Source organism: Stenotrophomonas sp. Nf1, assembly GCF_003028475.1.
GTDB lineage: Bacteria > Pseudomonadota > Gammaproteobacteria > Xanthomonadales > Xanthomonadaceae > Stenotrophomonas.
On record NZ_PYTV01000011.1, the window covers coordinates 57,404 to 114,240 of the forward strand.

General features: G+C 66.2%; 50 protein-coding genes (2 of these 50 running past the window's edge). 20 read left to right on the plus strand and 30 right to left on the minus strand.

Annotation, left to right across the window (positions count from 1 at the left end):
• On the minus strand, positions 1–347 hold the beginning of the coding sequence (locus C9412_RS17945; RefSeq protein WP_107232864.1) for an OST-HTH/LOTUS domain-containing protein. The gene continues 514 nt to the left of window position 1, outside the view; the window shows 347 of its 861 coding nt (coding positions 1–347); the start codon lies at positions 345–347; its stop codon lies off the left edge, out of view.
• A gap of 264 nt (positions 348–611) precedes the next feature.
• On the opposite strand from C9412_RS17945, the gene C9412_RS17950 reads away from it, so the two are divergent.
• Positions 612–1,214: a DUF998 domain-containing protein gene (locus C9412_RS17950; protein ID WP_107232865.1), complete on the plus strand. Its 603-nt coding sequence runs from the start codon at positions 612–614 to the stop codon at positions 1,212–1,214.
• A 390-nt stretch (positions 1,215–1,604) separates the two neighbouring features.
• Here the strand turns inward: C9412_RS17950 and C9412_RS17955 are convergent, their stop codons facing one another.
• Together C9412_RS17955 and C9412_RS17960 are read right to left on the minus strand one after the other, a co-directional pair.
• A complete protein-coding gene (locus tag C9412_RS17955) occupies positions 1,605–2,759 on the minus strand; it encodes a hypothetical protein (RefSeq protein ID WP_219906198.1) in 1,155 nt (384 codons plus the stop codon).
• A 439-nt stretch (positions 2,760–3,198) separates the two neighbouring features.
• A complete protein-coding gene (locus C9412_RS17960; RefSeq protein WP_107232867.1) occupies positions 3,199–9,114 on the minus strand; it encodes an ATP-binding protein in 5,916 nt (1,971 codons plus the stop codon).
• A gap of 461 nt (positions 9,115–9,575) precedes the next feature.
• Between C9412_RS17960 and C9412_RS17965 the strand changes: the two genes are divergently transcribed.
• Entirely contained in the window at positions 9,576–10,838 is a 1,263-nt protein-coding gene (locus C9412_RS17965) for a DUF4062 domain-containing protein (RefSeq protein WP_107232868.1), read from the plus strand.
• A gap of 244 nt (positions 10,839–11,082) precedes the next feature.
• Positions 11,083–11,529, plus strand: coding sequence for a DUF4279 domain-containing protein (locus tag C9412_RS17970; protein WP_107232869.1), 447 nt, complete (start codon positions 11,083–11,085; stop codon positions 11,527–11,529).
• Here C9412_RS17970 and arr read toward each other — a convergent pair.
• On the minus strand, positions 11,522–11,956 hold the full coding sequence (arr, locus tag C9412_RS17975) for an NAD(+)--rifampin ADP-ribosyltransferase (protein WP_107232870.1): 435 nt from the start codon (positions 11,954–11,956) through the stop codon (positions 11,522–11,524). The genes C9412_RS17970 and arr overlap by 8 nt on opposite strands.
• A 126-nt stretch (positions 11,957–12,082) precedes the next feature.
• Positions 12,083–12,334, minus strand: a complete 252-nt coding sequence (locus C9412_RS17980) for an accessory factor UbiK family protein (protein ID WP_057497962.1) — start codon at positions 12,332–12,334, stop codon at positions 12,083–12,085.
• 155 nt (positions 12,335–12,489) lie between these two features.
• Between C9412_RS17980 and C9412_RS17985 the strand changes: the two genes are divergently transcribed.
• Positions 12,490–12,828: a P-II family nitrogen regulator gene (locus tag C9412_RS17985; RefSeq protein WP_005411374.1), complete on the plus strand. Its 339-nt coding sequence runs from the start codon at positions 12,490–12,492 to the stop codon at positions 12,826–12,828.
• A gap of 129 nt (positions 12,829–12,957) precedes the next feature.
• Here the strand turns inward: C9412_RS17985 and C9412_RS17990 are convergent, their stop codons facing one another.
• Positions 12,958–13,617 (minus strand): RIO1 family regulatory kinase/ATPase, encoded by a 660-nt coding sequence (locus C9412_RS17990; protein WP_107232871.1) that lies wholly within the window; start codon positions 13,615–13,617, stop codon positions 12,958–12,960.
• A 433-nt stretch (positions 13,618–14,050) separates the two neighbouring features.
• Here C9412_RS17990 and C9412_RS17995 point away from each other — a divergent pair, with 433 nt between their 5' ends.
• Positions 14,051–14,959 carry an aspartyl/asparaginyl beta-hydroxylase domain-containing protein gene (locus C9412_RS17995; RefSeq protein WP_057497964.1) on the plus strand — a complete coding sequence of 303 codons (909 nt, stop codon included), beginning with the start codon at positions 14,051–14,053 and terminating at the stop codon, positions 14,957–14,959.
• A 147-nt stretch (positions 14,960–15,106) separates the two neighbouring features.
• Here the strand turns inward: C9412_RS17995 and speE are convergent, their stop codons facing one another.
• Positions 15,107–15,961, minus strand: coding sequence for a polyamine aminopropyltransferase (gene speE, locus C9412_RS18000; protein WP_103282140.1), 855 nt, complete (start codon positions 15,959–15,961; stop codon positions 15,107–15,109).
• A 191-nt stretch (positions 15,962–16,152) separates the two neighbouring features.
• Between speE and speA the strand changes: the two genes are divergently transcribed.
• On the plus strand, positions 16,153–18,042 hold the full coding sequence (gene speA, locus C9412_RS18005) for an arginine decarboxylase (protein ID WP_107232872.1): 1,890 nt from the start codon (positions 16,153–16,155) through the stop codon (positions 18,040–18,042).
• A gap of 43 nt (positions 18,043–18,085) precedes the next feature.
• Positions 18,086–18,406: a DUF6122 family protein gene (locus C9412_RS18010; RefSeq protein WP_107232873.1), complete on the plus strand. Its 321-nt coding sequence runs from the start codon at positions 18,086–18,088 to the stop codon at positions 18,404–18,406.
• Between the two features lie 97 nt (positions 18,407–18,503).
• Here C9412_RS18010 and C9412_RS18015 read toward each other — a convergent pair whose 3' ends face one another.
• From C9412_RS18015 to C9412_RS18025, 3 genes are read right to left on the minus strand one after another with little or no spacing between them, the layout of a single operon-like run.
• Positions 18,504–19,823 (minus strand): ATP-binding protein, encoded by a 1,320-nt coding sequence (locus C9412_RS18015; protein ID WP_107232874.1) that lies wholly within the window; start codon positions 19,821–19,823, stop codon positions 18,504–18,506.
• The gene (locus C9412_RS18020) at positions 19,820–20,479 is read right to left on the minus strand and encodes a response regulator transcription factor (protein WP_107232875.1); all 660 of its coding nucleotides are present in this window, start codon (positions 20,477–20,479) and stop codon (positions 19,820–19,822) included. The genes C9412_RS18015 and C9412_RS18020 overlap by 4 nt, the downstream gene beginning before the upstream one ends.
• On the minus strand, positions 20,479–20,769 hold the full coding sequence (locus tag C9412_RS18025) for a PepSY domain-containing protein (RefSeq protein WP_107232876.1): 291 nt from the start codon (positions 20,767–20,769) through the stop codon (positions 20,479–20,481). The genes C9412_RS18020 and C9412_RS18025 overlap by 1 nt, the downstream gene beginning before the upstream one ends.
• A gap of 146 nt (positions 20,770–20,915) precedes the next feature.
• Between C9412_RS18025 and C9412_RS18030 the strand changes: the two genes are divergently transcribed.
• Positions 20,916–21,350 carry a PepSY domain-containing protein gene (locus tag C9412_RS18030; RefSeq protein ID WP_107232877.1) on the plus strand — a complete coding sequence of 145 codons (435 nt, stop codon included), beginning with the start codon at positions 20,916–20,918 and terminating at the stop codon, positions 21,348–21,350.
• 80 nt (positions 21,351–21,430) lie between these two features.
• Here C9412_RS18030 and C9412_RS18035 read toward each other — a convergent pair whose 3' ends face one another.
• The 3 genes from C9412_RS18035 to C9412_RS18045 form a co-directional block, all read right to left on the minus strand.
• The gene (locus tag C9412_RS18035; RefSeq protein WP_107232878.1) at positions 21,431–21,910 is read right to left on the minus strand and encodes a hypothetical protein; all 480 of its coding nucleotides are present in this window, start codon (positions 21,908–21,910) and stop codon (positions 21,431–21,433) included.
• A gap of 188 nt (positions 21,911–22,098) precedes the next feature.
• On the minus strand, positions 22,099–23,310 hold the full coding sequence (locus tag C9412_RS18040; RefSeq protein ID WP_107232879.1) for an FAD-dependent oxidoreductase: 1,212 nt from the start codon (positions 23,308–23,310) through the stop codon (positions 22,099–22,101).
• Positions 23,311–23,322: 12 nt separating this feature from the next.
• Positions 23,323–23,817 carry a lipocalin family protein gene (locus tag C9412_RS18045; RefSeq protein WP_107232880.1) on the minus strand — a complete coding sequence of 165 codons (495 nt, stop codon included), beginning with the start codon at positions 23,815–23,817 and terminating at the stop codon, positions 23,323–23,325.
• 183 nt (positions 23,818–24,000) lie between these two features.
• Here C9412_RS18045 and C9412_RS18050 point away from each other — a divergent pair, with 183 nt between their 5' ends.
• Positions 24,001–24,249, plus strand: coding sequence for a hypothetical protein (locus tag C9412_RS18050; RefSeq protein WP_006474562.1), 249 nt, complete (start codon positions 24,001–24,003; stop codon positions 24,247–24,249).
• Between the two features lie 497 nt (positions 24,250–24,746).
• A complete protein-coding gene (locus C9412_RS18055; RefSeq protein ID WP_107232881.1) occupies positions 24,747–27,176 on the plus strand; it encodes a DUF3772 domain-containing protein in 2,430 nt (809 codons plus the stop codon).
• A gap of 103 nt (positions 27,177–27,279) precedes the next feature.
• Here C9412_RS18055 and C9412_RS18060 read toward each other — a convergent pair whose 3' ends face one another.
• Both C9412_RS18060 and C9412_RS18065 read right to left on the minus strand, forming a co-directional pair.
• The gene (locus C9412_RS18060; protein WP_107232882.1) at positions 27,280–29,385 is read right to left on the minus strand and encodes a phosphoglycerol transferase I; all 2,106 of its coding nucleotides are present in this window, start codon (positions 29,383–29,385) and stop codon (positions 27,280–27,282) included.
• Positions 29,386–29,626: 241 nt separating this feature from the next.
• Entirely contained in the window at positions 29,627–31,318 is a 1,692-nt protein-coding gene (locus C9412_RS18065) for an AarF/UbiB family protein (protein WP_107232883.1), read from the minus strand.
• Between the two features lie 164 nt (positions 31,319–31,482).
• On the opposite strand from C9412_RS18065, the gene C9412_RS18070 reads away from it, so the two are divergent.
• Positions 31,483–32,409 carry a DUF808 domain-containing protein gene (locus C9412_RS18070; RefSeq protein WP_107232884.1) on the plus strand — a complete coding sequence of 309 codons (927 nt, stop codon included), beginning with the start codon at positions 31,483–31,485 and terminating at the stop codon, positions 32,407–32,409.
• A gap of 304 nt (positions 32,410–32,713) precedes the next feature.
• Here C9412_RS18070 and C9412_RS18075 read toward each other — a convergent pair whose 3' ends face one another.
• Positions 32,714–34,252 carry a GGDEF domain-containing protein gene (locus C9412_RS18075; RefSeq protein WP_107232885.1) on the minus strand — a complete coding sequence of 513 codons (1,539 nt, stop codon included), beginning with the start codon at positions 34,250–34,252 and terminating at the stop codon, positions 32,714–32,716.
• A 105-nt stretch (positions 34,253–34,357) separates the two neighbouring features.
• On the opposite strand from C9412_RS18075, the gene C9412_RS18080 reads away from it, so the two are divergent.
• Positions 34,358–34,993: an NAD-dependent dehydratase gene (locus tag C9412_RS18080; RefSeq protein ID WP_181358751.1), complete on the plus strand. Its 636-nt coding sequence runs from the start codon at positions 34,358–34,360 to the stop codon at positions 34,991–34,993.
• A 205-nt stretch (positions 34,994–35,198) separates the two neighbouring features.
• Here C9412_RS18080 and C9412_RS18085 read toward each other — a convergent pair whose 3' ends face one another.
• From C9412_RS18085 to pdhA, 4 genes are read right to left on the minus strand one after another with little or no spacing between them, the layout of a single operon-like run.
• Positions 35,199–36,587 (minus strand): dihydrolipoamide acetyltransferase family protein, encoded by a 1,389-nt coding sequence (locus C9412_RS18085; protein ID WP_107232887.1) that lies wholly within the window; start codon positions 36,585–36,587, stop codon positions 35,199–35,201.
• The gene (locus C9412_RS18090; RefSeq protein WP_107232888.1) at positions 36,584–36,937 is read right to left on the minus strand and encodes an SH3 domain-containing protein; all 354 of its coding nucleotides are present in this window, start codon (positions 36,935–36,937) and stop codon (positions 36,584–36,586) included. Before C9412_RS18090 ends, C9412_RS18085 begins: the two co-directional genes overlap by 4 nt.
• Before the next feature lies 1 nt (position 36,938).
• Positions 36,939–38,006 carry an alpha-ketoacid dehydrogenase subunit beta gene (locus tag C9412_RS18095; RefSeq protein WP_181358752.1) on the minus strand — a complete coding sequence of 356 codons (1,068 nt, stop codon included), beginning with the start codon at positions 38,004–38,006 and terminating at the stop codon, positions 36,939–36,941.
• Positions 37,999–39,081 carry a pyruvate dehydrogenase (acetyl-transferring) E1 component subunit alpha gene (pdhA, locus tag C9412_RS18100; RefSeq protein ID WP_107232889.1) on the minus strand — a complete coding sequence of 361 codons (1,083 nt, stop codon included), beginning with the start codon at positions 39,079–39,081 and terminating at the stop codon, positions 37,999–38,001. The genes C9412_RS18095 and pdhA overlap by 8 nt, the downstream gene beginning before the upstream one ends.
• A 335-nt stretch (positions 39,082–39,416) precedes the next feature.
• Here pdhA and C9412_RS18105 point away from each other — a divergent pair, with 335 nt between their 5' ends.
• The 4 genes from C9412_RS18105 (at position 39,417) to C9412_RS18120 (ending at position 43,952) form a co-directional block, all read left to right on the plus strand.
• Positions 39,417–40,292: a tryptophan 2,3-dioxygenase family protein gene (locus C9412_RS18105; RefSeq protein ID WP_107232890.1), complete on the plus strand. Its 876-nt coding sequence runs from the start codon at positions 39,417–39,419 to the stop codon at positions 40,290–40,292.
• A 181-nt stretch (positions 40,293–40,473) separates the two neighbouring features.
• Positions 40,474–41,973, plus strand: coding sequence for a peptide MFS transporter (locus C9412_RS18110; protein WP_107232891.1), 1,500 nt, complete (start codon positions 40,474–40,476; stop codon positions 41,971–41,973).
• A 19-nt stretch (positions 41,974–41,992) separates the two neighbouring features.
• Positions 41,993–42,592 carry a thioredoxin family protein gene (locus C9412_RS18115; protein ID WP_107232892.1) on the plus strand — a complete coding sequence of 200 codons (600 nt, stop codon included), beginning with the start codon at positions 41,993–41,995 and terminating at the stop codon, positions 42,590–42,592.
• 220 nt (positions 42,593–42,812) lie between these two features.
• Positions 42,813–43,952 carry a hypothetical protein gene (locus tag C9412_RS18120; protein ID WP_107232893.1) on the plus strand — a complete coding sequence of 380 codons (1,140 nt, stop codon included), beginning with the start codon at positions 42,813–42,815 and terminating at the stop codon, positions 43,950–43,952.
• A gap of 121 nt (positions 43,953–44,073) precedes the next feature.
• Here the strand turns inward: C9412_RS18120 and C9412_RS18125 are convergent, their stop codons facing one another.
• Positions 44,074–44,568 carry a MarR family winged helix-turn-helix transcriptional regulator gene (locus tag C9412_RS18125; protein ID WP_010482680.1) on the minus strand — a complete coding sequence of 165 codons (495 nt, stop codon included), beginning with the start codon at positions 44,566–44,568 and terminating at the stop codon, positions 44,074–44,076.
• 129 nt (positions 44,569–44,697) lie between these two features.
• Here C9412_RS18125 and hppD point away from each other — a divergent pair, with 129 nt between their 5' ends.
• On the plus strand, positions 44,698–45,810 hold the full coding sequence (hppD, locus tag C9412_RS18130; protein WP_181358753.1) for a 4-hydroxyphenylpyruvate dioxygenase: 1,113 nt from the start codon (positions 44,698–44,700) through the stop codon (positions 45,808–45,810).
• 87 nt (positions 45,811–45,897) lie between these two features.
• Positions 45,898–47,205, plus strand: a complete 1,308-nt coding sequence (gene hmgA, locus C9412_RS18135) for a homogentisate 1,2-dioxygenase (RefSeq protein WP_107232894.1) — start codon at positions 45,898–45,900, stop codon at positions 47,203–47,205.
• Positions 47,206–47,407: 202 nt separating this feature from the next.
• Here the strand turns inward: hmgA and C9412_RS18140 are convergent, their stop codons facing one another.
• Positions 47,408–47,947 carry a hypothetical protein gene (locus C9412_RS18140; RefSeq protein WP_107232895.1) on the minus strand — a complete coding sequence of 180 codons (540 nt, stop codon included), beginning with the start codon at positions 47,945–47,947 and terminating at the stop codon, positions 47,408–47,410.
• Between the two features lie 125 nt (positions 47,948–48,072).
• On the opposite strand from C9412_RS18140, the gene C9412_RS18145 reads away from it, so the two are divergent.
• Positions 48,073–48,696: a hypothetical protein gene (locus C9412_RS18145; RefSeq protein WP_107232896.1), complete on the plus strand. Its 624-nt coding sequence runs from the start codon at positions 48,073–48,075 to the stop codon at positions 48,694–48,696.
• Positions 48,697–48,769: 73 nt separating this feature from the next.
• Positions 48,770–49,735 carry a sodium:calcium antiporter gene (locus C9412_RS18150; RefSeq protein ID WP_107232897.1) on the plus strand — a complete coding sequence of 322 codons (966 nt, stop codon included), beginning with the start codon at positions 48,770–48,772 and terminating at the stop codon, positions 49,733–49,735.
• A gap of 131 nt (positions 49,736–49,866) precedes the next feature.
• Here the strand turns inward: C9412_RS18150 and C9412_RS18155 are convergent, their stop codons facing one another.
• The 8 genes from C9412_RS18155 to C9412_RS18190 all read right to left on the minus strand — a co-directional run.
• Positions 49,867–50,265, minus strand: a complete 399-nt coding sequence (locus tag C9412_RS18155; protein WP_107232898.1) for a Na+/H+ antiporter subunit G — start codon at positions 50,263–50,265, stop codon at positions 49,867–49,869.
• Positions 50,262–50,546 (minus strand): K+/H+ antiporter subunit F, encoded by a 285-nt coding sequence (locus C9412_RS18160; RefSeq protein WP_005411334.1) that lies wholly within the window; start codon positions 50,544–50,546, stop codon positions 50,262–50,264. Before C9412_RS18160 ends, C9412_RS18155 begins: the two co-directional genes overlap by 4 nt.
• Positions 50,543–51,049, minus strand: a complete 507-nt coding sequence (locus C9412_RS18165) for a Na+/H+ antiporter subunit E (protein ID WP_107232899.1) — start codon at positions 51,047–51,049, stop codon at positions 50,543–50,545. Before C9412_RS18165 ends, C9412_RS18160 begins: the two co-directional genes overlap by 4 nt.
• Positions 51,046–52,581, minus strand: a complete 1,536-nt coding sequence (locus C9412_RS18170) for a monovalent cation/H+ antiporter subunit D (RefSeq protein WP_107232900.1) — start codon at positions 52,579–52,581, stop codon at positions 51,046–51,048. The genes C9412_RS18165 and C9412_RS18170 overlap by 4 nt, the downstream gene beginning before the upstream one ends.
• Positions 52,578–52,970, minus strand: coding sequence for a Na+/H+ antiporter subunit C (locus C9412_RS18175; RefSeq protein WP_107232901.1), 393 nt, complete (start codon positions 52,968–52,970; stop codon positions 52,578–52,580). The genes C9412_RS18170 and C9412_RS18175 overlap by 4 nt, the downstream gene beginning before the upstream one ends.
• Positions 52,970–55,801 carry a monovalent cation/H+ antiporter subunit A gene (locus C9412_RS18180; protein WP_107232902.1) on the minus strand — a complete coding sequence of 944 codons (2,832 nt, stop codon included), beginning with the start codon at positions 55,799–55,801 and terminating at the stop codon, positions 52,970–52,972. The genes C9412_RS18175 and C9412_RS18180 overlap by 1 nt, the downstream gene beginning before the upstream one ends.
• Positions 55,802–56,132: 331 nt before the next feature.
• Complete coding sequence (locus C9412_RS18185) at positions 56,133–56,618, minus strand: Mpo1-like protein (protein WP_005411329.1); 486 nt, start codon at positions 56,616–56,618, stop codon at positions 56,133–56,135.
• A gap of 144 nt (positions 56,619–56,762) precedes the next feature.
• Positions 56,763–56,837 carry the 3' end of a phosphoribosylaminoimidazolesuccinocarboxamide synthase gene (locus tag C9412_RS18190; protein ID WP_029379835.1) on the minus strand. Its footprint extends 852 nt past the window's final position, so only the last 75 of its 927 coding nucleotides appear in the window; the start codon falls outside the window, past its right edge — the gene reads right to left on this strand; it ends in the stop codon at positions 56,763–56,765.

Consider the following 56,837-nt stretch of genomic DNA (forward strand, 5'->3'; position numbering starts at 1 on the left):
CGTAGAGCTGCATGAGATTGCTCTGGCAATTCGAGCCCCATGAACAGAGCGATGAAGCTTGAATCGCGGCTGTAACCTGGTGGCGCGCCAGGAGCTTCGCTGCCTTTCCTTATCACGCATTCGGCCATCAGTCGAGCCGCCAACACTCCCATTGTCCCGCCGCTGATTTCGGCCTTGCGGTTATCAAAAGCCTTATGGAATGTATCCGGCGTACCGAATAGCTTCTGAAAGGCGAGCATGGACTTCATCAGCTGCTCGCACTGTTGGAGGCGCAGAATGCAACGGCCGAGCAGCCGTTGCACTTCCTGCTGCGCATCGACAACGTCCTTATGGTCGACTTCGAGCATGGCGGACCTGAGTATGGAATACGGCAACTTTACCGCTTGAGACGCTTGAGACGCAGGGCGGAGAAGAAAGGGAGCCCTGCTGGGGCGCTTTCCCGCGTCGCCTCCGGGTCTGAGTGACTTTCTACCTATTGACCCTACCGAGCGCCGCGCACAATCTGACTACCGTTGTAGTCACTCAGCTCTGTCCTGCCCGCAGCAGCAAAGTTCTGCAGCGCTCGAATGGATTCCACCCACTGGCTCAGGCCAATACAAGGATCACTGCACGTGCAACGCCGCAGCCGACTGCTTCTCTGCGCGGGTCTGATCCCGCTTCCGTGGTTCCTGTTCTGGACCAGCGTCGCCGCCGTGTTCGCGCCGGGCTACAACCCGCTCGCACAGCACGCCAGCGAGCTGCTGCAGGCGCCCACGCTCGCAAGCATCTGCGCCAGGATCGCCGCCATCGGCTCCGGTGTTGGGTTCGTGGCGTTCTCTATTGGAGTGTGGCGCGAATCCGGGCGTCGCATTGCATTGGGTGCCATCTGCTGGATGATCTTTGGCATCTCGATGCTGACCAACGGGCTCTGGCCCATGGGTCATCCGATGCACGGCTTCTACACCATCGGTATCGCCAACATCATCGCGCCAGCGATGTCGCACATCGAGTTGAGCGCATGGTCTGCCAACCGAAGGGCGTATGCCGTGACCGCTGTGGTGAGCATCGCGAGCGTCGTCTATCTATGGTTGAACGTGGTGGGCGCGGACCCGGAGGGCTACAGAGGGCTGACTCAGCGCGTGTTCTCGTCCATCAACTCGCTCTGGCCATTCCTGGTGGCGCTGTATCTGCTGCGCAGGGGTTCAAGCGCGCTGATGGCGCAGCCTGCGCATTGATGGGGGCGCGCGACAGGAACATAGAGGACTGATCAAGGACTTCTCGATTCTCCGGCCCCAGCTCAAGGTGATCTTCTCGGGATTCATGCCAGGAGATCCACTGTTCAAGCCGTGGGCGCTCTTCAACCATCTGTTCCTTGATGCTGGCACCTCGGGTGGCAAGAGGGGAAAGGTCGCGCGCGCCTTCTGCTATACCCCGGCTCCAACCCCTACCAAGCAGGCTGCAGCGAGCACCGCACCCGAAGCTGACCTTCGGCCTGCCAGCTCAAATGCTGCTGCATGGAGGGAGAAGTTTGGGCATCGAAGCTTTGAGTCTTGGTTCAGTCGAGCGAGCCCTGAGTGCAGCTGAGGTAAGCAGCAGGTTTTTTCAGGCGTAGACAACCGCTCCCATCATTCTTTGGCTATTGGCGCAGGCTCCTCGCTACCCTCAGCCCGGCTAACGCTCTCACTGGTCTCAACCATGCGCAGCATCTGCTCCCTTACCTGGGGCTCACATTTGTGGCAGGCAAAGTATTGGATTCTCTCCATATCTCCAGTGACGAATTCATCGCATCGCTCACACGCGACAGCACCCCAGCCCCGGTCAAAGCACGATACACAGCTCCACATTCCGTCGATAAAGAATACTGAAGGCTGAGGGTGCTCGCACTTGTGGCAGGACGCGATATGCTCCTCTCCTTCCTCACACCAATCATCTCCCTGGGGATAATGCTTGGCGCACAGGTTGGTAAGGACGTCAGTGGTGATGTCGTCGCCGCAGTTTGGACAGGCGTTTAAGCCCTTTTGGAAGAATTTAAACGGAGCGTTGCAGGTGGGGCAGGGAAGCTCTGCGTTGCACTCTTCCACAGCGGTGTCATCGACGCCACACACCATGCAGGTGTAGTCAGTACCCCATGAGTGGGTCTCGCCAACAATAGCGGCAGACATGTGGCAATGACCGCAGGGAACGATTTTTTTGCCTTTCTTCTCTTGGATCTCGATCTGAGGCTTCAGGATTTCGAATCGGGTTTTGATGAATTCTCCCTGGCGCATCATGCGCTGGTTGAGCACTTGTAGCTCCACTGCATATGGTTGAAACACGTCTTCCCATAAACCGGTCAGGAGCGCATGCAGGTAGTGCCAAGATGCCCATGCCTCGGCAATCACGCCGGCCTGAGTCTTGCTCGGATTATCCATGCCGGAATGTGCGAAATGGACAATCTGATTTCGGTGCTCGCCCAGTGCCTTGAAATTGTCAGAGGCGTTCTTGTCGATTTTCTCGCCGAGAATGGATGGGATTCGGTTCAGGGCGTCATCAAGGTAAACGGAGAGAAAGTCTCCAACGGCTAGGTTTTGGAGATCTCCGGTCTCAGGCTTTGAAAGCATGAGTGTCCAGTGCTCCTTCATGAGCCGGGCTTTTAGGAACAGCTCGACCGCCGTATAGAGATCGACGATGGCATTCTTGGGTTTGTTTTGGAGATGGTCGATAGAGCTATTCACGAAGCCCAGAGCGTTTCGCACCAGGGCATCGAAAAGCTCTTCTTTCGTCCGGCGTTCCTGCTTCAACCACCTGCGTGCCATTACGCTTCACCGTCTCTGTGTTGATTTTATGCTGCGATTGTAGGGGCGAAAGCACCTCGATGGCTCGCTTTCCGCATGCTCGCTATGGCCCTCGCGGGAGCCCGTAGGCCAACTAATAGCTATTCCTGGAGGGTGGCGGTGATGGCAGTAGAATCTATGCCATAGAACCGGGCCATAGCGTCTTTAGCTCCCTTGATCGCTTGGTAGGGCGTACCCCATACTCGTACCCCATGTAGGGCTGCGGATCAGGTCTTGCCTTGGGATGAGTGCAACGCTGGTTTGCGCCTTCCAGCGCGGGGTTAAGCGGAATGACCGCTCCTGGCCGGAAGCGGACGTTGGGATGGCGTGGAGGTTGGGCCGGTTGTGACGTCCGCTTTCGACCCAAAACGGACGACAACGGGCTTACCTAGACAGGATGTGTGCCCTAGGATTCGCCGTCGCTCTGGTTCGGCGCAGGATTCGTGGCGCGCGCGTTTTGCGCGGAGGTATTTCCACCTTGCTGCTTTTTCCGTTGCACCAACACATCAGTGCGAGCGCGTCCGCGCACCGTGTTCCACTGCTCGCGGCCGTCCGCGGTCAGCACGATGACGGCACCCTCACCCTCCAAGTACTCGCCGTGCAGCTCGCCATCCGGTCCGCCGTCCCGCCAGGAATACGCGGTTGCCACCAGCTCGCCATCGATGTCACGCCACGTGATCTGATCCACCGTTCGCCAGTGCAGCTGTTCGGCGGTATGCGGGTTTATGACCATTTCCCAGCGTGGCATCGCGCCCAGCCCGGGCCGCGCCACCAGCTGGACCGGCGAACCGATCGGCAGGTTGTGCACAAGTCCGGTTGGATCTCCCGTCGGCGGCAGGATCACGCCCAGCAAGCGCAACTGGCTCCACTCGTACAGGGAATCGAAGTGGCGGCCGCGGTAGCACGTGATTTCGCCCAAGACGAAGTCCGCGGCGGCATGATCAGCGACATCGTCGTTGACACCCTCCAACCACGGCGTCTCGCCGCCGCCGCCCTCGGGCAGGACCGGGCGCCTGACGAACGCCGGCCGCGCGTCGACGCCGGTACGAGGCCAGGCTGGCGCCAAATGTAACTCGTGCAGCAGCTCGTCGACGTGGTTGCCCGGGATGCGTCCGGCGGCCGCCAACTCGCCACCGACATGCCGCAGGGCGCGCAGCGCCACCATCACGTGGGGGTAGAAAAAAGTGTTATGCAGGCCAAACATCGACAAGCGGGCCCTCAAGCGGTTGATGCCCGCCTGACCGAAGGCTTCTACGCCGCCCCAGCTGTCGATCAGCTGTTGAACGCGACGGCGCACGTGATCCTCGGACACGCCGGCGATCTGGGCGAGCAGCTCAATGGCGTCCGGGAACGGCGCGCTCCACGCTGCGGGATCGGACACAGACGGGGGGCCGAAAGGCTGTGCTCGCAATTGGTCCGCGCGGTCGGGGGCGCCAATGGGCGGAAGCGCGAGGCTATAGAATGCCGGCATCGGCGTCCTCACCGGATCAACCTCGCGGCCCCAGCGGGTGGCGAGCCGCCGGGCGAGTTCCCGAATGCCAAAGTCGGCATGGCCGGTGAGGCCAACGACGAGCGCGACCAACTCGGAGCTGCGCTCCGCACGTGTCGCACTGTGCATCAGCCGCAGGCCGTCGATGACAACGTCATCCTCGTCACTCACTAGGAGGCTGACCATCAGTCGCGCGAACGCATGCGGATCGGCGGACGCGAGCGCGAGCGCCGCGCGGCCGGCATGCCAGCGTACGTCGGGCACCGGTAGCAAGAGCATGCGTTCGATCAGGGAGGCCGCGAGAGTGGCATCCGTGTGCACACCTTCATCGCTCACATCCTCGCCAAGTCGGTAGTCGCGCGTGGTCGGCAGCTGCTCCGCCACCGCGGCCCACATCGCCGCCCAGTCGGGCGACGCGGTGAGCACCGGCCAGATATCGTCAACATCCCACAGCAGAGCGCTGACCTGCTCTTCTCCCGCCACTAGTGTGGCGATGAAGTTGGCATAGGCCGTGGGGAACACTGCGTCGCCCTCCAGCTGCAGGCGCGCCGAGAAATAGCGGCGTAGGCCGCCACCCCAGAACGACGACCAGCGGGAGCTACTGTCATCAGCCGGCGAATAGGCGGCGACCAAGCGTGCCGCAGTCGCAAGATCGCCGCCGGATACCGCGCGGTCCACGAGGCCGAAGCGGCTTCTGTAATCGGCCTGCAGCTTGGGGTGGCGATCGAACAGGGCCAGCGCCTCAGGAAAGTCCGCGTCTGGCAGCACGCGTACAAACGCCGTCGAGGCATCGTGGCTAAGTTCCCCAACCGCGCCGTCCGTATCCAGGCGCGCGATCAGTTGCACCATGTCCGGCACGTTGTCGTAGCGAGTGGGCGAGTTTCGCATCCGGCGATGCAGACAGGGAGCGCCTTCTAGGCGTTGCAAGGCGGCGTCGACCGGGGTGACATCTTCGCCACGTGCGAGTAGCGCGGCCCGCAAGGCCGCCAGTGCATCCAGCCGCACGTCAATCAATGCGTGTCGCTCAATGTTCTCAAGCAATCGATCACGCACGCGGCCAAGCTGCTCGGGCACAGCAAGACGGATGGCGTCGTGCAGGAACTCACCTTCTTCTGATTCTCGGTAGTAGGCGGCGCGGTGGAAGGGCAGGCACAACGCGACCCACAGCTCGACACAGGGCAACACGCGCGATGGGTCGCGGCGCACGGTGCCTTTCATTAGTCCATCAACTATCGACGGGAAGTCAATCAATTCGTTCGCGAGCAAGGTATCGGCGACGCTGGACGCTAGTGATGCGCTGTCGGTGGCGGCCTCGGCTACGAGAACATGGGCCATTCGGTGGGCTGCATCACGCCCTTCGGTGGCGCCCATCCCGATTGCCTGGCGCGTCAGCACTCGAACCCGATGAGCCCGGGCGTGTGGGTCTGCCTGGTTGGCGGCTTGCAGCAAGTTGGCCCAGAAGGCGTACTGCGGATCCTTCTTAGCCCGCAGGGCGTAGCCCAAGGTCTCCTCGCGCTGCTGCGAGAGCAACTCTTGCGCGCGCTCGGGGCGTCCAATGCGCGCAAGCGCCCGCGCCAGCCTTGCCGTGCCGGCCAGGAACTGGCTGGGGGTGCGTTCCTCGCGCTGACCAAGCAATGCCTCCAGGCGAGCTTGCGCCCCGTCAACATCGTTGTTCATCCCGGCCACAGCCTCTGCCACCAGGATTTGCAACGGCGTGTGACGATCTCCCCGGAACGGGTGTTCGGCGAGCACCTGATCGAAGGCAGCCACGGTGCTTGCGAACTCCGACGCGCCAACGCGTGCCGCCGACCGGAGCAAGGAACGCAACACCTGAGGGGCCGCCTTGTCGAGCTGCAGGGCGTCCAAATGTTCGTCTACCCCGCCTGTGCCGGCCCGGCACACGTAGCGCATGAAGCTGGCGCATAGCTGTGCCGCGGCACCAGCGGCGACGTTTTGCGGTTCGCGTCGGCTACGCACAGCCAGCTCGCCGGCATCCAAGGTGAATTGCTGGAGCGGGCGCAAGACGGCCTTTCTAGGCGGCGGTGTCGGCGGTACCGGTGAGCCCATCCACAAGGCCAGTTCTGCTGCGTCCATGACAGCGCTGACTACGTGTCCTGTCTTGTCGAAGTCCGTAGCGTTGTCCAGTTCGTTCAGCGCCGGGGGCGACACGCCGTCATACAGGCCGCGCGCTTGCGCGATTAGACCGCGCCGCGCGGCAAGCAGTGCCGTGGTGCGACGAAGTCCCCGCGGCACCCGCGCGAGCGCCGCAGCGTCGGCGACCGCTTCGGTGAGCGCCGCGGTCGCCGAGGCGAGCTGGTCGGCACCGTCCGTCAGCAACTGCCGTGCGGCTTGGGTCGCCAGTAGCGCCCGTGCCGTCGGCTCTAGACGAAGGTCGGCGATCAGCGCATCGCGGTCAGCCAACGGATTGCGCTCGAGCGCGGCCAGCGCCGCGCGCGAGCGCAGCTGCGTGCCCACCTCTTCAGGCTCGTCGATCAGACCGGGCTCGCGTTGCAGCGCCTCGACGACCCGATCGATCCCCGCGACCAGTTCGGCGAGTGTCCGAAACTCGCTCGCCCGCTCGGCCCACCGGACAAATTCCTCCACGCGCATGGACGGCCCGTTCCTCATGCGGTCGCTGCCAAGGTTGTGCAGTGGTTCGATCTGCTCGAATAAGGTTCGCGCTCGATCCAGGTTGCCCTGCTTTAGCCATGCATCCACGATCAGGAAACCGTCACCCCCGACTTCATCGAGAAAATCTTCAGCCTCCTCGAGCAGCTCCAGTGCCAGTAGCGCCCGGAGCGACTCGTCCGGTTCGTCGAAGGCATCGGCGCGCCGATACATCTCGTCCGCGGCCAGGATTAGCGTAAAGGCAGCGGTTGGGTCGACCACCATTTGGAGGGAACGAAACGCGAGGCGAATGTCCGCGCGAATTTCCGACGCAGCGCGGCCGGCCAAGTATTGCGCGCGGAACAGCGTCGGAGTAGCCAATGCCAGCGCTTCGCTGTGCATACCGGCGCGCATCAGGTAGCGAGTCGCCAAGAAGCGCTGTGGCGAATTAGCGGGAGCCCGCGTGGCCAAATCCGCCAGCTGACGATAGGTGCTCGCCGAATAGTCTGCGTCCGGCATTCCGTAGCGCGTGCGGGTGATCCGGGTCAGGAACAGCCGGAAGCTGTTGTGGAAGATGGACCATGCGTGGCCTGAACGCTTGAGCAGGTGGCGAACCTGACGCCAGGTCCGCTCGATAGCAGCCGGTGGGTACAGGCTTTCCAGATCTCGCGGATCCAGCGGCGCTTCGGCCCGAGCCACCAAGCCCAAGATGTCGAGCACCTCGTTGTCTTCTCCCAGGCCGCGCAACGTGGCCGCGTACAAGGCGTCGATGTCGCCCACGTACTCGAACCCCTCGCGCAGAATCCGATCACGTGTAGTGTCATCTTGCGCCGCGACCAATGCCTGCAGCAGGTAGTGCGTCGCAAGCGGATGACCCAGGGTCAGTTCACGCAAGCGCGGCCGGGGCACCGCCGTCGGCACGCTGAGGGCATCGGCCATGGCAGCGATTCCCACCAAGGACAGCCCCTGCATCTCGACTTGGCGCTCCGCCACAGTGGCCTGGTCGTGAACGGCCGGGGGCATGTCTGGCAGGTCCACGCGTTGGGTACCCAGGATGAACAGCACCCCGTCAGGCACGGCTGCCGGCAAGGGCAAGTCGGCCAAGAACGATCGCGTCGGTCGCTCTTCGCGCGGCACATGGTCCAGGCCGTCGACGATGATCAAGGTGCGCAGGCCGTCGGTGGTAAAACGCTCGCCGGCCTGAGCCAGCAAAGCTTCAAGCTCCTCGCGGCGGTGCCGCTCGTTCTCGCGAAGGAACCGTACCCCCGGCAGACCGGTAGTACGCAGGCCAGCAGCCACGTCTTCCAAGAAGTCGGCCGATTCCCCGCGGCCGATGCCTTGCGCTCCGCCGGGCACGTAGGCCAAGTATCGCACGACCACGAGTTGTGACTCGGCTTCCAGCGCAATCTGCAGCAAGGTCGACTTGCCTGAACCGGGCGGGCCGACCAACGACACGTAGCCGCTTAGATGGTCTCGCACCACGCGCTGCAGTTGCGCTTCGGTGCTAGGATTGCGTTGCACGGCCACGCCGACAGGGAACTGGTGGCGATGTCGCGGCTCGTTCTCGGGCCAGCGCATCTCCTCGAGGAACTCGGTCCGCGTCCACCGATCACGTTCGGGTACGCGCGCGACCAAGTGCGGTAGCCGATCGGCGATTCGGTCGACTTGAGGCTGAGTTCGGCTCGTGATCCCGTAGAGCGCCGCAAAATCCGGCTGGTCACCGTGCATCAGTTCCAGGTGCTGGAAGAATTCCTCAAATTCGGGTTGGGTCAGCCCAGAGGCCGCCTGCAGATCGTCCAGGAACGGGCCAGATGGGGTGGCGCGCCACCCCGCCAGCGACCGGTCCGGATTGGCCTGCCACTCGGCGACGAACTGCCGTGTCGTGCCTCCGTTTCCGACGCGATCAGCGTCTGACGGCGTATCGTCCACAACGATCCGCAGGCGGACGCACACGTCGGGGCAGCTGGCTTTCAGCTGCTGCCAGGCTTGCACCAGCCCGGGCAGCAAACCGGATCCACCGGTCAGAAGCGTAGCGATTCGAAACGGATCCGGATCGCGACTGGACTTGAATTGGTGGCCGATGACTTCGTCGTCGAAGCCGAGTACGACGTCGTCAGCGATGCCCGCACACCGGTCCGCCACACCCACCCAGCGTAGCTGCCGGGTCTGGAGACCGTGATAGATGGCGGCGGCCGCGGACGCGTACTGGCGCGTGTAGCCGAACATCGCATTCCGCTCGCCTGCGCCAGGCGCGCGCCGAGTCGGTGTTGTACCGCCAGCGGTACCCTCGCCGCGGTCGACTGGATCAGGGGTGCTCATACCGTCATCTTAGGGAATCGTCTTTGCTCAGCACAGGTGCTTGCGCATCGCTTTGTGGCCATCAGAACGCAGATCAGGCGATCTGTACCGAGAAGCTGTCACCAGATCCAGCGTCCACTCTTGGCCTGAAGCGGTCGTGGGCTCGACATGACGGCATCCGACCCATTGCGGACGTTCAAGCCTAGCGCTCACCGGCCGCGATTCAAGCTACCTACTCCCCAGACTCGCGCTGGCATTTGCGACTGATGTATAACAGGACCGCAATGCAATTCATCGAATCGCATCAGGGGGTTGCAGGCCGGTCGGCCTCAGCGAGCATAGACGTATAACACGACTACGGTCGTGATAAATGGCAGTTGGACACCAGAATGAGCCGTCCCACGTTTTTCATATCATCGACGATATACGACTTCAAAGATCTTCGATCTGCATTGAAATATTGCCTGGAGGAACAAGGAGCAACAGTTCTAGCATCCGAGTTCAACGATTTTCCAAAGCCGGTAGATCAGCATAGCTACGACGCTTGTTTGACAGCCTTACGAAAAGCCGACTATTTCGTTCTCCTGATCGGTAGCCGCGTAGGCGGTTGGTTCGATGAGAAGAGAAAAATTAGCATTACCCAGCAGGAGTATCTGCAAGCGTACGAGCTTCATAAGCAAGGGAAAATGAAAATCCTTAGCTTCGTTAGGGGTGAGGTGTGGCAATACCGCGAACAACGCAACGAATTGGAAAAACTTCTGAAGGAGGAGGCGATTGATCCTGCACTTAGTAAGCGCTTGCTCAATGCCCCGAGCAAATTTGCTTCCGATGCAGAAGCGCTCTCGACATTCGTTAAAGAGGTTGGTCGAAACGCGGAGACGAAAAAGGCGCTTAGCGATGGTTCTCCACTTCCTACAGGCAACTGGATACACACGTTTACCAACTTCCGAGATATTTGGGACGTTATCCAATCCCAAGTTCTAACGGGCCTGCCGGTAGATCATCTGGCGTTTAGGCGCCTATTGGCACGTGAATTGACGGAAATCCTTAAGTCCGGGTTAATGAAGATCAAGGAGGGTTCTGTTTATTCGCCGATCGACGCTGTTGTGAACTTCCACAATGAGTGCCGAGTTTCACTTGAGGGTCGAAAGAATCAGCGAACCGTCGTCTGCAAGGTGCGTTGGAACATGATGTCCACATTCGGCATCCACCTTTTGGGTGCTCGTTTTCAGGCCCAGATAGTCAATCGCGCACTAGAGACTAGTCATTTTCTAGAATTCGATCGGGATATTAATGGGTTCATCGAAACGCCAGTGTATGAAGCGCTATTTAAGCTTCAGGCTGAAATGCGAGATCTAAATCAGGCAAATAGGGTGGAGGTACTATCGGTGATTTTCGAGAACTCCCCTGCTAGAAGGGGAGGCACGGGTGACACCATTGACATAGAAACAACAAAGCTCCTCACTTTTCTGCATCTAATGGACCGCTGGGCAAACGTTGTTCAACTCGGCCTGGCACTTCTCAAACACCTAAACGGAGATGACTTCGAAATGCCGTATCTTCGACCGCGCTCACCAATAGCGGACATGAATGAGGAAATTGCAGCCGAATCGACTTCGGATGAGGACGTTTTTAAATTTCTGAGGGAGTAGTGTGCTAGAAGAATCCGATTAACCAACATCGCCTGCACTGGCACTGCTCATATGGAACAGAAAAGAGTAGCCCGACTGTTGGGCGAGACTTCAGAGCCCGGGTCTTGCCTTGCGATGAGTGCAACACTGGGTTGCGCTTTCCAGCGCGGGGTTAAGCGGAATGACTGCTCCTGGCCGATAGCTGATCTGACGTCGATGAGGCATATAGATTGGAAGAGATTCCGAAAAGGACAACTGGATTCCCATGGCCGTATTCGATCACTCCCTGGTCACCCTCCGGCTCTTCGGGGATGACCTCATTCCAGACGAGGTCACTGCCTTGCTGGGCGCGAATCCAACCGCCGCGCATCACAAGGGCCAGCAACTCACAGGCAGTCAACCCGACGCCGTGCGCATTGCCAGGACCGGAAGCTGGCGACTCAGCGCGGCTCGGCGTGAGCCTGAAGATCTGGAAGCCCAGATCTTCGAGATCCTCGATCAGCTCACCAGCGATCTCGCTGCATGGCAGTCTCTGGCACCGTTCCGGCCGAACCTGTTCTGCGGCCTTTTCATGGGCAGCGGCAATGATGGTGTCTCGCTTTCGCCGCGCGCGTTGCTCGCCCTGGGGCAGCGCCGCATCGAGCTCGGCCTGGACATCTACGATGCCGTTGAAGAAGAGCCCACCGCTCCGCGCGCAGCGCTCATCAGTTGATGATCTCCCCACTCCCCGAAGCAACAAACGCCTTCAACTGTCGAACGAACTCCGTGTCGTAGAGCTCCCACTCGGTAATCTCCCCCACAATCCGCAACGGCTGCGCACTGCGATATGATCGCGTCGGGTTGCCGGGAAATTTCTTGTTGGTCACATTCGGGTCGTCTTCAAACGGACCGGTCGGCTCTACCACATACACACGCGGCCGCCCTTCACCCCGGGCCATCTCCGCAGCTAGGCCGGCGCCCTTGGCAATGGTGGTGAAGTAGATGTGGTTCATCACCACGCTGTCGCGATAGTTGGACCTGAAGCCCGCGCTCAGCAACTCGCCCACCGCCAGATCGGCGCGGGTGCCGTGATAGAACGGCCCGGCGACCTGGTCGCAGGTGTCATGCGTAACGGGTGTCCATTCGGTGTCCTGTGCCATCGGCACTGCCCCTGACTGTGCTGCCGGATCGACAGGCCGGCGAGTCTAGGGCGCCGCAAGGGCCTTGCGGCAAGGCCCCATCCGCGAAATACTCTGTAAGTGGGAGGCGCCGGGCGCCTCCTTTTTTCATTCTGCGGCGCTGCGGCCTTCCAGCTCGCGTACGGCCTTTTCCAGCGCGTCCAGCTTTTCGCGGGTCTTCAGCAGCACGGCGCGCTGCACTTCGAACTCCTCGCGGGTAACCAGGTCGAGCTTGGCCAGGCCGGCCTGCAGCGCGCTCTTGAAGGTGGCCTGCAGTTCCTCGCGCGATTCGCGCAGGCCCGGCGGCACCATGTCGCTGAGGCGACGCGCCAGGTCATCGATTTGGTTCAGGTCGATCATGGTGTGCTCCGTGAGTTAGGGCCCGTGCATCCTGCGCGGGCAGGGCGTTCAGGCATAAGGATACTGCTGGCCCCATGGCTGCGAACAGGCGGCAGGGGTTTCGCACGGGCCGCGTTCAGGCGCTATCCTCCACGCCGGAATACAGGAGATCGACGATGAAGATGGTCATGGCGGTGATCAAGCCGTTCAAGCTCGACGACGTGCGCGAAGCGCTGGCCGAGCGCGGGGTTACGGGGATCACGGTGACGGAAGTGAAGGGCTTCGGTCGCCAGAAGGGCCATACCGAGCTGTACCGGGGGGCGGAGTACGTGGTCGATTTCCTGCCCAAGGTGAAGCTGGAAGTGGCGGTGACCGACGACCAGGTGGAGGCCGTGGTCGAGGCCATCGTGAAAGCGGCCGGCACCGGCAAGATCGGCGATGGCAAGGTGTTCGTGTACGACCTGGGCAGCGTGGTGCGTATTCGTACCGGCGAGCTGGACGCGGACGCGTTGTAAGCCGTTTGGCGGGATGTTGTAGAGCCGAGCCGATGCTCGGCTGCATTTCGCGCGATGTACGCAGAGCAGCCGAGCGTGGGCTCGGCTCTACAGAACAGCAGTCGAGCAAGCTCGACTCTACGAAAGCGATCAGCGGCGCTTGGCCCAGGTGTAGAACCGCTTCCAGCCTTGGCGCACGGCGGCTACCCAGCCCGGGTCGGCCACCAGCGCGGCCTGCGCGGCACTCGGCGCCTGGCCGGTCACGCGCTGGCGGATCTTCAGCAGGTTCTTCATGTCGCTGCGGCGCATCTGCCGGCTCAGCGGGTTGCGCCGCAGCCAGCGCGGGGCGCGCCAGGCCGAGGTGAAATCCAGCAGCACCGGTACGCCGGCGCTGACCACCACATTGGTGCCGTGCAGGTCGTTGTGGGTGATGCCGGCGGCGTGCAGGCGGCTGAGGGCGTGCTGCAGCTGCTCGAACACTTCGTTGCCGACCGCCTGGGCGCTGCTGAGGGTCTGGCCGGGAATGAATTCCATGCCCAGCGCCAGCCCGCCCAGCGTGCCGAGCAGGGCCGGGGCGTGCTTCCAGCCGCCCAGGCGCTGCAGCATGCGCGCCTCGCGGCGCACCATCAGCCGGGCGATCAGCGAGACCGGGGTGCCGCGGTAGCGGGAGTAGTCCTTGACCACCGCCTCGCGCCCATCCAGGCAGGTGCGGTAGACATCGGGGGCGAGGAAGCGTTCGCCGCGCTTGAGCAGCAGCGGGCCGGCGGCGTCATCGCCGCAGGAGGAGGGGGGCAGGGCAGGAAGATACATGTCGGGGTCTCGGACGACCCGGTGGGTGGCGCAGAGCGTCAAGCGAACCGGTGTTACAGGAAGTTACTAAGCTTTCGTTAATTTTAGTACCCGCCAGTTCGGTATTCCACGATTTGTCGGAGAAATGTCGGGGTCGTGGCTGGAACAGTTCGTCGCGCCTGATCGGACAATTCTGTCTCACTTGTCTGGCAAGTCATTGATGATCAATCGCTTACAGCCAATGGCCGGCAGGTCGGGCACGCTGGGCTGAATGCGGCGCACGCCCCGCTTGACCCCGACGCACGCCCTGCCGACCATAAGCTGTTAATCCGCGACATCGGCGGCCGCCCCCTTCGGCACGTCCCCGCTCCCTGCCGCGTTCCCCACCGGTGCTGGCCGCCAGGCCGTGCATCGCCCCCGTTTCCCGTTCCGGCCACGGCTGGAGGAAAGTGCTTTGACCATCAAGATCGTCCTTGCAGTGCTGTTCGTGGCCTGCGTGCTGTACATCCATTTCCGCGGCAAGGTGCGTGCGCGCTGGTCGCGCCAGCTGCTGGACCATTCCAGTTTCATGGCCCCGATCAACGTGATCATGTACCTGTTCTCGAAGGTGCCGACCACGCCGTTCCTGGACCCGGGCAAGGAGCTGCCGCAGCTGGAGCCGCTGCGCCAGAACTGGCAGGTGATCCGCGACGAGGCGTTGGCGCTGCGCGATGCGCAGAAGATCGCCGCCTCCAGCAGCTACAACGATGCCGGTTTCAATTCGTTCTTCCGCCGTGGCTGGAAGCGCTTCTACCTGAAGTGGTACGGCCCGTCGCACCCGTCGGCCAAGGCCATGTGCCCGAAGACCGTGGCGCTGATCGAATCGATTCCCGATGTGCGCGCGGCGATGTTCGCGCAGCTGCCGCCGGGCAGCGAACTGCGCCCGCACCGCGACCCGTTCGCCGGTTCGCTGCGCCTGCACCTGGGCCTGAGCACGCCCAACGATGATGGCTGCTACATCGTGGTGGATGGGGTGAAGAAGAGTTGGCGCGATGGCGAGTGGATGATGTTCGACGAGACCTACATCCACCATGCGCACAACGAGACCGACCAGGACCGCGTGATTCTGTTCTGCGATATCGCCCGCCCGCTGCGCTTCGGCCTGCCGGGCCTGTTCAACCGTGCGGTGGCGGCCACGCTGCTGGCCGGCGGTGCCTCGCCGAACCTGCCGGGTGACCCGACCGGTGGCGTCAACAAGGCCTTCGGTGGCCTGTACAAGGTGCGCCTGAAGGCCAAGGCCCTGCGCGAGCGCAGCGTGGTGGCCTACCAGGTGATCAAGTGGGGCCTGGTGGTGGCGGTGATTGCCGGTATCTGGGCGCTGTGATCGAACGGCCGCCGGAAACGATGCGCGCCGGATCGTAGAGTCGAGCTTGCTCGACTGCTCTACGGCTGGGTGCAAAAGCAGTCGAGCAAGCTCGACTCTACAGACATGAAGAACCCGCGCTGTTGCCAGCGCGGGTTTTTGTTTGGATCAACCCTTCAATGCTGCCTGCACGAACGGCGGGGTCACCAGCACGCCGGTGTGCAGCGCGGCGGTGTAGTACAGGGTGTTGAAGGTCTTGGCGGCCGAGTCGGCCTGGCGGAAGTCGAAGCTGCTGTCGCCCTTGCGCGCCATGGTCACGCTCCACCAGCCGGTGGGGTAGCACGGCTGCGGGAACGGCAGGGTCTTGAACGAGCCGAAGCCGGCCTTGCCCATCTCGGTGCGCATTTCGTTGATCAGCTCCAGCTGCATCAGCGGCGATTCGGACTGCTGCACCAGGATGCCGTCGTCCTTCAGGGCCTTGAAGCAGCTCTCGTAGAAGGCCTTGTTGAACAGGCCTTCACCCGGGCCGACCGGGTCGGTCGAGTCCACGATCACCACGTCCACGCTGCCGGCCGGGCAGTTGGCCATGTAGGCCACGCCGTCGTCGAACAGCAGCTCGGCGCGGGCGTCGTCGTTGGAGTCGCACAGTTCCGGGAAGTGCTTGCGCGCCATCACGGTGACCTGCTCGTCGATATCGCACTGGGTCACGCTCTCCACGCCCTTGTGCTTGAGCACTTCGCGCAGGGTGCCGCAGTCGCCGCCACCGATGATCACCACGCGCTTGGGCGCGGCGTGGGTGAACAGCACCGGGTGGCTGATCATCTCGTGGTAGAAGAAGTTGTCCTTGCTGGTCAGCATGATGGCCCCGTCGATGGTCATCAGGTTGCCCCAGTCGGTGGTCTGGAAGATCTCGATCTTCTGGAACGGCGACTGCACCTCGTCCAGCTTGCCGGTGATGCGGTAGCCGATGGCCGAGCCGGTGCGCTCGAAGTGTTCGATGTACCAGTTGTTGCTGTCAGTCATGGAAGTACGGTCCTGTTCGGAGGGGTAAAGCCGGGCTGGCGGGCGGGGCCGCGTGGCACAGATGCCACATCCGGACGGATCGGCCCGTTCAGGTTCAGACCTGCCACGGGCGCGGGCGCGCATGATAACGAACCTGTGGGCATATAGGCGTTATCATGCCCCCCCTTTTATTTGCCACAAGGCCGACTGCAATGACCGATTGGTCCCTCGACCAAGCCCGCAAGACCTACTCGATCCCGCATTGGGCGGATGGTTATTTCGATGTGGATCAGGCTGGGCACATGGTGGTGAGACCGACCGGGGCCGATGGCCCGGTGGTGTCGCTGCCCAAGGTGGTGGACGCCGCGCGCGCGGCCGGTGCCAAGCTGCCGCTGCTGGTGCGCTTCCCGGACATCCTCGGCCAGCGCCTGGGCAAGCTGCAGGCGGCCTTCGCCCAGGCCCAGCAGGACTGGGACTACACCGGCGGCTACACCGCCGTGTACCCGATCAAGGTGAACCAGCACCGTGGCGTGGCCGGCACCCTGGCCAGCCACCACGGCGAAGGCTTTGGCCTGGAAGCGGGCAGCAAGCCCGAACTCATGGCCGTGCTGGCGCTGTCGCGCCCGGGTGGCCTGATCGTCTGCAACGGTTACAAGGACCGCGAGTACATCCGCCTGGCCCTGATCGGCCGCAAGCTGGGCCTGCAGACCTTCATCGTCATCGAGAAGCCGTCCGAGCTGAAGCTGGTGCTGGAAGAATCCAAGGCACTGGACGTGAAGCCGGGCCTGGGCGTGCGCATGCGCCTGGCCTCGCTGGGCGCCGGCAAGTGGCAGAACAGCGGTGGCGACAAGGCCAAGTTCGGGCTGTCCCCGCGCCAGCTGCTGGACCTGTGGAAGTCGCTGCGCGATACCGAGTACGCCGACTGCCTGAGCCTGCTGCATTTCCACATGGGCTCGCAGATTTCCAACGTGCGCGACATCGCCAACGGCATGCGCGAGGCCACCCGCTATTTCGTCGAGCTGTCACAGCTGGGCGCGAAGATCACCCACGTGGACGTGGGTGGCGGCCTGGGCGTGGACTACGAAGGCACCCGTTCGCGCAGCTTCTGCTCGATCAATTACGGCCTGCATTCCTATGCCAGCAACATCGTGCAGCCGCTGGCCAACGCCTGCGAAGAACACGGCCTGACCCCGCCGCGCATCGTGACCGAGTGCGGCCGCGCGATGACCGCCCACCACGCGGTGCTGATCGCCAATGTCTCTGAAGTGGAGCAGGCGCAGGAAGGCCGCGTGCCGGACCAGCACGACGACGAGCCCGCGGCGATCCGCCACCTGCGCGAGATCCATGAGGAACTGGACGTGCGCCCGGCGGTGGAACTGTTCCAGGAAGCGCAGCACTTCCACGCCGAAGGCCTGGCCAGCTACGCGCTGGGCCAGATCGATCTGCCGCAGCGTGCGCGCATCGACGATCTGTTCTACGCCATCGCCCACGGCGTGCGTGCGCGCCTGAGCTATGACGAGAAGAGCCATCGCCCGGCGCTGGATGAATTGAACGAGCGCCTGGTCGACAAGTACTTCGTCAACTTCAGCGTGTTCGAGTCGATTCCCGATGCGTGGGCGATCGATCAGGTGTTCCCGATCGTGCCGATCGAGCGCCTGAACGAAACGCCGGACCGTCGCGGCATCATCGCCGACATGACCTGCGATTCGGACGGCATGGTGAAGACCTACGTCGAGAACGAAAGCCTGGACACCTCGCTGCCGCTGCATGCGATCAAGCACGGCGAAAGCTACCGCATCGGTTTCTTCATGGTGGGTGCCTACCAGGAGATCCTGGGCGACATCCACAACCTGTTCGGTGACACCGACGCGGTGGAAGTGCTGGCCGATGCCGATGGCTACGCGATCACCCAGCAGCGCCGTGGCGACACCACCGACGTGATGCTGGACTACGTGGGCTACAAGCTGGACGACCTGCGTGCGGCCTATGCCCAGCGCGTGGCGGCGGCCGACCTTTCGCCGGAACGGGCGCAGGAACTGTCGCAGGCGCTGGAAGCGGGCCTGACCGGTTACACCTACCTGTCCGACGAACCGCTGGTCTGATGATTACGGGAACGCCGGGCATGGCCCGGCGCTACCTGCCCTGATGAGCGCGCGCGCGATCTTCCATCTGTTCCTGCATGCCGCCGTGCCAGCCCTGCTGGCATGGCTGTTCTGGCGCAAGCGTTTCGCCTCGGCGTGGTTGTTGATGCTGCTGGGCTGGATCATCGACCTGGACCATCTGCTGGCCGACCCGATCTACGCGCCGAACCGCTGCAGCATCGGTTTCCACCCGCTGCACACCGCGCCGGCGATTGCGGTGTATGCCGGCCTGTGCGTGCCGAAGAAGACGCGACTGGTGGGCATCGGTTTGATCATCCACATCGTGTTGGATGCGATCGACTGCTGGTGGATGCACCAGCGCTGAGCCGAGCATGGCTCGGCTCTACAGGCATATGCGCCGCGTTGATGCCCTGTGTAGAGCCGAGCCCATGCTCGGCTGCTGTTCTGGCCACGCCCGGCGATCACCCCGCCAGCGGCAGCTCCAGCCGCGCGCGCAGCCCCGGGTTCTCGTTCGACAGCCGCAGTGAACCGCCATGGCTGGCGGCGATCTCCGCCGCAATCGCCAGGCCCAGGCCACTGCCTTCCACGCGTTCGTCCAGGCGTACGCCTCGTTGCAGCACGCTCTCCAGCTTGGCCTTGTCCAGCCCGGGGCCGTCGTCGCGCACTTCGATATGCAGGCGATCCTGCTGGGCCAGGGCGCGCAGGCGCACCTCGCTGCGCGCCCACTTGCCGGCGTTGTCCAGCAGGTTGCCCAGCATTTCTTCCAGATCGGTGCTGGCGCCGGCAAAGGTGAGGCCGGGGGCAACATCCATCTGGAATCGGATGTGGCGCCCGGCATGCACGCGCGTCATCAGCCGGCACAGCGCTTCGGCGGCCGGGGCCACCTCGCTGCGCTGCCGATGGTCCACCGCCAGCCCGGCGGCCAGATAGCGGTCGATGCTGGCCCGCATGCGCGCGCCCTGCTCGTGCAGGGTGCGCCGCCAGTCGCGGCCTTCGCCCTGGGCCTCGGCGGCCAGCACGCTCAACGGCGTCTTCAGCGCATGCGCCAGGTCTTCGGCACTGCTGCGCGCGCGCGCGACCATGCGCTGGTGGTGATCGAGCAGCGCATCGAGCTCATCGGCCAGCGGCACGATCTCGCGGTCCAGCCGGTCGCGGTCGATGCGCTCGGCCTCACCGCGGCGGATGCGTTCGAGCTGCTGGCCCAGCCCGCGCAGCGGACGCAGGCCGAACTGGATCTGGCTGGCCAGCACCGCCAGCCACGCGGCCACCAGCACGCCCAGGGCGATGAAGCTGCGCTGGCGGAACGTGGCGACGTCGGCATCCAGAGCGCTGCGGTCGTTGGCAACCACGGCGACGAACGGTGCCTGCGCGCGCGGCAGGCGCACCTGCTGCACCCGCGCCCGCAGCGACTGCTGCATCGGCCCGGGCAGGTTGCGTTCTGCCGCACCAACGGCCGCGGCGGCCAGCGTCTGGTCCCACAGCGAGCGCGACTGCAGCAGCACCCGCCCGCTGGCATCGGCGATCTGCCAGTAGGCGCCGGAGAACACCCGCTGGAAGCGCGCGTCGTTGGGTTCCTGGCGCAATTGCAGCTGGCCGTCGGCCGCCACTTCCATCTGCGCCACCAGGGTCAGCATGTCCTGCTGCAGCTCGTGGTCGAGGCGGTCGCGCGCGCTGCGCTTGAACAGTTCGCCCAGCAGGGCGCTGGCCAGCACCGAGACCAGGATCAGGCCGAGGCCGCCGGCCAGCAGCAGGCGGCGCCGCAGTGAGGGCTGCCGGCTCATGGCGCCGCCAGCCGCCAGCCCTGGCCACGCACGGTCTGGATCAGTTCGGCGCCGAGCTTGCGGCGCACCCGCCCCAGCAACACATCCAGCGCGTTGGAATCCGCATCCAGGCCGCCGTCGAAGACCTGTTCGCCCAGCCGGTCGCGGCCGATCACCTGGCCGACGTGGTGGATGAAATAGCTGAGCAGGCGGAATTCCTGCGGGCTGAGCGCCAGCGGCTGGCCATCCAGCTCGAAGCGCCCGCCGTTGATGTCCAGCTGCAACGGGCCGCAGTGCAGGCGCGGGCTGGCGTGGCCGTGGCTGCGGCGGATCAACGCGCGCAGGCGCAGCACCAGTTCGTCGGCCTGGAAGGGTTTGGTGAGGTAGTCGTCGGCGCCGGCATCGAAGCCGGCCAGCTTGTCGTGCCAGCGCCCGCGCGCGGTCAGCACCAGCACCGGGAAGTGGCGCCCGTTGCCGCGCCAGCGCTCGATCACGCTCAGCCCATCCAGCCCGGGCAGGCCGAGGTCGACGATGGCCGCCTGCAGCTCCTCGATCTGGCCGATCTCCTCGGCCTGGCGCCCATCGGACACCGCTTCCACCACATAACCGGCCTGTTCCAGCAACGGCACCAGGCGTTGCACCAGCGCGGCATCGTCCTCGACCAGCAGGATACGCATCAGTCGTCGAGCTCCGTCTTCAGCAGCTTTCCATTGCGCGCATCATAGTCCAGCTCCACCACCACGCCGTCGCCACGCAGGATCTCCACCTCGTAGACGCCGTCATCCAGCTCCACTTCCAGCAGCTGGCCGGGGTAGCGCCGCAGGGCATCGCGGACCACGCCTTCCAGTGGCACGTAGCGGCCCTGCTGCACCGCGCGGCGTGCGACCTGCTGGGCAGGGTCCTGCACGGGCGCGGCGGCGATCGGGGCGCTGGCCATGGCCAGCAGCAAGGGCAGGGTGGAGAGCATCACGCACGCCGCAAAGAGAAGGGGAACGGGCGTGAGTGTGCCGATGGCGACTAACTGTTGGCTAACAGCCGTGGCTAGGGCGCTGTTACCCCGGGCAGGCATCGTGGCGTTGCCGGGATGGTCCGGTCACGAACAGGAGAACCCCCATGTTGAAGTCGCTCACCCTCGCCACCGTTGCCACCCTGGCGCTTGTGCCGGCCGTGCAGGCCGCGCCGCTGGGCCTGGCCCAGGCCGAACAGGCCCTGCGCAAGGCCGGCTACACCCAGATTCACCAGATCGAACGCGAGGATGGCCTGTGGGAAGCGGACGTGAGCCGCGCCGATGGCCGCTTCAGCGAGGTCTTTGTGGACCCCAAGACCGGCGAGATCTTCGACGAGCACAGCGGCCGGGCGCTGCTGAGCACCGAGCAGGTGCTGGCACGGGCACAGGCGCATGGCCTGCGTGACATCCACTCGCTGGAACGCGATGGCGCGACCTGGACGCTGGAAGCCCGCAATGCGCGCAACCAGAAGGTGGAAGTGCGCCTGAGTGGCCATGACGGCCGCATCCTGCACAGCGAGCGCGACGGCTGGCTGGATTGATTCCGGCCGATGTAGAGCCGAGCCCATGCTCGGCTTTGCGGCCAACAACAGCCGAGCATGGGCTCGGCTCTACAGAATGATTACCAGCCGTACGGCGGCGGGTAATCCCAGCCCGGGCCACGGCCGTAATAGCCGCCATAGGGGCCGAAGAAGCCCGGGCCCTTGCCCTCGCTCACATGGATGTTGAGGTTGACCCCGCGGGTCTTGCCTTCATCGGTGGTGTAGTTCTTGCTCAGGTTCAGCGTGGCCGCGTTGTAGTGGCTGTTGCCGCCGCCCTTGGAATAGCCGATGCCGGTGGTGAAGCTGCCGGACACCTTGACCTTGTCGTCGGTCACATCGGCGATCTTCGCGTCGTCGTGCACGCGCGGGCCGCTCTTGTCACCGTAATAGGTGCCGGGCGGATCCTGCTGTACGGACGGATCGTTGAGGTAGCGCATCGGCGCCTGCGGCAGGGTCAGATCCAGGCCAGCGGCCTGCGGCGCGGTGGCGCCGGCAGCGGACTGGGCCAGCACGGTTCCCGGCAGGGCCAGGCACAGCAGCAGGGTGAGGGGGCGGATCATCACGGCGCTCCAGCGGACAGGGACCACGCAACATGCGGCGGTACAGCCCGACGCTAGCAGGGCCAGCTTGAATGATGCCTGTCGCGGGCCCGTAGAGTCGAGCTTGCTCGACTGCCGCCCTCGTAGAGTCGAGCTTGCTCGACTGTGATGGGCAGAAGCAGTCGAGCAAGCTCGACTCTATCCAGGCGTTACGCCACCCGCCCGAACCCGAACAGCTCCTCCAGCGGGTGCTTCCGCCGCTCGATGCGGGCCCGCAGCAGCTGCGCGCCGATCATGGAATAGGTGATTCCGTTGCCGCCGTAGGCCATGGCGAAATGCACCCGCGGGCCCCACTGCGCGTGCGGGCCGAAGAACGGCAGGCCGTCGGCGGTCTCGGCGAAGGTGCCGGCCCAGGAGAAGGCGGGCACCGGGTCCAGCCGTGGGAACCAGTGCCGCAGCTGCTTCATCAGCTGGTCGGCCTTGCGCTGTACACGGCGGTCGCGCCGGGCGGGGATATCGATGGCGTCGTCCAGGCCCCCCACCAGCAGCCGGTGGTCGCCGGTGGCGCGCAGGTACAGGTAGGGCCGTGCGCTTTCCCACACCATCGTGTTCCGTAGCCGCCCCAGCAGGTCTGTGTCGATGGGATCGGTGATGAAGGCATAGCTGCTGCGGTTGCGGGCCACGCGCTGATCGAGCCAGCGCTGGTTGGCATAGCCCATCGCCAGCACCACATGGCGCGCACGCAGGGTGGCATCGTCTTCGGTGCGAGCGCTCACGCCACGCGTGCTGGGCGTGAGCGTATGCAGGACGGTGCGGTCATGCACGTGGCCACCGCGCCGGCGCACACGCTGCAGCAGCGCATAGGTCAGCCGGTACGGGTCCACGCGGGCCGCCTGCCGGGTCAGCAGAGCGCCGCCGCCCGCCACGTCGAAGCGCTCGCGCAACGCCTCCGGCCCCAGCCAGCGGGCATCCAGGCCGATGCTGCGGCGGGCATCGCCTTCGGCCATCAGGCGTGGCACGTCGCGCGTGCGGCTGGCCAGGTACAGGCTGTCCATCCGCTTGAAATCCACGTCTTTCAGGCCGTGCGCCACCTCGCCCAGCGCCGGGATCGCCTCGGCACAGGCGAGGTAGGCCGCCGCCGCCGCGTCATGGCCGTAGCGCTGGGTCAGTTCCAGCAGGTGCGTGTCGATCTCGTACTGCAGCAGCGCCGTGCTGGCGGCGGTGCTGCCCCAGCCGATGTCGCGCTGCTCGATCACCGCAACATCCTGGCCATGCCGGGACAGTTCGTCGGCGATCAGCGCACCGGTAATGCCGCCGCCGACCACCAGCACGTCGCAGCGCAGGTCCTGCTGCAGCGGCGGGAAGGCGTGGATCAGGCCGTTGCGTACCGCCCACCACGGGTAGCCACTCTTGAGGTCCATGGCGGTGGGAGATCAGGCCGTGGGCTGGCCGGTATGCGGGGTCTGGATCAGTTCGGACAGATCGAAGCCCTGCAGGCGTGCGGCCGCCAGATAATGGTCCTGCACGGTGGCGTCCAGGCGGGGCTCGCGGGCCAGCAGCCACAGGTACTTGCGATCGGGGCTGCCGACCAGCGACACGCTGTAGTCCGGCGCGACCTGGATCACCCAGTAGTCGCCCTTGGCGAACGGCAGCCAGCGCAGGCCCTTGGGCAGGAAGCTGACCTCCAGCCGCGCGCTGTCGTTGTCGATGGCGCAGGCTTCGCCGCTGGCCTCCTCGATCTCACCGTCCATGCGGCAGCGGTTGGTGACCCCGACGTTGCCGTTGTCGAGCAGGGTGTAGTGCGCCGACACATCGGTGCAGCCCTCCGGTTCGTGGCGCATGGGCAGGCGCGCGATCTCGTACCAGGTGCCCAGGTAGCGGGGCAGGCGCAGGTCGGCAACGGTCTTCAGCGGCGGCAGTTCGGTCATCGGTGGGCAAAGCTGGGCAGGGGCCCCCACGATGCCGATGGCCCTGCCACGGACGGGTGAAGCCGGGGCGATGGCCGTGTCCAGAACGTTGCGTCGCCCCGGCGCTGCGTCCGCTGTCACCGGCGCGGCGGTATCCTGCCGCCAGCGCCGGTCTTTTCCGTTCCAACCGAGGTGGAGGTGCCGATGTACCAGGTGATCCTGTTGAAGAGTGAATCCGCGTTCGCGCGCGAGCAGTGGCCACAGGTCGATGACCTGGTGGATTACGAAGGAGTCAGCTACAGCCTGCGTGCCGGCCCGCGCCAGCCGCTGCCCACCGACCACGACTGGCACCCGGTGGCGGTGTATGCGCCGGACGAGATCACCGAGGAAGAGTTCCAGGACTGGTACGCGTTGCAGCAGCCCACCGTGGAAGAGCTGCGGCTGAAGTACTGATGCTGGCGATGGGGCGTGGGACCGCGCAGACGGGTAGCGTCGAGCTTGCTCGACGGCCTTGCGCCCATATCGCACACCCCCGCGCTGCGCGCGATAGTCGACCAGCGGTCGACTCTACCCAGCGGACCCCGTCCGTGCCGGAAATGGGGGCTGCCGCGTAGCGTCGAGCTTGCTCGACGGCTTTTCGCCCAGATCGCACACCCCCGCGCTGCGCGCGATAGTCGACCAGCGGTCGACTCTACCCAGCGGACCCCGTCCGTGCCGGAAATGGCGGCTGCCGCGTAGCGTCGAGCTTGCTCGACGGCTTTTCGCCCAGATCGCACACCCCCGCGCTGCGCGCGATAGTCGACCAGCGGTCGACTCTACCCAGCGGGCCCCTGCGTTCTGGCAATGGGTGAGGCCGCGTAGCGTCGAGCTTGCTCGACGGCCCTTCCATCCGCCCTTTACCGGCTCTGCCGTATAGTCGCGCGCAGGCGCGGTGGTCCGCGTGAACCGGTGTGGCTGGCTTGTCTTCCTTCCTGCAATTGATCCGTAAACGGGGGCCCTGGCTGGCCCTGCTGCTGTGCAGCGTCTTCCTGTTGTCCGCGCCGGTACTGGCGCAGGATGAGGACCCCACGCCCAAGCAGCAGCTGGCGGACATCGATGCGAAGCTGAAGGACGTTGACCGCAAGCGCGGCGATGCGGAGGCCATCGAAACACTGGCCATGCTGTCCGAGGACGCCTCGAAGGCGCGGCGTGATGCCGAGGCACTGGAAAAGGCGCTGCAGCCGCAGAAGGACCGGCTCGACGAACAACTGGCGCAGCTGGGCACGCCCGCCGAAGGCGTTACCGAGCCGCCCGAACTGGCAGCGCAACGACGCACCCTCACCAAGCAGCGCGACAACCTGGCCGCCTCGGTCGCGCAGGCCAAGGCCAGCGCTGTGCGCGCGCAGCAGCTGGCGACCGACATCGACCAGCAGCGCACTGCACAGCGCACCGAAGAGCTGGGCCAGAAGGTGGCCTCGCCGTTGTCGCCGGCATTGTGGAGCAACGTCGCCGAGCGCTTGCCGATCGACATCGCGCGCGTTGCCCCGCTGGCCGAGCAGGGGCGCGCTGCGCTGGTAGCCGGCATCGCCACCCATGGCTGGGGCACCCTGCTGCTGGGCGTGGTGGTGGCCCTGGTGATGATGTTCCCCCTGCGGCTGTGGCTGCGCGCGCTGGGGCGGCGCTTTGCCGCGTCCGAGCGTGCGCCCGATGGCCGCCTGCGCCGTTCCGGCCTGGCCATGTGGCTGCTGCTGGTGGGCACGCTGCTGCCCGGCTACGCGGTGGTGGTACTGATGGCAGCACTGAAGGCCATCGATGCGATCGCACCGCGCCTGCAGGTGGTGGCCGACGGCCTGGAGACCGCGACCTTCCGCGCCGCCTTCATCGCCGCACTCAGTGCCTGCCTGCTGGTGCCCAAGCGCCCATCGTGGCGCCTGTTGAACCTGGATGACACCGCCGCGCTGAAGCTGCGCAAGTACGCCTGGGGCGCGGCAGCCCTGGCCTGGCTGAGCACGGTGCTGGTGGCGATTGACCAGGCCACACGCACCAGCGATGTGACCACGGTGGCGCTGGATGGCCTGATCGCGCTGACCTACCTCGGCCTGATCATGGCCATGCTGGTGACGCTGGCCCGCCTGCACCGCCGGCAGACCGCCGAAGCCGAAGCCAAGCTGGAGGCACAGGCCGACGGGCAGGGCGCGAGTACGCCGGTGCGGCGCAGCAGCTGGTTGGTGCTGGCCCGGGTGGCCGGCAACATCGCGGTGGTGGCCGCCATCGTTGCAACGTTGCTGGGCTATCTGAACTTCGCCAAGTTCGTGAACCAGCAGCTGATCGGCGGCAGCATCGTGGTGCTGGCCGCAACCCTGCTGTTCAAGTTCGTGGATGACCTGAGCACCTGGATGCTCAACGCCGACAGCAAAGTCGGCCAGACCATCCTGCTCAGCACCGGCCTGAGCGTCTCGCGGCTGGAGCAGGCCGGCGTGCTGCTGTCGGCGGCGCTGCGTACGCTCGTCGTGCTGATCGCACTGCTGGCACTGGTGGCGCCGTTCGGCAACATCGGTGCAGTGGTGGAACGCTTCTCCTCGCTGCTTACCACCGGCATCCCGTTGGGCGGTACCACGCTGAAGCCGATGCGGATCGTGCTGGCAGTGGCCGTGCTGCTGGCCGGATTGGCGGTGACCCAGCTGGTGCAGCGCTGGCTGACTGATACCTACCTGCCCAAGACCGAGCTGGACCTGGGTGCGCGCAATTCGGTCAGTACCGTCGCCCGCTACCTGGGCATCATCATTGCGGTGATCTGGGCGCTGACGGCGATGGGTCTGGAACTGACCAAGCTCGCGCTGCTGGTCAGCGCGCTGTCGGTGGGTATCGGCTTCGGCCTGCAGGTGATCACCCAGAACTTCGTCTCCGGCCTGATCCTGCTGGCCGAGCGCCCGGTGAAGATCGGTGACTGGGTGAAGCTGGGTGACCAGGAAGGCGACATCCGCCGCATCAGCCTGCGTTCGACCGAGATCCAGGTGAGCGACCGGTCCACGCTGATCGTGCCCAATTCCGAGCTGGTCACCAAGACCGTGCGCAACATGACGATGGGCAACAACCAGGGGCGCATCCAGATCCAGTTCGCAGTGCCGCCCAGCACCGATGTCGGCAGCCTGCGCGATGCGCTGTTGCAGGCCTACGCCGCGCATACCAACGTGCTGAAGCAGCCGGAGCCGTCGGTCTACATCGACAGCATCGCCGGAGGGCAGATCACCATCAACAGCTTTGCCTATGTGGCCAGCCCGCGGCAGGTGTACGCCACCCGCAGCGATCTGTACTTCAGCCTGCTGCAGATTCTGGCCGAGCGGAACATTCCGCTGTCGACGCCGACCGACATCCACATCACCCGCGACCCGCAGGATTAAGGGGCTCTGCAGGGCTACGCCCTGCACCCGCGGTAGTGCCGGCCGCTGGCCGGCAACATCGATCCGCCCCCTTGCGCCGAGCGTATCCACGCATGGCGTGGATCTACCCGCGCGGTCGGCTGCGCGAGGGCACCAGTGCGAAGGTATCCACCGCCAGCTTCTCGGCATGGTTCAACCACGCGCGGATCTCCAGATCGTCCACTTCGTGGTCCAGCCCGAACGACACGTTGATCTTGCCGTCCGCATCAGGCTGCACCCACTGCTGGGCCAGCACCACCTTGCGCTGCGAGGACACCGCTTCGATCCAGAAGCCGCGATCCGGGCGCGTGCTCGCCACCAGCTGCAGCATGTACTGGCCGGCACGGGTGCGACGGCCCTTCTGGGTGATCATGTGCGCCTGGCGCACGCTCGGGCGTGGGCCCTGGAACGCATCCAGTGGCGCATCCACGGCGATGCCACCACGCAGGTCGTTGTCGCGGTACAGCTTGATGCCGTTATCGCGGTTGACCAGCAGCGCACACCAGTCGCCATCAGCCGAGCCATCCTCGAAGGCGGTACAGCGATCGACATAGGCCAGCGTGTTGTCCGGGTTCGCATCATCGAACTGGCGCGAGGTGTTCTCCAGGTACACCGACTTCAGGCCCCAGTTCTTGTCGTACTCCAGCAGCACCGGCGGCTGCACCTGCTGCAGGCCGACCAGCACCTGGTCGTCGCCGTTGATCTTCAGTTCGCGGGTGGGCTCGCCCAGCCACAGCGAGCGGGCGAAGGCGAGGTACTGCGGGTAATCGCGGCCGCCCTCGCGGCGGGTGGCCACGCTGGCGCTGGGCGCGCGCTGCGGGTCGATCAGCGACCGGCCAAAGCCCATCGTCTTCAGGTTCGGGTCCAGCAGGCTGAGCAGGGTGGCGCCCGAATCCAGCGTGGTGCCGGCGTCGCTGGCCAGCTGGCGTGGCGCGATGCCCTCACCGAGGAACAGCAGCAGGTTCTCGCGCTTCTGCCGGGTCAGGATGTGGCTCAGATCGTTGGGCATGGCCAGATGATCGGAGGCGATCACGATCAGCGTGTCCTTGCCGTACGGGCTGGCCTGGATGCGCTGCACCAGCTGCGAGATCAGCCGATCGCTGCATTTCAGCGCGTTGAGCATGTTGATGTTGCCGTACGGGCCCTGGTAGCGCTGGCCCTTGCAGGCCACCGGCAGATGCCCGGCCGGATGGTGCGTATCCATGGTCAGCGTGGTCAGCATGAACGGCGCCCCCTCGCGCGACAGCTGCTCAAAGCGCTGGTAGGCCGTATCCAGCAGCACGTCGTCGTGCACGCCCCATGGCGAGTAGTGCACGCGGCCGATCTTCTTCTGCTGCTTGAACCAGTCCAGATCGTGTACTTCGTCGAAACCGTGGCTGGCCAGGAACTGGCCCTTGCCGGCGAAACGGCCGTTGGCACCGCCCAGGTAGTGGTTGGTATAGCCCTGCTGCTTCAGGTAGTCGCCCAGGCACACCGCCTTGGGCAGGAAGCTGCCCATGCGGTCCATGCTGTTCTCATCGCCTTGCGAGGTGGTCAGCGGCACGCCGCACATCGACGACACCAGCCCGGCGATGGTCCAGCCGCTGCCTTCGGCCGAGGCCAGCCCGCGCACGTCCAGCGATCTGGCGGCCAGCCGGTTGAGGTTGGGCATCAGGCCGGGAAACACCGCCTCGTCCAGATAGGTGCGCTCCAGGCTTTCACCGTAGATCCAGACGATGTTGCGCGGGCGCTGCAGCGGCTGCGTCGGCACCTGGTATTCAGGGGCGATGCGGGCGAAATCGACGGGGCGCAGCTGCTGGTAAAGACGCTGGCCGTCGCGGGCCAGCGGGCTGATCATGACCGTGGCCAGCCACACCGCCGCGAAACCGGCAAACCATGCACTGCCTGGGCCGGGTCGGCGCCAGCGCTTCACCCGCGTGGCGAACAGCGGCAGCAGCGAGACCAGCGCCAGCACGATGAAGCCGGCGATATAGCCCTTGAAGTCGGAGACGCCGGCGCCTTCCATGTCCGCGCCGAGGTGGTACAGGGTGGCGGCATTGAGCCCATCACCAGACAGCTTGTCGATCAGCCACCACGCGCTGAGCATGAGCAGCAGCAGCGAGAACGCACTGGCCTTCCACCACACCCACTTGTCGGACGCGAGGAACAACCAGCACAGCAGCAACAACGACAGCAGCAGTATCCAGAGCATAGGCAGCTTCGGCAGTGGCGGGGTGGTGGTGATGGACGTCGTACCGACGCGTGTCCATCCGACCGGCGCTGCCGCAAGCACATACACATGACAGGCCGATGACCCGATAGTGCATGCACGAAGCTGACTGAAATGTTTGTTGAGATGACGCGCGCGAAATCGCGCTCAGAAGGTAAAACGAGCGTGAAAGGCTTCGTTGGATTGCATTAAAAACCGCATGAATACGGCGGTTTGTTCGACGTCAACGATGACCCCGTTCCTCGCGTGCACGCGCGCGACGATCGAACAGCAAGGCGCTGGTCACGATGCCCAACCCCAGCACCACACCGATCAACAACAGCACCAGCGCGATCAGTGGATAGCCGAACAGATGCCATCCAGTGTCGATCTTCATCATCATCGCAGCAGCCATGATCAAGGCGGCACTGATGATGCCGGCGGCCACGCGGTTGGCGATCTTCTGCAGATTTTCCATCAACCGCGATTCTTCCAGCCCGGTCACTTTCATCTGCAGGCGGTTCTCGGCCAGCAGCGCCATGATGTCCGACAGCTTGCGCGGCCCGTCGCGCAGCAGCTGCTGCAGTTCCATCGCCTCGCTGGCGATGTTGGCCGCCGACAGCGATTTCTTCAGGCGTGCGCGCATCACGTGCTGCAGCTGACGCTCGACGATACGGCGCGTGTCCAACTCCGGCGCCAGCAGCCGGCACACGGTTTCCAGGTTGAGCAGGGCCTTGCCCAGCAGGCTCAGTTCCGGTGGCGTGCGCAGCCCACAGGCGGTGGCGATGCGCACCATGTCCAGCACCACGCGGCCTTCGGAAAAGCTGCCACTGGCCGCGTAGCGTGCGATCAGCTGGCCGGTTTCGCGCAGGTAGCGCTCTTCGTCGAACGCTTCCAGCCGCGTACTGATGCTGATCAGGTCATCGGCCACTTCCTCGCCACGGCCATCGACGGCGGCGAACAGGATCTTCAGCAGGCGTTCGCGCAGGCGCGGCGGCATGTGCGCGACCATGCCCAGGTCGAAGATCGCCAGACGCCCGTCGGGCATCACCCGCAGGTTGCCTGGATGTGGATCGGCGTGGATTTCGCCGTGCACGAAGATCTGGTCCAGGTAGCCACGGATCAGCGCGGCCGCCAGCGGGTCCATCGATTGTTCGGTGCGGCGCACGCCGGGAATCGCATCCACGCGCACGCCGGTGGCCAGCTCCATGGTCAGCACGCGCTGGCTGCTGTAGTCCCAGATCGGCTGCGGCACCCACAGCCGGCGGAAGGGCTTGAGGTGGCGCCCGAAGCGCGACAGGTTCTCGGCCTCGGCGTGGTAGTCCAGCTCCTGCATCAGCGTCTTGGCGAACTCGTTGAGCCAGTCGCGCAGCCGAACGCGGCGGCCAACCTGGGTCAGATGGTCGGCGGCCAGCGCAAAGCTGCGCAGCGCTTCCAGGTCCGAACGCACCTGCGCGGCGACCTCGGGTTTCTGCACCTTCACCGCGACCTGGCGGCCATCGTGCAGCACCGCGCGATGCACCTGGGCCAGCGAAGCGCACCCCAGTGGCTCGGGGTCGAACGCGGCGAACAGCTTGTTCACCGGCGCCCCCAGTTCCTGCTCGACGATGGCGTGGATGCGCTCGACCGGTACCTCGGCCACCTTTTCCTGCATGCGCTCCAGCGCGGTGGCGAACTCCACCGGCACCATGTCCGGGCGCGTGGACAGCATCTGGCCCAGTTTGACGAAGGTCGGCCCCAGCGCTTCCAGGTCGCTGACGAACTGCTCCGGGTTGCCATCGGCCGGCACGTCGGCGTGGTTGCTGGCCGCGTTCAGGTTCATGCCCGAGAACACGCCTGAATGGCGGTAGCGCATCAACAGGCGCAGGATCTGGCTGCGCCGGTTCATGCCCTTGACCAGCGGAGGATTGCCAGCGGCGGTGGGCGGGTTGCTCAAGCGGAACTCCCATGCGGCGAAGACGGGGTAGTACCGGCCGCTGGCCGGCAGTGTGCGGGTCCTGCAGTGTCGCCGGGGCAGGGTAGGCACGCGGTGAACTCGCCGGCTTCCGCAGCGGCCCCGGTATCGGTCAGAATCCGCTCATTCCCTCTCTTGGACGCCCCATGGCCGGTGCCAGCCTGTTTGCCCTGCTCGACGATATCGCTTCCCTGCTCGACGATGTCTCGGTGCTGACCAAGGTCGCTGCCAAGAAGACCGCGGGCGTGCTCGGCGACGACCTGGCGCTGAACGCGCAGCAGGTGACCGGCGTCAACGCCAACCGCGAGCTGCCGGTGGTATGGGCGGTGGCCAAGGGCTCGCTGGTGAACAAGGTGATCCTGGTCCCGGCGGCGCTGGCGATCAGCGCGCTGGAGGCGTGGCTGCATGGCCGCGGCTGGAACGTGCCGCTGATCGTGCCGCTGATGATGATCGGCGGTGCGTTCCTGTGCTTCGAGGGCGTGGAGAAGCTGGCGCACCGCTTCCTGCATTCCTCCGACGACGACGCCCAACGCCAGGCCGAGCGCCGCAAGGCGCTGGCGGATGCCGAAGTGGACATGGTGGCGTGGGAGAAGGACAAGGTGAAGGGCGCGATCCGCACCGACTTCATTCTTTCGGCCGAGATCATCGTGCTCACCCTGGGCGTGGTCGCCACCGCGCCGTTCACCAACCAGGTGGTCACGCTGGCGGTGGTCGCGCTGGCGATGACGGTGTTCGTGTATGGCCTGGTGGCGGGCATCGTCAAGCTCGACGACGTCGGCCTGTACCTGTCGCGCAAGGGCGGTGCGGTTGCGGCCTTCGGTCGTGGCCTGGTTGCCTCGGCGCCCTGGTTGATGAAGTTCCTGTCGGTGGCCGGCACCATCGCCATGTTCCTGGTCGGTGGCGGCATCCTGGTACACAACGTGCCGGCGCTGCACCACGCGGTGCTGGCGATGGGCGGCGAAGGGTCGTGGGGTTGGCTGATCAGTGCCGCAGCCAACATGGTGGTGGGCATCGTCGCCGGTGCCATCGTGCTGGCGGCGGTGACCGGGTTCCAGAAGCTGCGCGGGAAGTAACGTGTAGAGCCGAGCCCACGCTCGGCTGCTCTACGGCGCTCCGCGCCGCCGCCCGAGCATGGGCTCGGGCGCTACAGAGTCCGCACGCTGGATCATCACCCCGCCTGCACCCGGTTCTTGCCCTGGCGCTTGGCCGCATACAGCGCATCATCGCCGGTGCCCTCGTGCTGGCGGTGGTGACCGGGTTCCAGAAGCTGCGCGGGAAGTAATCTGTAGAGCCGAGCCCACGCTCGGCTGCTCTACGGCGCTGCGCGCCGCCGCCCGAGCATGGGCTCGGGCGCTACAGAGTCCGCACGCTGGATCATCACCCCGCCTGCACCCGGTTCTTGCCCTGGCGCTTGGCCGCATACAGCGCATCATCGGCGCGCCGCAGCAGCGCGTCGGCATCGTCGCCGGGCTGCCATTGCGCCAGGCCGGCACTGAAGTGCACCGGCACGCGCCGGTCCTGCACGGTCAGCACGCGGTGCGCCAGCGAGCGCTGCAGGCGCTGTACGGTGGCCATGCTGTCGGCCCCCTGGGTTTCCGGCAGCACCAGCACGAACTCGTCGCCACCCAGCCGTGCGATGCCATCGGTGGCGCGCAGCAGCAGCTTGCAGACGCTCACCAGGTGCTGCAGCAGCGCATCGCCACCGGCATGGCCGTGTGCATCGTTGGTCTGGTGGAAATCATCCAGGTCGATCACCGCTACGCCCAACGGCGAGTGGTTGCGCGCAGCACGCGCCAGCTCGCGCTGCAGCAGTTCGTCCAGACCGCGGCGGTTGAGCGCCTGGGTGAGCGGGTCGATGCGTGCCAGATCACCGGCCGCGCGCAGTTCCTGCTCCAGTTCGACAATGCGCTGTTCGGCCCGCTCCACTTCCTGCCGTGCGTTGGCCAGATGATCGCGGGCCTGCGCCGCCTGCTGCTGCACCTTGCCGGTATCGCGCATCACGTCCTGCAGCAGCTGGTTGAGATCGGCGATGCTGCGTGCCTCGCGCAGCTGCAGCGCATAGCTGCCGATGCGGTCGTGATACTCGCCGGTGCTGGCGGCCATGCCATCCATGCGCTCGATGAACTCGCCCATCAAGCCGCGCATCGCCGCCTTCGAATCGTCGATACCTTGGCGCAGCAGCCCCTGCTTGTAGATCACCTCGCGCAGCTCGGCGCGGGTGCGCTCCACCGCTTCGGCTTCCAGCGGACCATCCAGCAGCTGGCGTACCGCGGCGATCTGGCCCTGCAGCCAGCTGCGGTCATCCAGCAGCTCGCTGACGTTCTCCAGCAGCAGGGCGAACAGCTCCAGCAGCAGCGCCTGCTGCTCCTGCCAGCTCTCGGCACGCACACCCACCTGGTGGCCGAGTTCGCGCACGCCCTGTTCGATCGGTTCCAGCGCGGTACCCGGTTGCCACTGACGCAGGCGCGTGGCCAGCGCCTGCGCCTGCTCGCGCAGGTCCGGATCGTGCTGCAACAGGGCGACGACCGCGCCGCCCAGCAGCAGGCGCAGCTGTTCGGACAGGCGCAGGCTTTCCGGCTGGCCGTCCGGCGAATGCTGCTCGATGGTACGGATGTACTTGTCGATCAGCTGCCGCATGGCCCGCCCATAGCGCGGCCAATCGGCGCTGGCCTGGGCCGATTGCAGGCGGTCGCCCATGTCACCCAGTTCGCCGGGCAGGGTGGCCATGCCATTGGCGAACGCAGCCAGCAGCGGCTCCGGCGCATCGGCGCCGGCGAACAGCTGCTGCAGGGCCACACCACCGCCGCCCTGCAGTACCACGCGGTCACCCCGCCCATCGTCGGCCACCGCGCGCACGCGTGCCGGCGGCCCAAGGGCGGTACCGGGTGCGGGGCGGGGGTCGGGCTGGTCCGTCATGGAGCGAATCCTGGGGTTGGCAGGGGCAGGTTCCAGCATATCGGCGCGGCCGCCGATCGCTTGAACGGCTAGGATGGGCGACAGGATGCCGCAGTGGAGGTGGTGATGCGTGTGATGTTGCTGGGGGCGACCGGGCTGGTGGGCGGGCAGGTCCTGACCAGGCTGCTGGACGATCCACGCTGCAGCGCCTTGGTGGCCCCGACGCGCCGGCCGCTGGTGCGGACCCACGGGCAGCTGGAGAACCCGGTGCTGGCCTTCAACGCGTTGCCGGACGCGCCGGAGTGGGCCGGTGTGGACGCGGTGATCTGCGCGCTGGGCAGCACCATGGCCCAGGCCGGCAGCCGCGAGGCCTTCCGCCGTATCGACCATGACTACCCGCTGGCGTTCGCCCGCCTGGCACGGGCCCAGGGCGCACGCACCTATGTGCTGAACTCCGCGGCCGGTGCCGATCCGCAGTCGTCGATCTTCTACAGCCGGGTGAAGGGTGAGCTGGAGCGCGATCTGGCCACGCTGGGCTTTGATTCCCTGACCCTGGTTCGCCCGGGGCTGATCGGCGGCGAGCGCACCGAGGTGCGCCGTGGCGAGCGCCTCGCGCTGAAGGTGCTGGGCGTGCTGGGGCCGGTGCTGCCGCGTCCGTGGCGGATCAATCCGGCCACTGAAATCGCCAAGGCACTGGTCGAGGCGGCGCTGGCACCGCAGCCGGGGCAGCATGTGGTGGCATCGAGCGCGCTGGTCGGCTGACAGGTAGCGTCGAGCTTGCTCGACGGCTTCTGCCTTTTGCTTTTCGCTTTTCGTAGCGTCGAGCTTGCTCGACGGCTCTTCGCGAACAGCAGTCGAGCAAGCTCGACTCTACCAACGCAGGTGCCAAGGCAGTCGATCGCCGTGCTTGGCCAAAAAAACGCCGGGCATTGCCCGGCGTTTCCTGTGTTTCAGAGGTGGTGGCCGATCAGCTGGCCAGCGCCAGGTCGTCCATCATCGCGCGCAGGAAGCGTGCTGCTTCACCGCCGGTGGCCGCGCGGTGGTCGAAGGTGACCGACAGCGGGATCACCTTGTGCGCTTCCACGCCGCCCATCACCGGGGTCATCTGGTGGCGGGCACGGCCGGCACCGACGATGGCCACGCACGGCGGCACCACGACCGGGGTCGCGTAGCGGCCGGCGAACATGCCGAAGTTGGACAGCGAGATGGTGTAGCCGCTCAGTTCCGAGGCAGCGATGGAACGCGATTCGACCTGCTCGCGCAGACGGTTCACGCCTTCGCGGATGCCACGCGCATCGAGCATGTCGGCATTGCGCAGGGCCGGCACGAACAGACCGTCATCGGTGTCCACGGCGATGCCGATGTCCACCTGGGCGTGCAGGGTGCGGGTCAGCGCTTCACCGTCGAACCAGGCGTTCATCGCCGGCACCTTCTGCGCGGCCACCACGATCGAACGCACCAGGCGTGCGGTGACGTCGTTGCCCGGCAGCCAGGCATGGATGTCGGCGTCGTCGTTCAGCGTGGTCGGCACAACCTTGCTGTGTGCGTCGGCCATGACACGGGCCATGTTGCGGCGCACGCCCTTCAGCGGTTCCGGCTGGCCCTTGGCGACCACGCCCGGCGGCTGGGTGCGCATCGGCTTGCCGGCGGCAGACAGCGGGGTGCGGGCTTCGCTCTGCACCGGGGCAGACACCTGCGCCGGGGCCGGGGCGGCATACGCGGCGGCAGCGACCGGTGCCGGCGCAGCGCCGAGCTTGGCGGTGCCGTTGGCGGCGGCCTGCTTGACGTCGGCCATGGTCACCGCGCCATCGGTGCCGGTGGCAGGCACGCGGCTCAGGTCCACGCCCAGCTTGCGCGCCATCGCACGCACGGCCGGCACGGCCTTGACGCCGCCGACAGCCAGCGCCTGCTCGGCGTGCACGGCGTTGGAGCTCTGCATCGCGCCAACCACGGTGCCGGCGTCATCACGCTCGGCGGCAACCGGCTTGGCTTCTGCGGCAGCCACCGGGGCGGCAGCGGTCGGCAGCGGCGGCGGGGTCGGTGCGGCGGCCGGCGCGGCATGGCCGTGGCTGTGGCCGGTGTCCTGGCCATCAGCGCGCTGCGGCAGGTTCGGGTCCAGTTCGAAGCTGGCCAGCACCGAGCCGGTCGGGATGATGTCGCCGGCGCCGCCGGACAGCTTCAGCACCTTGCCGGAGAACGGCGAGGGCACTTCGACGACGGCCTTGGCGGTCTCCATCGAGACCAGCGGCTCGTCCAGCTTGATCACATCGCCTTCCTTGACGAACCACTCGACGATGGTCGCGTCCGGCAGGCCTTCGCCCAGGTCGGGCAGGTTGAAGTTCTTGGTCTGGCTCATTTGCAGTTCTCTTCCAGCAGTTCCAGTTCGCGGGCCGGCAGCCAGCCCGTCGCGCCATTGGCGCGCTCGGACCACCACCACCCACCGTGTTCGTGATGAAGCTTCACCATCTCGCCACTTTCCACATCCAGCTCGCGGGCGTCGTAGTCGCACAGGGCTTCGGCGCGACCCTCGTCCAGCAGCTGCAACCAGGCGATGGGCGCCCATCCAGCGCGCCCATCGTTGGTGCGTACCCAGGCAAACGCCGGCCATTCCTCGTCACGTACACCGACTTCGACGATCTGGCCGGCGCGGAACCGGAGCGGGTTGGGATACTGGCTGCGGTAAGCCCCCAGAAGGCGGGCCCGCATGTCAGCCGGCCGCCACCGCGCGCTTGGCCGCCGCCACGATCCGCTCAACGCTCGGCAGGTACTTCATTTCCAGGCGGAACAGCGGAATGTGGGTGTCGTAGCCAGTGACGCGCTCGACCGGGGCCAGCAGGTCGTAGATCGATTCCTCGGCCAGGCGCGCGGCGATCTCGGCGCCGAAGCCCGCGGTCTTCGGGGCCTCCTGCACGATCACGCAGCGGCCGGTCTTGGCCACCGATTCGGCGATGGTGGCGAAGTCCAGCGGACGCAGCGTGGCCACGTCGATGACTTCGGCACTGATGCCTTCGCCGGCCAGCTTGTCGGCCGCTTCCAGCGCTTCCTTCACCTGCGCGCCCCAGGTCACCAGGGTCACGTCGGTGCCGTCGCGCAGCACGAAGCAGACGTCCAGCGGCAAGGCTTCGCCGTCGTTGACGACCACTTCCTTGTACTGGCGGTAGATGCGCTTGGGCTCCATGTAGATCACCGGATCCGGTTCGCGGATCGCGGCCAGCAGCAGGCCATAGGCACGCTGCGGCGAGGACGGCAGCACCACGCGCAGGCCCGGCACGTTGGTGAAGATCGCCTCGTTGGCTTCGCTGTGGTGTTCCGGCGCGCGGATGCCGCCGCCCCACGGCACGCGCAGCACCATCGGGCAGTGCAGGCGGCCACGGGTGCGGTAACGCAGGCGTGCGGCGTGGCAGACGATATGGTCGACCATCGGATACATGAAACCGTCGAACTGGGCCTCGGCCACCGGCTTCATGCCCTGTGCGGCAAGACCGATGGTCAGGCCGGCGATGGTGGTTTCATCCAGTGGGGTGTCGAGGATGCGCTCGGCGCCGAAGCGCTGCTGCAGGCCGGCGGTGGCACGGAACACGCCGCCGTTGACGCCCACGTCCTCGCCCAGCACCAGCACCGACGGATCGTGCTCCAGCTCCCAGGCCAAGGCCTGGGTGATGGCTTCGATGAGGGTGATCGGCGTGGTGGTCATGCTTTCTTCTCCGCGCGCGATGGCAGCGCTGTCGGCGGCGTTGGTGTGCGCGCCGGGCGCGCCGTTCTTGATCTCATCCATGGCGCTTCTCCAGGGCGATCGCCTGGGCACGCTGGGCCAGCAGATCCGGCGGCGGATCGGCATACAGGAAATCGAACATCGCCTCGACCGGCTGCACCGGGGTGTTGAGGTACAGGTTCACTTCCTCGTCCACACGCGTGCCGCACTCGGCAACCCAGGCGGTTTCTTCTTCTTCGCTCCACACACCGGCGTTGATCAGGTACTTGCGCAGGCGCAGCATCGGCTCGCGCTGCCAGGCATCCTTCACCTCGGCGTCGTCGCGGTAGCGGCGCGCGTCATCGGCGGTGGTGTGGTCGGACAGGCGGTAGGTCATCAGTTCCAGCACGGTGCCACCGTCGCCGGCCAGCGCACGTTCGCGCGCCTGTTCCATCGCCGCCAGCACCGCAATCAGATCGTTGCCGTCCACCTGCAGGCAGTGCAGGCCGCCGGCCAGGCCCTTCTGCGCCAGCGTCTCGGCACCGGTCTGGGCCGAACGCGGAACCGAGATGGCCCAGCCGTTGTTGACGATGCACAGGATCAGCGGCAGCTTGTAGGCGCCGGCCGAGTTCAGCGCTGCGTAGAAGTCGGTCTTGGAGCTGCCACCGTCACCGCACACCGCCACCGCGATCTGCGCTTCCTTGTTGAGCTTGAACTTCAGCGCGGCACCTGCGGCGTGCAGGCACTGGGTGGAGATCGGCACGCAGAACGGGAAGTCCTTGGCCGCGTTGCCGCCGTAGTCGTTGCCGCGCTCGTCGCCGCCCCAGTACATCAGCACGTCGTGCGGGCGCACGCCACGCATGAACATCGCGCCGTACTCGCGGTACGAAGGGGCGAACACGTCGTCCTTCTGCATCGCAGCGCCGATGCCCACGTGCGCCGCTTCGTGGCCCAGGCAGGCGGCATAGGTGCCGAGCTTGCCGGTGCGCTGCAGCGCGATGGACTTGCTGTCGAACGTGCGTACGAACAGCATCTGCTTGAACAGCGGTACCAGGACCTTGGGGTCGCGCAGCGACGCGGGCAGGTCATCGCGGACGAGCTTGCCGTCCGCGTCCAGGTACTGCAGGTATTCGATCTTGAATTCAGCGGCAACCGTCATTGCGTACTGCACCTTCGACAGAGAAGTTACAAATGATATGAATCGCCATGTTAAGGAACGCGTACGGAATAGCCTTCCTGCGCCGCAACACGGCGATTCCCCGTTTTACCCCTGCCGGCGGGTGGGGGGCCAATAACAACAACGTATTCAGTCGTTGCTGCAAAGCATCAGAATACGCCTCTGGCTGACCGCCAGCGCAACGCCCTGATCGGTTCCACGCGCAGCCCCGGCATCGGCCGATGCTCCACGGCCAACCGCACGCCCCGGTATGGACCCGGCGGCTGCCAGCGCGGCGGCAACGCGCTACCCTTGCCGCCCCTGATCTGGTCCCACCCATGTCCGTCGACAACAACCAACGCGACCTCGAAGCCGGCATCCACACCGATCTGCACGGGCGCCTGACCTACGGCGGCTACCTGCGGCTGGACCAGCTGCTGAGCGCGCAGCAGCCGCTGTCCAATCCGCCGCACCACGACGAGATGCTGTTCATCATCCAGCACCAGACCTCGGAGCTGTGGCTGAAGCTGCTGGGCCACGAGCTGCGCGCGGCGATCGGCTTCCTGCAGCGCGATGAAGTCTGGCAGTGCCGCAAGGTGCTGGCGCGCAGCAAGCAGGTGCTGCGCCAGCTGACCGAGCAGTGGTCGGTGCTGGAAACGCTGACCCCCTCCGAGTACATGGGTTTCCGCGACGTGCTGGGCCCGTCCTCGGGCTTCCAGTCGCTGCAGTACCGCTACATCGAGTTCCTGCTGGGCAACAAGAACGCGCAGATGCTGCAGGTGTTCGAGCACGACCCGGCCGGGCAGGCGCAGCTGCGCACCGTGCTGGAGGCGCCGAGCCTGTACGAGGAGTTCCTGAAGTACCTGGCCCGCTTCGGCCACGCCGTGCCGGTGGTGTACGAAACCCACGACTGGACCCAGCCGCATGTGGCCGACGACGCCCTGCAGCCGGTGTTCGAGCGCATCTACCAGGACACCGACCGCTACTGGCGCGAATACTCGCTGTGCGAAGACCTGGTGGACCTGGAGACCGCCTTCCAGCTCTGGCGCTTCCGCCACATGCGCACGGTGATGCGGGTGATCGGCTTCAAGCGCGGCACCGGCGGCTCGTCCGGGGTGGGCTTCCTGCGCCAGGCGCTGGAGCTGACCTTCTTCCCCGAGCTGTTCCAGGTGCGCACCACCCTGCAGGCCGCGCCCCCGACAGAACTGGGCTGACCCGCATTCAGCTTGGACCCCGGCAGGTGGCTGGATCGTTTCAGATGCAAGTTCAGCGAGCAGGTGGGCACCTGCCTCAAACGGCGTGTATTTGACGTGAACGCCACAAGTCGGTGATCCTCGCGCGTTGCTTCAACTGCACATCGGACGTGCTCGTCATCCACCGAACCAGGAAACCCGCATGAGCGTAAACGCCACTGCGAACACCCCGGAGCCGGCGCTGCCGGACTTCAAGACCACGCTGGGCCACCCACGCCCGTTGTGGATGCTGTTCATGACCGAGTTCTGGGAGCGCTTTGCGTTCTACGGCATCCGCTGGGCCTTGGTGCTGTACATCGTCTCCCAGTTCTACAGCGGCAACGCCGCCGGTGAGGGCGACGCCAGCCGCATCTATGGCGCATATCTGGCGCTGGTGTACGCCGCGGCCATCTTCGGTGGCTACGTCGCCGACCGGGTGCTGGGGTACCAGCGTTCGATCCTGACCGGTGCGATCATCATGGCTGCCGGCCTGTTCATGATCTCGCTGCCGCAGGAGCACATCTTCAAGCTCGGCCTGGCCACGATCATCGTCGGCAACGGCCTGTTCAAGCCCAACATCTCGACCATGGTCGGCAAGCTGTACGGGCTGAAGGATGAGCGCCGCGATTCGGGCTTCACCATCTTCTACATGGGCATCAACATCGGCGCGATGATCGCCCCGGTGCTGACCGAGTACCTGGCCCGCAAAGTGTTCGGTACCTCGGAAATGCCGTCGTACAAGGTGGTGTTCATCGCCTCGGGCGTGGGCATGCTGATCTCGCTGGTGTGGTTCTACATCGGTCGTGCCGGCCTGAAGGGCATCGGCGCACCGCCGGCCGGCGCCGAAGGTTTCGGCCGCATCATCATGGTGCTGGTCGGTGCCGTAATCGCCATTCCGGTGGCCTACTTCCTGCTGGCCACCGGCGCCACCGCGCTGGCCTGGATCCTGGGGGCGATGTTCACCGCGCTGGCCATCCTGCTGCTGGTGGAGGGCATCCGCGAGGGCAAGGTGCAGCGCGACCGCGTGATCGCCATGCTGATCATCTTCGCCTTCAACGTGATGTTCTGGATGTTCTTCGAACAGGCCGGCAGCTCGTTCACCTTCCTGGCCGAGAACATCGTCAACCGCCAGATGGGTGACTGGACCTTCCCGACCGCGTGGTTCCAGTCGGTCAATTCGGTGGCGATCATCACCCTGGCCCCGGTCATCGCCTGGATCTGGGTGGCCCTGGGCCGCGCCAATCCGTCCATCCCGCGCAAGTTCGGCCTGGGCCTGCTGTTCAACGGCGCCGCCTTCGCCCTGCTGATGTACGCCCTGTCGCAGATGGTCGTGGACGGCAAGATTCCGTTCTGGACCCTGTTCATGGTCTACGTCATCCAGTCGGTGGGCGAGCTGTGCCTGTCGCCGATCGGCCTGTCGATGGTGACCAAACTGGCCCCGGTGCGCCTGGTCGGCTTCGGCATGGGCGGCTGGTTCCTGTCCACCGGCATCGGCAACAACCTGTCGGGCATCTTCGCCGGTGTGGTCAGTGGTGAAGGCGGCATGACGGTCGAGTCGGCCCTGAAGGGGTATACCTTCGGGTTCTGGGCCCTGATCGGCTCCGGCGTGGTGCTGTTCCTGATCGCCCCGCTGATCAACAAGCTGATGCACGGCGTCAAATGATGATGAGAGGGTAGAAGGCATGCGCATGAAGCTCGGTGGTGCAATGGTGGTGGTCTGTGCGGCGCTGATCGGCGCCTGTTCCCAACCGCCACCGCCTGCCGCCGCCGAGCCCACGCAGCCTTTGGATACCCGGCCCACCGAGCCACCGGTCGCTGACCCCAGCGAACCGGTGGCTTCGGGCAACACCCCGGTGGCGGCGGACATCGCCGCCATCGCCGGGCTCGGCGCGCAGTTCGACCCGGCCCGCAATCCCGCCGACGACCTGGCCACCGCCAAGGTGGAAGCCCAGCGCGGCAAGAAGCGCATCCTGCTGGAAGTCGGCAACGCCGCCTGCGACCGTTGCCACGCACTGGATGAGATCGTGGAAGGCAACGGCGACCTGCGCCGCTTCCGCGATGCCCACTACGTGTGGGTGAAGGTCAATGCCAGTGACGAACAGCCCAACACCGCCTTCTTCGCCCAGTTCCCGGTGATGGAGCGCGACTATCCGCACCTGCTGGTGCTGGATGCCGACGGCAGCCTGCTGGTCTCGCAGGCCACTGCCGAGCTGCGCCGGGGCGAAGCGTTCCAGCCCGCGCGGATCACTGCCTTCCTGAAGCAATGGGCACCCGCCCGGTAGTGCCGGCCGCTGGCCGGCATGCTCTGGTGGGTGCCATCTGCTGGCCACCAACCTGGTGGGTGCCGACCGTTGGTCGGCATTGAGGCACATCCACGCCTCGCGTGGCTCTACTGCGCGCGCCGTCACACTCCCTGTATCGGCATCTCAACTTCGCAACGCGCTCGCCGTTACCGGCAAGGACCTCAGTCGACATTCCGTCGATGCCCCTACCGGAACGCCCATGCACAGTGACCACGCCGAACGATTGCCCGAATCCGCCAGTGAGCTGGCCGAGGCCGGAGCAGGCGAGGGCGTGACCCTGCCGCCGCAGGAAGCACTGCTGGATGACGCCGGCACCGGCGAAGACACCGTTGAACTGGCGCCGCCCCGCCACCGCTTGCCGCAGATCGCGCTGCCCGACAACGTGGTGCTGAAGGGCGCGGTGCAGAAACTGGTGGAGCAGAAATCGCGACTGGACGCATTGGCCGCCGAGGGCCAACTGGCCGGCCTGCTGCCGCCGGAATGGCAGGGCCACGGCGTGCGTGCGATCGAACTGTCCACCTTCATCCAGGGCGTGCTGCCGTTCCTGCAGCCGGGCGAGCGCGGCGAGACCGCTCCGGCGCGCCTGCCGGTGCGCCATGTGCTGGGCGACGACAGCCGCTGGGGCCTGGACGATGTGTCCGAACCGAAATCGCTGGCGTGGTACCTGGCCAGCGACGAGCGCGCCACCGCCGGCAGCAAGGACGTGGCAGAAGCCTACCTGGTCGGTGCGCTGGGCCTGGCGTGGATGCAGGAAGGGCGCAGCCGGCCCGGCTTCCTGCGCGCGATGGGGCAGGACAGCCTGGCCGCGCGGGTGACCATGCTGGGCTATCCGCCGGCCAGCGAACTGGCGCTGTACAGCGTTACCGCGCACGGCCAGCCGCAGATCTGGTGCGTGCATGGCCGCCGCCGCATGCGGCCGCTGGTGGCACCGTGGCTGAGCGTACCGCTGCTGACCGCCTATGGCGTGCCGGCACCGGTGGCGTGGCCGACCACGTTCCCGCCGGTGGACGCGGTGGCCGAACTGCTGGCCGCCGCGCGTCTGGGGCGCGCGCTGCCCGAAGTGGATCTGGCCAAGGCGGTGGCGAAGATCGCCGAGGACGCTGCCTCGGAGGCCTGGCAGCCGGTGAGCCTGCTGCAGCTCAACACTTGGTCGCCGCGCTGGCACTTCTTCCTGGGCACCTTCGTCGGCCTGCCGTCGCTGCTGCTGGTGGCTGCGGCCCTGGCGTTGCCGGGCGCGGTCGAAGCGGCCACGGTTGCCGCCTCGCTCGGCTTCGCCGGCGGCGCCATCGCGGCGCTGGCGGTGCCGTGGATCCATGCACGGCGCAAGCATCTGAGCTGACCCCGCCCGCCCCGGGGTCGGATCCCTTTCCGAAGGAAAGGGCTCTGACCCCACCGAAGCCGAACCGGCGCGTCGCCATCCACGCATGGCGTGGATCTACCAACCGCCGCGCTCGGCGCGGTTACACCCCTTCGCCCATCCTCTCCAAGCCATCGCCGGCCAGGCGCAGGATCAGCTTCTCCAGCAGCTGCTCCTCCTCCTCGCTCAGCACCGACATCAGCTTGCGGGTGATCTCGATCACCATCGGCGCGATCGTCTCGTACACCTCGAAGCCGGCCGCCGACAGCGCCAGCACCGAGCGGCGGCGGTCGTCGCCGTGGGTCTCGCGCTTGATGAAGCCGCGCTCCAGCAGGCGCGCCACGGCGCGGCTGACCGCCACCTTGTCCATCGCCGTGCGGTCGGACACCTCGCTGGCCGAGGAACCGGGGTACAGCGCCAGGATGGTGATGACCCGCCATTCGGGAATCGCCAGACCGTAACGATCGCCGTACAGCTTGGCGATGTTGCCGCTGACCCGGTTGGACAGCACGCTCAGCCGGTACGGCAGGAACTGTTCCAGGTCGAGCAGGACGTGCGAGGCACGCAGGCGGGTCGAGGCGGGATCGGCGGGGCTCATGTTGCGGTGCACCTTGCTGGTGGTTTCAAGTGTAACTATAAGGGGAAGGTCCAGACCCTGCATTCTCGCCGGGTCCCAACCTGCCCGCACCTGGTTTGTACCGATGCGGTACCGATTCGGAGCCACGCCATGAATACCGCAGTCCCGACCGCCTCGCACCCCAACCCCGGCATGCAGGTCACCACCTTCGAGAACCCGATGGGCATCGACGGCTTCGAGTTCGTCGAATTTGCCGCCCCCGCCGGCCGTGGCCAGGAGTTGCACGCGTACTTCCGGAAGATGGGCTTCAGCGCGGTGCTCAAGCACAAGCAGCGTCCGATTACCGTCTATCGCCAGGGCGACGTCAACTTCCTTGTCAATGAAGACGCCGATTCGTTCGCCGCCGACTTCGCCGAAAAGCACGGCCCCTGCGCCTGTGGCTTCGCCATCCGCTTCAAGAAGCCGGGCCAGGAGGTCTACCAGACCGCGCTGGGCAACGGCGCCGAAGCGGTCGCGTTCAAGCCGGACAGCAAGGCGGTCAACGCGCCGGTCATCAAGGGCATCGGCGACTGCATGCTGTACCTGGTGGACCGCTACGGTGCGGCCGGCAGCATCTTCGACGGCGACTACGAGCCGATCGCCGGCGCCGATCTGCACCCGTTCGGCTTCGGCCTGACCTTCATCGACCACCTGACCCACAACCTGTACTTCGGCAACATGCAGCAGTGGTCGGATTACTACGAGCGTCTGTTCAACTTCCGCGAGATCCGCTACTTCGACATCAAGGGCCTGAAGACCGGCCTGGTGTCCAAGGCGATGACCGCCCCGGACGGCATCGTGCGCATCCCGCTGAACGAATCGTCCGACCCGAAGAGCCAGATCAACGAGTACCTGGATGCGTACAAGGGCGAGGGCATCCAGCACATCGCCTGCTTCACCGACAACATCTACGAGACCGTCGAAGCGATGCGCGCGCAGGGCGTGGACTTCCTCGACACGCCGGAGACCTACTTCGACGTGATCGACCAGCGCGTGCCGAACCATGGTGAAGACGTCGCGCGCCTGGCGAAGAACAAGATCCTGATCGACGCCGACCCGGAAACCCACCAGCGCAAGCTGCTGCAGATCTTCACCCAGAACTGCATCGGCCCGATCTTCTTCGAGATCATCCAGCGCAAGGGCAACGAAGGCTTCGGCGAAGGCAACTTCACCGCGCTGTTCGAGAGCATCGAGCGCGACCAGATCCGCCGCGGCGTGCTGTAAGGTCTGCACGGGCAATGTCGGCCTCCCGCCGGCATTGCCTGATTGAATGGTAGTGCCGGCCGCTGGCCGGCAATCTCAGGAGCCCCCATGTCCCCCGCCATCACCGCCCGCGGCTACCAGTCCGGTTTCGGCAACGAATTCGCCACCGAGGCCGTCGCCGGCGCGCTGCCGGTCGGGCAGAACTCGCCGCAGAAGGTAGCCCACGGCCTGTACGCCGAACAGTTGACCGGTACCGCGTTCACCGCGCCGCGTGGCAGCAACCGCCGCAGCTGGCTGTACCGGATCCGTCCGGCGGTGACCCATGGCGAGTTCACCCCGTTCGCGCAGTCGCAGCTGCAGTGCGATTTCGGCGCGCAGCCGGCATCGCCCAACCAGCTGCGCTGGAGCCCGCTGCCGTTGCCGGAACTGCCGACCGACTTCGTCGAAGGCCTGTACACAATGGGTGGCAACGGTTCGCCCGATGCGCACGCGGGTGTTGGCATCCATCTGTATGCCGCCAACCGCGACATGGTTGGCCGCTACTTCTACAACGCCGATGGCGAGCTGCTGATCGTGCCGCAGCTGGGCGCGCTGCGCCTGTTGACCGAGCTGGGCGTGATCGAGATCGAGCCGCAGCAGATCGCAGTGATTCCGCGCGGCGTGCGCTTCCGCGTCGAACTGCCTGATGGCCCCAGCCGTGGCTACATCTGCGAAAACTACGGTGCGCTGCTGAAGCTGCCCGACCTGGGCCCGATCGGCTCCAACGGCCTGGCCAACCCGCGCGACTTCGAGACCCCGCACGCCGCATTCGAGGACGTGGACGGTGATTTCGAGCTGATCGCCAAGTTCGAAGGCCGCCTGTGGCGCGCGCCGATCGACCATTCGCCGCTGGACGTGGTGGCCTGGCACGGCAACTACGCGCCGTACCGTTACGACCTGCGCCGCTTCAACACCATCGGTTCGATCAGCTACGACCACCCGGACCCGTCGATCTTCCTGGTGCTGCATTCTCCCAGCGACACGCCGGGCACCAGCAACATGGACTTCGCGATCTTCCCGCCGCGCTGGCTGGTGGCGCAGAAAACGTTCCGGCCGCCGTGGTTCCACCGCAACATCGCCAGCGAGTTCATGGGCCTGGTGCATGGTGCCTACGACGCCAAGGCCGAAGGCTTCGTGCCGGGCGGCGCCTCGCTGCACAACTGCATGAGCGGGCATGGCCCGGATGCACCAACCTTCGACAAGGCGTCCAGCGCCGATCTGTCCAAGGCCGATGTGATCAAGGACACGATGGCCTTCATGTTCGAGACCCGCGCGGTGATCCGCCCGACCGCGCAGGCATTGGCTGCCGGCCATCGCCAGGGCGACTACCAGCAGTGCTGGAACGGGCTGCGCAACAATTTCCGGCCGACCCGCTAGGTTGGTAGGTGCCGACCGTTGGTCGGCACGGATCCTGACCGCATCCACGCATGGCGTGGATCTACCGGCCGCCGCCCTCGGTAGGTGCCGACCGTTGGTCGGCACGGAACCTCACCGCATCCACGCATGACGTGGATCTACCGGCCGCCGTCCCCGGTAGGTGCCGACCGTTGGTCGGCACGGAACCTGACCGCATCCGCGCTCACGCCACCTCGGCAAAGGCGTCGCAGTGCTCCAGCGGCAGGGCTTCCAGCAGGCGCTGCCGCACGCGCTGGCAATAGCCATCCGAAGTAAGCCCGGGCAGCATCCGCATCGCCGAATGCAGCCGCTGCACCACCTCGTCTTCCGCGCGTGCCTGCTGCAGGTCGCGGAACAGCGCTGCCGCCTGCGGGTGGCGCTGCATCTCCAGGATGCCCAGCACATAGATGCGTGCGGCCACCAGCGAGCGACGACGTTCGACCGGCGTGGCGGGGGACGCAGCCGGCACCTGCGCAGGTGCGGCCCTGGCCGGCTCGGCAACGGCTGGGGGGGAGGGGGCCGCCGCTGCCGGGCCGGTGCTCAGGTATCCCGCCTGCACCAGCTGGATGACCATCGCGGGCGCTTCCTGCCCGAGCAGGCCGGTCAGTTCGGCGATGCTGCGCTGGCCATCGCACAGGATCAGCAGCCGCCGCTGGCGCATGTCCAGCGGCGCGCGGTGGGCCTGCAGCGCGGTTCGGGCGAGATCGGTCTTGCGCGGTTGCATGGAAGGGACAGCCAAGTCGGTGCACGCCGAGCCTGAACGAGGGCGATGAAACGGCGATGACAATGCAGCGCCTGCACGCTCATTGCGCTAGCGTGCAGCCACCTTCGTGCCAGGGAACCGCACCGATGAAGCCTCTTCCGATCGCCGCTCTGCTGCTGTTGCTTACCGCCTGCAACCGCACTGCCGAGGCGCCGGCCGCCGCCGATACGGCCACGCCGCCCGCTGCGGCCCCCACCACCGCCCCTGCGCCGAGTACGGCCACGGCAGCCGTGGAGCAGGGCCCCGCGCGCCTGGACGGCTACGCCGGCGCGACGCTGGGCGCGGGCATTGCCGAGGTCCGCAGTGGCTTCGGCACGCCGCTTCAGGGGTTGGGTACCGACGCTGCCGGCAAGCCATTGCCGACCGACGACAGCAACGACGGCTGCTACTTCCTGCGCCCGCAGGGCGCCGAGGATCCGCGCCTGATGATCGAGGCCCGCAAGCTGGTGCGCTATGACGTGCGCAGCGCGGCGATCACCGCGCCGGGCGGTGGCAAGGTCGGCATGACGCTGGGCGAACTGCAGGTGCTGTATCCCGAGCGCGCCGACGTTGGCCCCGACAAGTACGACGAGAAGGCCCAGCACCTGCGCGTGCGTCCGGCGCAGGAGGGCGCGGCGGTGATCGACTTCGCGCTCGGTGCCGATGGCCGGGTCGGCGCCTGGCGGGTCGGTCGCACCCCGCAGGTCGATTATGCCGAAGGCTGTGGCTGATCCTTGATCCACGGCCCAGCCACGCGGCTGGGCCCAGCGTAGAATCGCGCCACGACCGCTGGGGGAGTGCTCGATGATCGCCATTGCCATTGCCTGGTTCCTGCTTGGCCTGCTGCTGCTGGCACTGGGCGGGGACTCCATCGTCAAGGCGGTGTCCGGCCTGGCCCAACGCTTCGGGGCCACGCCCTTCACCGCAGGTCTGCTGCTGCTCGGGGTGACCACCTCGCTGCCGGAGCTGGCGGTCAATGCACGAGCATTGGCGGTCGGACAGCCCGAGCTGGCACTGGGCAATGCGGTGGGCAGCAGCGTGGTCAACCTGGGCCTGACCCTGGCCGTGGCGGCCATGGTGGCGCCGTTGCTGCTGCGCGCACGCCTGCAGACGGTGTTGTGGGGGGCGCTGCTGGCGGCCGGCGTGCTGTTGATCCTGTTCGGCCTGGATGGCCGGCTGGTGCGTTGGGAAGGCGCGGTGCTGGTGGCCGGCTTCATCGTCATGCAGGTGCTGCTGCTGCGCCGTGGTCGCAGCGAAAGCGCCGAGGTGCAGGCGGCCATTGCCGAATCCGCGCTGAGCCGCACCAGCCTGCCATTGAACGTGTTGCGGGTGTTGATCGCGGTACTGGCGCTGTACTGGGGCGCCCGACTGGTGGTCGGTGCCGCTGCGGACTTCGGCGCCGCGCTGGGTTGGACGCCGCTGCTGGTGGGCCTGTTGCCGGTGGCGATCGGCACGGCGCTGCCGGAGGTGGCCACGGCCATCGCGGCCGCACGCCGCGGGCATGGCGACATGGTGCTGGGGCATGTGCTGGGGTCCAGCGCGGTGAACCTGCTGCTGGTGGTCGGCGCGATGGCGATGCTGCAACCGCTGGCGCTGCCGGCTTCGTTCGTGCGGCTGGAGCTGCCGGCACTGCTGGCGTTCGCGCTGGTGCTGTACCCGATGCTGCGCGGCGACCTGAAGATCAGTCGCGGTGAAGGCGCGATCCTGCTGGTCGCGTTCGCCGGCTGGTTCGTGCTGGAGCTGCTGCTGGTGGGCGCGCCGGCGTTGTAACGGTGATCCACGCCATGCGTGGATGCGGTGGGTTCCGTGCCGACCAACGGTCGGCACCTACCATCGATCCCCCGGTGGGTGCCAACCTTGGTTGGCACTCATGGAAACAATGCGCCGACCAAGGTCGGCCGCTACCGGATTTCCCGGCCCTGCGAACCTTCCTCTTCCCGCGCCGGTTCCGGCGGCGGCAGCTGCTCTTCGGCGACCGGTTCGTTGCCGGGCAGGCTGGGGCGCGTCTCCATCAGCAGCGACAGCGCGGCCTTGGCCATCATGTGCGCGCTGATCGGTGCGGTGATGAACAGGAACACGGTGATCAGCAGCTCGCGCGGTTGCGGGTCCTGGCCCAGGAAGATGTGGTAGCACACCGAACACACCAGCACGCAGCCCACGCCCAGCGTGCTGGCCTTGGTCGGGGCGTGCAGCCGCTTGAAGAAGGTGGACAGCTTCACCAGGCCCAATGCGCCGACCAGGATGAAGAAGCTGCCGAACAGCAGCAGGATCGACAGGCCGATCTGGATCGCGGTGATCATTCGACGATGTCCCGGCGCAGCACGAACTTGCTCAGCACCACGGTGCTGCCAAAGCCGAGCATGGCGATGATCAGCGCGGCCTCGAAGTAGATCGGCGAGTTGAGGTACATGCCGAACAACATCAGTTCGGCGATCGCGGTGACCGACAGGGTGTCCAGCGCGAGGATGCGGTCGGGCACGGTCGGCCCGCGCAGCAGGCGCCAGGTGGCCAGCAGCATGGCCAGGCCGACCACGTGCATGCATACCACCAGGGTGGTCTGGATGACTTCAAAACCGGTCATGGGAAGATCTCCATCAACGGCGCCTCGTAACGGCGCTTGATCGTATCGATCAGGTCCTGCGGGTCCTCCAGGTGCAGCACGTGCACCAGCAGGAATCGGCGGTCGTCGCTGAGCGCGGCCGAGACCGTGCCCGGGGTGAGGGTGATCATGCTGGTCAGCGCGGCGATGCCGTGGATGTTGGCGATGTCCAGCGGCAGCCAGATGAAGCCCGGATGGATGTTCTTCTCCGGGCCGAGCACCTGGATGGCCACGCGGATGTTGGACATCAGGATGTCCCACAGGGTCACGCACAGCAGCTTGGGCAGCGGCCGCAACGTACCGATGCGGGCGAACTCGCGGTCCAGGCGCGCGGCGAACAGCGGCACCACCACGCCCAGCACCAGCCCCAGCACGATCTGGCCGAGGGTAAAGCTGTCGGACATCAGCAGCCAGAACGCCACCACCATGATGCTGAGCATCGGCGAGGGAATCAGGCGGCGGAACAGGGAACGCTGGGCGGTCATGGCTGGCGGATCTCCGGCGTGGTCGCACGCAGCTGCTGCACATACTCGCTGGGCTGCAGCAGCTGGGCGGCGGTGGCGTCGGTGTAGCGCATCAGCGGTGCTGCGGCCAGGGTCATGCCGATGCCGTAGGCCAGCAACAGGCACGCGGCGTACAGCTCGACCCGGCGCAGACGCGCCTTGCGCGGTTTCGGGGCATCGGCCTCCACCGGCGGCACGCGCCAGAACAGGCGGATGCCACCGCGGGTCAGGCCCATGATCACCAGCAGGCTGCTGACCAGCACGGCGGTCCAGACCGGGCCGGTGTACTGCGCCGGCATGCCGGCCAGCAGCGCGGCCTTGGCCAGGAAACCGGACAGTGGCGGCAGGCCGGCCACCGACACCGCCGCGATCAGGAACAGCACCGCTGGCGTTTCCTTGCCCGGCATCGGCGCGACCACTTCCTTGCGGTCGCTGGCACCGCCACGGCGGCGACGGATCAGGTCTGCGATGAGGAACAGCGCAGCGGCAACGAAGCTGCTGTGCGGCAGGTAGTACAGGCCGGCCGAGAGGACCTGCGGTGTCCCCACCGAGAAGGCGATGAACAGGGTGGCCGCCGAGACGATCACCAGGTACGAGATCAGCACGCGCAGGCGGGTCGCGGCCAGCGCCCCCAGACCGCCGAGCACCAGCGTGGCCACGCCGGCCCACAGCAGCCAGTCGCGGCCGTAGCCGGCCATCGCCCCGGCGTCGTCGCCAAACCACAGCATCTGGATGCGCAGCACCGAATACAGGCCGACCTTGGTCATGATCGCGAACAGTGCGGCCACCGCCGCCGGCGCACGCGAATAGGCTTCCGGCAGCCACAGGTACAACGGCATCAGCGCGGCCTTGGCGCAGAACACCAGCAGCAACAGGCCCATGGTGGCCTTGACCAGGGTCAGCTGTGCCGGCGGTACCTGCGCGATGCGCTGCGACAGCTCGGCCATGTTCAACGAACCCAGCGAGGCGTACAGCAGGCCCAGCGCGATCAGGAACAGGGTCGAGGCGGTGACGTTGAACACCACGTAGTGCAGGCCGATGCGCATGCGCAGGCCGCGGCCGCCGCTGAGCAGCAGGCCGTAGGAGGCGATCAGCATCACCTCGAAGAACACGAACAGGTTGAAGATGTCGCCGGTGAGGAACGCGCCATTGAGGCCGACCAGCTGGAACTGGAACAGCGCATGGAAGTGCGGTGCGCGCCGGTCCCAGCCCGAGCAGGCGTGCAGCAGGCACGGAATGGCCAGCAGCAGCGTGGTCAGCAGCATCCACGCCGACAGGCGGTCGGCCACCAGCGCGATGCCCAGCCGTGAGGGCCAGTCGCCGAGCAGGTAGACGTTGATCTCGCCGCTGGCCGTGCTGGCGAACAGCAGGGCCACGGCCAGGGCCAGCGCCGACAGCGAGGTCCAGGCCACCGCGCGCTGCACCTTCGGGCCGTAGCGGCGGTGCTCGACAAACAGCGACAGTGCAGCGCCGAGCAGGGGAATCAGGATCGGCAGGATCACCAGATGGTTCATGCGCGGTCCTCGCCCTGGCGCGGTGGTGCGCTCTCATCCTGCAGGTCGTCGTCAGGCTCGTGGGCGTCCACGTGGTCGCTGTGGTTGTCGCTGCGGCTGCGCATGGCCAGCACGATGCTCACCGCCGTCATCGCGAAGGCGATCACGATCGCGGTCAGCACCAGCGCCTGCGGCAGCGGGTCGGTGTAGTTGCCCAGGTGGCTGTCCACGCCGTCCTGAAGCACCGGCGCCTTGCCCAGCACCACGCGGCCACCGGCGAAGATCAGCAGGTTGGTGGCGTAGGACAGGAAGGTCATGCCGAGGATCACATCGAAGCTTCGCGCACGCAGCAGCAGATAGATGCCGATCGCGGTCAGCACACCGATCGCGGTAGCCAGGGCCAGTTCCATCAGTGCATCTCCCCGGTGCGGGCCGAACGGCGTTGCAGGTCGATCTCGCCCTTGCGGGCGGTGCGGGTACGCGAGGGCTTGATCGTGCCCATCATCGACAGCATCAGCATCGCGCCGCCGAACACCACCAGGTAGACGCCGATGTCAAATCCAATCGCGCTGGCCAGCGGCACCTCGCCGATCAGCGGCAGGTGCAGGTCGAGGTGGCCGCTGGTCAGGAACGGCACGCCGAACAGCATCGACGCGCTGCCACTGAGCAGGGCGATCAGCAGGCCCATGCCGATGCAGCGGATGTAGTCGAAGCCGAAGCGCGATTCGACCGACGCGGTGCCCTGGATCACGTACTGGATCAGCAGCGGCACCGCCAGCACCAGGCCGGCGATGAAGCCGCCGCCCGGTGCGTTGTGGCCGCGCAGGAACAGGAAGATCGACACGGTCAGGGTCAGCGGGAACATGATCTGCGCCAGGTCGGCCGGCACCGGCAGCTTGATCGGCGGGCCGGGCATGATCTGCTCCGGTGCCATCCGCGTGCGCCGCAGCAGCGCGTGCACCACCAGCGCGGCGATGCCGAACACGGTGATCTCGCCGAAGGTATCGAAGCCGCGGAAGTCGACCAGGATCACGTTGACCACGTTCTGCCCATACGCTTCGGGCAGGGCACGGGCCAGCAGCTCACCGGCCATGGTGTTCGGCGGCAGGGTCATCGCGGTGTAGGCCAGCGCGCCCAGGCCGGCGCCGGCGATGATCGCGATCACCGCGTCGCGGCGCTTGCGCCAGCGCGGCCGCTCCGGGCCGGACTGCGCGGGCAGGTAGTTCATGCCCAGCAGCATCAGCACCAGGGTCACCATCTCCACCAGCAGCTGGGTCAGGGCCAGGTCGGGCGCGGACAGGAACACGAAGGTCAGCGCCACCATCAGGCCGACGCCGCCGACCAGCAGCACCGCCAGCAGGCGCTGCTTGTAGACGCGCAGGGTGGCCACGGCGCAGGCCATCATCACCAGCCACAATGCCCAGCCCAGCAGCGGCATCGGCTGCGGCGCGGTCCAGTTCGGCGAGGCCGGGTTGGCCACGAACGGCGCGGCGGCCACGGTGATGGCCACCAGCACCAGGCCCAGCAGCATGCGCTGCAGGCTGCCGTTGGCGATGCCGTTGGTCAGGCGCATGGCCAGCGCCGAAATCGCATCCAGCTGTGCATGGAACACGTTGCGGCCGGTGGTGCGGGTTTCCACGCCGTGCAGGTTGATCAGCTTGCGCAGGCCGAAGTACAGCGCCACGCCGCCGACCACGCCGACCACGCTCATTGCCAGCGGCAGGTTGAAGCCGTGCCAGACCGCCAGGCTGTATTCGGGCATGGCATTGCCGAGGATCGATCCCGCGGCCGCATGCAGCACCGGCGCCACGGTCAGTGCCGGTGCCACGCCCACCGCGATGCAGATCACCACCAGCAGTTCCACCGGCACCTTCATCCAGCGCGGCGGCTCGTGCGGCACGCGGTCCAGATCATGCGGGCCGGGGCCGAAGAAGGTGTCGTGCACGAAGCGCAGGCTGTAGGCCACGCCGAACACGCCGGCCAGCAGCGCGGCGATCGATACCGCCGTGCGCATCGCGCCCGGGCCACCACCGGCGGTCAGTGCCTCGGCGAACAGCATTTCCTTGGACAGGAAGCCGTTGAGCAGCGGGATGCCGGCCATCGCCAGCGAGGCGATGATCGCCAGCGCACTGGTGAACGGCATCAGCCTGCGCAGCCCGCCCAGCTTGCGCATGTCACGGGTGCCGGTCTCGTGGTCGATGATGCCGGCGGCCATGAACAGCGAGGCCTTGAAGGTGGCGTGGTTGAGGATGTGGAACACGCCGGCCACCACCGCCATCGGCGTGGACAGGCCGAACAGCAGGGTGATCAGGCCCAGGTGCGAGATCGTCGAATAGGCCAACAGGCCCTTCAGGTCGTGCTGGAAGATCGCGTTCCAGGCACCGATCAGCAGGGTCAGCGCGCCGATGCCGCTGACCGTGTAGAAGAACAGGTCGCTGCCGGCCAGCGCCGGGTGCAGCCGCGCCAGCAGGAACACGCCGGCCTTCACCATGGTGGCCGAGTGCAGGTAGGCCGAGACCGGGGTGGGCGCGGCCATCGCGTGCGGCAGCCAGAAGTGGAACGGGAACTGCGCGCTCTTGGTGAAGATGCCGGCCAGCACCAGGAACAGCGCGTAGGGGTACAGTGCGCTGGCGCGGATCTGCTCGCCGGCGGCCAGCACCACATCCAGGTCGAAACTGCCGACGATGCGGCCGATCAGCAACACGCCACCGAGCAGGGCCAGGCCGCCGCCGCCGGTGATCACCAGCGCCATGCGCGCGCCCTCGCGGGCATCCTGGCGGTGCGACCAGAAGCCGATCAGCAGGAACGAGCTGATGCTGGTCATTTCCCAGAAGATCATCAGCAACAGCAGGTTGCCGGAGATCACCATGCCCAGCATGGCGCCCATGAACAGCAGCAGGTAGCAGTAGAAGCGGTGCGCGTTGTCCTGCTGGCTCAGGTAGTAGCGCGCATACAGCACCACCAGCGCGCCGATGCCCAGTACCAGCCCGGCAAACATCCAGGCCAGCCCGTCCAGGCGCAGGCTGAAGTCCAGGCCGATCTGCGGCAGCCACGGCACCAGGGTGCGCACCACCTGGCCATCGAGTACCGACGGCGTGAGCCAGCCGAGGATGGCCAACCCGCCCAACGGCGCCAGCGCCGCCAGCCAGGCAGCAGTCGAGCGCGAACTACGGGGGAAGGCCGCAACAGCCGCTGCCATCAGGAACGGCAGGGCCAGCAGCAGGGGCAGGCTGGGGAGCATGCAGGGAATCCATGATTCACGAGCAGGTCAGGGAGGATAACAGGCTGCGAAATGTCGCCGAAACCCATCGAACAGCGATCAATTGCATGTAACGTCCGCTGATTCATTTTTTCTGCAGCGCAACATCACGTTCCTGCGGTACCTCGCTGGCTGCCCTCGGGGATCACCCTACGCCCACGCAGGGAGACCGCAGGCCCTGTCGCACAGGGGCTGCCGTCGACGGGCGGGAAGTGGGGAGCGGGTCACCGGCGCAGGCTGGCAGGCCTGCCGTGGAGTGAGGGTGACGGAATCTGCCCGTTCAGGAAAGAACGGCTGCCGCCTGGCGGGCAGGTCAGTAGCGCCAGTCGAGCTTGCGGTAGAACTTGGCCATCACCCAGGCCGGGCCGATCAGCAGGTAGGTCAGGTCGGTCAGGAAGCTGGGCTTGCGGCCTTCGAACTTGTGGCCGATGAACTGCGCGATCCAGGCCACCACGAACACGCCCACCGCCAGCCAGAACAGGTTGTGCAGGCCGATCTCGGCCTCCAGCAGGCGGCACAGGCAACCGAACACGAAGAACTGGATGAGCATGCCGATGCCCAGCGGGCGCGACAGCTTGTTGTAGAAGCACCAGGCGCTGAACATCGCGAACGCCGACCAGATGCCGTACTGGAACCAGGTGATCAGCGGCGGCAGGCACCACAGCAGGGCCACCACCGACCACAGGATGGCCGGCACCGCCACCACGTGGATGCGCTGGTTGATCACATTGCGGTGGTCATCGGAGTAGCTGGCGAAATAGCGGTCGATCGGCCGCGCAAGCTCGGTGGATGTCTGCATGCTGCGTCGCTTCCTCGAACAACGGTAGTGCCGGCCGCTGGCCGGCAATCCAGAGCATAGCCGAGTTCGCGCGGTTGCCGGCCAGCGGCCGGCACTACCCCTCCGAAACGCCCCCCGGCCTTTCCGGCCGGGGGCGCAGGGGCATCAATCGACGCTGATGCCAGCCAGGCGCTGCAGCGCCTCGGCGTACTTGGCGCGGGTGCGCTCGATGATCTCGGC

Coding starts and splice junctions, on each gene's coding strand:
- C9412_RS17985 (WP_005411374.1), top strand. CDS start 12,490: ATGAAGATGGTCATGGCGGTGATCAAGCCGTTCAAGCTCGACGACGTG.
- C9412_RS18010 (WP_107232873.1), top strand. CDS start 18,086: ATGAGCGCGCGCGCGATCTTCCATCTGTTCCTGCATGCCGCCGTGCCA.
- C9412_RS18075 (WP_107232885.1), bottom strand. CDS start 34,252: ATGACGGACCAGCCCGACCCCCGCCCCGCACCCGGTACCGCCCTTGGG.
- C9412_RS18090 (WP_107232888.1), bottom strand. CDS start 36,937: ATGCGGGCCCGCCTTCTGGGGGCTTACCGCAGCCAGTATCCCAACCCG.
- C9412_RS18035 (WP_107232878.1), bottom strand. CDS start 21,910: ATGATCCGCCCCCTCACCCTGCTGCTGTGCCTGGCCCTGCCGGGAACC.
- C9412_RS18140 (WP_107232895.1), bottom strand. CDS start 47,947: ATGCAACCGCGCAAGACCGATCTCGCCCGAACCGCGCTGCAGGCCCAC.
- C9412_RS18045 (WP_107232880.1), bottom strand. CDS start 23,817: ATGACCGAACTGCCGCCGCTGAAGACCGTTGCCGACCTGCGCCTGCCC.
- C9412_RS18025 (WP_107232876.1), bottom strand. CDS start 20,769: ATGCTCTCCACCCTGCCCTTGCTGCTGGCCATGGCCAGCGCCCCGATC.
- speE (WP_103282140.1), bottom strand. CDS start 15,961: ATGACTGACAGCAACAACTGGTACATCGAACACTTCGAGCGCACCGGC.
- hppD (WP_181358753.1), top strand. CDS start 44,698: ATGAATACCGCAGTCCCGACCGCCTCGCACCCCAACCCCGGCATGCAG.
- C9412_RS18050 (WP_006474562.1), top strand. CDS start 24,001: ATGTACCAGGTGATCCTGTTGAAGAGTGAATCCGCGTTCGCGCGCGAG.
- C9412_RS18030 (WP_107232877.1), top strand. CDS start 20,916: ATGTTGAAGTCGCTCACCCTCGCCACCGTTGCCACCCTGGCGCTTGTG.
- C9412_RS18165 (WP_107232899.1), bottom strand. CDS start 51,049: ATGACCGCCCAGCGTTCCCTGTTCCGCCGCCTGATTCCCTCGCCGATG.
- speA (WP_107232872.1), top strand. CDS start 16,153: ATGACCGATTGGTCCCTCGACCAAGCCCGCAAGACCTACTCGATCCCG.
- C9412_RS17980 (WP_057497962.1), bottom strand. CDS start 12,334: ATGATCGACCTGAACCAAATCGATGACCTGGCGCGTCGCCTCAGCGAC.
- C9412_RS18015 (WP_107232874.1), bottom strand. CDS start 19,823: ATGAGCCGGCAGCCCTCACTGCGGCGCCGCCTGCTGCTGGCCGGCGGC.
- C9412_RS18125 (WP_010482680.1), bottom strand. CDS start 44,568: ATGAGCCCCGCCGATCCCGCCTCGACCCGCCTGCGTGCCTCGCACGTC.
- C9412_RS18095 (WP_181358752.1), bottom strand. CDS start 38,006: ATGGATGAGATCAAGAACGGCGCGCCCGGCGCGCACACCAACGCCGCC.
- C9412_RS18185 (WP_005411329.1), bottom strand. CDS start 56,618: ATGCAGACATCCACCGAGCTTGCGCGGCCGATCGACCGCTATTTCGCC.
- C9412_RS18150 (WP_107232897.1), top strand. CDS start 48,770: ATGATCGCCATTGCCATTGCCTGGTTCCTGCTTGGCCTGCTGCTGCTG.
- C9412_RS18070 (WP_107232884.1), top strand. CDS start 31,483: ATGGCCGGTGCCAGCCTGTTTGCCCTGCTCGACGATATCGCTTCCCTG.
- C9412_RS18180 (WP_107232902.1), bottom strand. CDS start 55,801: ATGCTCCCCAGCCTGCCCCTGCTGCTGGCCCTGCCGTTCCTGATGGCA.
- C9412_RS18060 (WP_107232882.1), bottom strand. CDS start 29,385: ATGCTCTGGATACTGCTGCTGTCGTTGTTGCTGCTGTGCTGGTTGTTC.
- hmgA (WP_107232894.1), top strand. CDS start 45,898: ATGTCCCCCGCCATCACCGCCCGCGGCTACCAGTCCGGTTTCGGCAAC.
- C9412_RS18020 (WP_107232875.1), bottom strand. CDS start 20,479: ATGCGTATCCTGCTGGTCGAGGACGATGCCGCGCTGGTGCAACGCCTG.
- C9412_RS18085 (WP_107232887.1), bottom strand. CDS start 36,587: ATGAGCCAGACCAAGAACTTCAACCTGCCCGACCTGGGCGAAGGCCTG.
- C9412_RS18115 (WP_107232892.1), top strand. CDS start 41,993: ATGCGCATGAAGCTCGGTGGTGCAATGGTGGTGGTCTGTGCGGCGCTG.
- C9412_RS17990 (WP_107232871.1), bottom strand. CDS start 13,617: ATGTATCTTCCTGCCCTGCCCCCCTCCTCCTGCGGCGATGACGCCGCC.
- C9412_RS17970 (WP_107232869.1), top strand. CDS start 11,083: ATGGCCGTATTCGATCACTCCCTGGTCACCCTCCGGCTCTTCGGGGAT.
- C9412_RS18040 (WP_107232879.1), bottom strand. CDS start 23,310: ATGGACCTCAAGAGTGGCTACCCGTGGTGGGCGGTACGCAACGGCCTG.
- pdhA (WP_107232889.1), bottom strand. CDS start 39,081: ATGACGGTTGCCGCTGAATTCAAGATCGAATACCTGCAGTACCTGGAC.
- C9412_RS18170 (WP_107232900.1), bottom strand. CDS start 52,581: ATGAACCATCTGGTGATCCTGCCGATCCTGATTCCCCTGCTCGGCGCT.
- C9412_RS18175 (WP_107232901.1), bottom strand. CDS start 52,970: ATGGAACTGGCCCTGGCTACCGCGATCGGTGTGCTGACCGCGATCGGC.
- arr (WP_107232870.1), bottom strand. CDS start 11,956: ATGGCACAGGACACCGAATGGACACCCGTTACGCATGACACCTGCGAC.
- C9412_RS18110 (WP_107232891.1), top strand. CDS start 40,474: ATGAGCGTAAACGCCACTGCGAACACCCCGGAGCCGGCGCTGCCGGAC.
- C9412_RS18080 (WP_181358751.1), top strand. CDS start 34,358: ATGCGTGTGATGTTGCTGGGGGCGACCGGGCTGGTGGGCGGGCAGGTC.
- C9412_RS18105 (WP_107232890.1), top strand. CDS start 39,417: ATGTCCGTCGACAACAACCAACGCGACCTCGAAGCCGGCATCCACACC.
- C9412_RS18120 (WP_107232893.1), top strand. CDS start 42,813: ATGCACAGTGACCACGCCGAACGATTGCCCGAATCCGCCAGTGAGCTG.
- C9412_RS17965 (WP_107232868.1), top strand. CDS start 9,576: ATGAGCCGTCCCACGTTTTTCATATCATCGACGATATACGACTTCAAA.
- C9412_RS18160 (WP_005411334.1), bottom strand. CDS start 50,546: ATGACCGGTTTTGAAGTCATCCAGACCACCCTGGTGGTATGCATGCAC.
- C9412_RS18155 (WP_107232898.1), bottom strand. CDS start 50,265: ATGATCACCGCGATCCAGATCGGCCTGTCGATCCTGCTGCTGTTCGGC.
- C9412_RS18145 (WP_107232896.1), top strand. CDS start 48,073: ATGAAGCCTCTTCCGATCGCCGCTCTGCTGCTGTTGCTTACCGCCTGC.
- C9412_RS17960 (WP_107232867.1), bottom strand. CDS start 9,114: ATGTTCGGCTACACGCGCCAGTACGCGTCCGCGGCCGCCGCCATCTAT.